Here is a 56,305-nt window from a genome sequence, read left to right on the forward strand (position 1 = left end):
GGTGATGCATCGGGAAAAGCCCTCGTCCGTGATGGTGCATTGTCTATAGCTGCGAAAGCTGCTGTGGTCTGCGCCCTTACGGACACCCACCACATCAGTATCGCCAAAGCATGCGCGCTTGCCGGGATCGCGCAGTCAACGTTTTATCACCACCAGGGCAAACACCAACGCAGTGTGGCAAAACGCAAGGCACGCCGCGACAAGTACAAAGTACTCATCCGCCAGGCAGTCGATGAGTGCGGGCAAAGCTACGGCTACCGGCGCATCCACGCGTGGCTTGTTCGCGGTGGGCATCGCATATCGGAAAAAATTGTGCGTGAGCTGATGGACACACTCGGCTGCCACCCACCAGCAAAAGCATCCACGAAGTACTCCTCATACACCGGCGAGACCGCGCACCGCCCGGCAAACCTGCTGCTCATTGGCGATAACGAGCGCCCTGCTAATGAGACACATACCCTTGCCCGCCCTGAGGTGGCGCACTCGCAGTATTTCACCCGGTATGCGCACAGTAAGGGGTTGACCCATGATTTTCACGCGGATCAACCTTGGCAGAAAATTGGTACCGATGTCAGCGAAATCCGCTGCAGTGACGGCAGGCTCTACTTGTCAGCAGCCATCGACTTCTTCGACGGGATGCCCATTGCTGTGACCATGTCACAAACGCCAAACCATGAGCTGGTTGCCGGGATGATTGAACGGATCGACGCGGTAAAACCTGCTGATGCGCAACCGATCCTGCACTCGGATCGTGGAGGGCTCTACCGCAGCACACGCTGGGTCAACCTGATTACCGACCACGCCCACAACATCACCGGGTGCAAGGCATGCGCCACAGGGGAATGGTGCCAGAGGCGGTGGCGATACATCCCGTCACTGTCACGGAAAGGCACAAGTGGTGATAACGCGCGCACCGAGGGGTTCTTCGGCACGATGAAACAAGAACTGCTCAAAGGCAGACCCGCCACCAAAAAGATGACGGTGGCACAAATGCGAGACTATATTGACAACTACATCGACTTCTACACCCACACCAGGCTGAAGTCGACGCTAGGCAACGGCTATGCCACCATCGCCGAACACCGCCAAGCACTTGGAGTCTAAACAACAACACACAAGCCCACGGGGCACTCCAACAAAACATCCGCAGGCCCAAAATTCCGCGTCTTCGTCACCCCGTTCTCGTCAAACAGGCCAAACCCCACCCCACCCCACACATTTTGCCGTTTCACCCGCGCACCCCGCCCGCACACCCCACCAGACCGGGCAGCGGGCCCAAAAATACCCCGCTTCCGGGGTCACCGGCAGCGGGGTCTCTTTGGAATGCGGGCTTACAGCGCGCGCACCTGCTGGGCCTGCGGGCCCTTGGCGCCCTCGCCCACCTCGAACTCGACCTGCTGGTTCTCCTCCAGGGTGCGGAAGCCGGAGCCCTGGATCTCGGAGTAGTGCACGAAGACGTCGGAGGACCCGTCGTCCGGTGCGATGAAGCCAAAGCCCTTTTCTGCGTTGAACCACTTAACAGTTCCGGTAGCCATGGTGAAACCTTTCACGTAAAACTTGAGTGAGATATGTTTGGTCGTCCACCAGGACCATCTCGGGGTTCCTGGCGCCCGCGTCAACGATCCTCGCGAGCACCTTTGGAGGGCGCACACAAAATCTGTGACCGTGCTCTAGTGTGCCACGAATCGCATACTTTGGCATAGCGAGTGGCATACTTCATATGGAATGACTCATACCCCCGCACCCCCACCGTCGCTCGGCGCAGAACTCATCGAGCTCCTGCGCCGCCGTTTCGGCAGCTCCACCATCACGCACGTGGAAGACGTCCCCGCTTCGCCCGCGCAGTTCGCTCCGTGGCCAGCGTGGGTGCTCCCCGAGCTGAAGCAAATGCTTATCGACGCCTCCGTCACCGCCCCCTACACCCATCAGGCCCAGTGCGCGCAGTCGGTGCGCGACGGCAACGACACCGTTATCGCCACGGGCACCTCCTCCGGAAAGTCGCTCGGTTACCAGCTGCCTATCCTCACCGCGCTTGCAGAGGACCCCAAGGCGTGCGCCCTCTACCTCACCCCCACCAAGGCGCTGGGCTCGGACCAGCTCCAGGCGACGCTGCGGATGACGTCGCAGATTCCCCAGCTCTCCGGCGTCCACCCGGCCCCGTACGACGGCGACACCCCCACCGAGGCCCGGGCCGGAATCCGCGAGGCATCCCGCTTCGTCTTCTCCAACCCCGACATGCTGCACGCCGGGTTCCTCGGCGCGCACCCCCGGTGGGCGCGCTTCCTGCGCCAGCTCCGCTTCGTGGTGGTGGACGAGTGTCACACCTACCGCGGCGTCTTCGGCGCCAACGTGTCCCTCGTCCTGCGCCGCCTGTTGCGCATCGCCGCCGCGTACGGGTCGCACCCGGTCGTGGTGTTCGCCTCCGCAACCGCCGCGGACCCGGCCGGGCAGGCGTCTCGGCTCTGCGGCCGCAGCGTCACCGCCATCACCGAGGACACCGCGCCGACCGGGTCCCGCACGATCGCGCTGTGGGAACCCGGCTTCATCGAAGGCGCGGAAGGCGAAAACGGTGCGCCCGTGCGCTACGCCGCCTCCACCGAAGCAGCGTCCATCATGTCGACGCTGATGCAGGAGGGCGCGCGCACGCTTACCTTCGTGCGCTCGCGCCGCGCCGCGGAGACGGTCGCGCTGCGTGCGCAGGAGGACCTGGTCGTGGCGGGCCGCGCCGACATGGCGGGCCGGGTGGCGTCCTACCGCGCTGGCTACCTGGCGGAGGATCGTCGCAAGCTGGAGCGCGCGCTGGACGAGGGCGACCTCCTCGGCCTCGCCACCACGAACGCGCTTGAGCTGGGCATTGACGTCGGCGGCCTCGACGCGGTGGTCATGGCCGGTTTCCCGGGGACGGTCGCCTCGTTCCGCCAGCAGGCGGGGCGCGCCGGGCGCCGCGGCCAGGCTTCCGTGGTGGTCATGGTCGCCCGCGACGAGCCGATGGACACCTACCTGGTCCACCATCCGGACGCACTGCTGGGCCGCCCGGTGGAGTCCTCGGTGTTCAACCCGAAGAACCCGTACATCCTGCGCGGACACGTCTATTGCGCCGCCGTCGAACGGCCACTGTCGCACGCGGACGTGGATGCGTTTGGCGCGCACGAGGTCGTCGAGGAGCTCGAGCGGGAGGGCTATTTACGACGCCGCCCCCGCGGCTGGTTCGCCACCCCGCAACTGGAGGGTGAGCTCACCCCGGAGACCGCGCACTCCGTCGTGTCCCTGCGCGGCGGCACCGGGGAGGAGGTCCTCATCGTGGACGCGACGGACGGCCGGCTGCTGGGCACCGTGGACGCCGCGCGGGCCGCCACGCAGGTCCACGACGGTGCCGTCTACCTGCACCAGGGCGAGTCCTTCGTGGTCCAGGAGTTAGACCTTGACGGCTACGTGGCGCTGGTGGCACCCGAGACGCCCGACTACTCCACGCAGGCGCGTTCCACCACGGACATCGCGATCCTGGGCGACGCCTCCGCGCGCGTCCACCCCTCCCCAGGCCTGTGGGTGGCCAACGTCGACGTCGAGGTGACCGACCGGGTCACCGGCTACGTCGTGCGGCTTGCCGACGGCACCGTGTCCGAGCACATCCCGCTCGACCTCCCCGAGCAGACGCTGATCACCCGGGCGGTGGCCTACACCATCGACCCGTTGGTTCTCGACGAGCTGGGGATCTCGGCGGGCGACGTCCCCGGCGCGCTGCACGCCGCAGAGCACGCAGCCATCGGGCTGCTTCCGCTCCTGGCCACCTGCGACAGGTGGGACATCGGCGGCGTGTCCACGGCGCTGCACCCGGACACCATGCTGCCCACGGTGTTTGTCTACGACGGCCACCCGGGCGGCGCGGGCTTCGCCGACGAGGGCTTCGCCCGCTTCCACGAGTGGATCACCGCGACGTTCGAGGCGGTGCGCGCCTGCCCCTGCGAGTCCGGATGCCCGTCCTGCGTGCAGTCCCCGAAGTGCGGCAACGGGAACCAACCGCTGAACAAGCACGCTGCGCTGAAGCTGCTGGGCGCGCTGGTCACCATGACTGCCGGGGACGTTCCTCCTCAGCCGGGCCAGCCCGGGCAGTAGCTTCGGCGCGCCCGATCCGGGCACGGACGGTGACGTCGCCGGTGTCCACCTCGCACCACTCTGCGGCCGCAGAGTTGAGCGTCGCGGTGCGCTCGGCGGCCTCGCAGGCGGGCGCACCCGTGTAGAGCGCCGTCGCCCCGGAAACGGCAGCGAGGTCGGCGGCTACCTGCGCGCGGTGGTGGTCCACGACGCGCGCGCCGACCGCAGCTACGGCGAGCGCCAGCGCGATCACCGCGGTGATGATGCCCGCCGAGGTGACCGTCGCCGAGCCTTCCTCGCTGCGGAGTCTCCGGAGCCAGCCCATTAGCGTTCCCCCGCGGTGTGCTCGACGGGGAACAGCGCGGTTGCCTGCATCTGCCCTACCGCCGCCGGGACCCGCGCGGTCACCGTCACGACCCCGCCGGCCTCGGTGACATCGACGCTGCCGCGCGGCGGGGCGAACTCCACCCCGATCGCGTGGGCGCGCGCCGCCGCCCCGGCCGTATCCACCGCCGTGATGTAGGCGGCGATGGTGGCGATGCCGGCAACGATGGCGGCCGCGACGGTGACGAGTGCGGACAGCGAGAGCGCTGTCTCGATCGTGGTCATTAGCCCGGGGTGTTCGTGAGTGCGTCGGTAATCACGCCCTCAATTGCAGAGGTCACACCGTCGCCGTTCACCACGAGGTAGAGCACTCCGGCGAGCGCGGCCGCCGCGAGAGACCCAAACGCATATTCGATGGTTGACATCCCCCGGTCATCCTGCATTCTTGCAGCGAGTTTCCCGGTGTAACCGCGCATTTTCTGGGCGCACATGATGGTAGCAGTGTTGATCGTATTCATAGTAATTATGTTCCCTTCATTGGTTGAGAGTGGTCGTTGGTTTTCGGAGTGGACAGTTAATGCAAGATCGCAGACCCCAAGCTGAGCACCGCCGGCGCAAGCCCGAGGACGAAGAATGCCGGGAGGAAGCAGGCGGTAAGCGGGATCGCGATGAGGACGCCCGCACGTTCCGCTTTGGCGCTCGCCTCGTCGGCAGCTTCAGCACGGAGCTTGGTGACGATGCGCTCGCAGCCCGCCACGATGGCGGACCCCGAGGAGTTGGAGAGGACAACAAGCCCGGCGAGCTCCGCGCCGCCCGGGACGCTATGGAGCTCTGACCAGGCGCGCTCGGGGCTCACCCCGAGCGCCGTCAGCGCAGCGACGGTATGCCAAGGACTCGCGTGCGCGTTGCCTCCGCCGGTGTCGCCGTACGTTTCAGCAACAGCGGCGGCGGCGCCGGCGAGCGGGAGTCCGGCCTCGCAGCATGCCGCGAAGAGCGTGATGTCGGCTGCGCTGCGGTGGGCGTCGATACCCGGCGCTTCCCCGCGGGGACCATCCCGCGGGGTCTTCGAACCCGCGCCGGGAGTAACGCGCAGCCGCAGCAACGGCTGGACCCGGGGCAGCGCGAGCGCGGCCGCGAGGAACAGTGATGCGAGGAGCAGGATCATTGCGCCGCCCTTTCAATAATCACCCGGGACACGATCGTGCCCGCGCACACCAGGGCGGTGCCGACGACGAGGAGCACCCCGCCTATGCCGCCGGAGGTCAGCAGCCCGACGGGGTTCGCCCCCATCGCGGCGCCCATGAGCATCCCGGCGAGCGGCAACGCAGCGAGCACCATAGCCGTGGTGCGCGGTCCGGCCAGCGCCGCGGTTGTCGCGGCCCGGTGCCGCTCGGCGTGGTCGAGCTCGTCGCGCGCGGCTCGCAACAGCTGGGCGACGGGGATCCCGCGCCCGGTTGCAAGCCGCCACAGCGTGACCATGCGCGCGAGCTCCGGCTGCGCCGTGGGCACCTCGATCTGCGCGGCAGAGTGCCCGAGCCGGATGTGGTGGACCAGCCGGTGGATGTCGCGCGCGAGTGGGGCCGGCGCGTTGTCGGGCAGGCGCTCGGCGGCGGTCACGCAGGCGCGCGGCAGCGGGGCTCCGGCGTCCAGGTTGGCCACCACGTGGCCGAGAAAGTCGGCGGTCACGGCCGCACCCTTGGCGCGTTGCCGCTGCTCCCGGCGCCGGACGATGAGGTCGACGACGGTCGCCCCAGCCATGACTGCCGCGAGGACCACGCTGACCCGTTTGGCGGCGACCAGGCCGAGCGCGAGCGCGATGCCGGCGATGCAGAGTGTGGAGTGGAGGCGTGGCGTCGAGAAGCGTTGCACGTTGCGCGTGAGTGCGCCCAGGCGGGCGGAGGGAGCGGGGGCGGTGAGCGCGGTTGCCGCGGCGGCGATGAGCAGTGGGTTCATGCTGCCAGCTCCTTGTAGCCGGCGGCGGGGCCGCGCTCGCTGTCCCACACCACACGCGCAGTGACGGGCTGGCCCTCCAGCACGCCGATCTGATGCACGTAGCGGGTGCCGTCGGGGCCGCGGCGGACCACCACCACGGCGTCCACGGCTGCGGCGAGCTGCGAGTGCAGCCCGGCGCGGTCCAGACCGCCGAGGGCCGCGAGCGCCTCCAGCCGGGCGGGGACCTCGTGGATGGAGTTGGCGTGGAGGGTGCCGGCGCCGCCGTCGTGGCCCGTGTTGAGCGCGGCGAGGAGGTCAACGACCTCGGCACCGCGGATCTCGCCGACCACGATGCGGTCCGGCCGCATGCGCAGGGCCTGGCGCACCAGGTCCGCGATGGTGATCGCGCCGGCGCCCTCGGCGTTGGCGGCGCGCGTGGTCAGGTTGAGCACGTGCGGGTGGTGCGGGGTCAGCTCGAGCGTGTCCTCGATGGCAATGATGCGCTCGGTGGGGGCGGCCTCTGCAAGCAGGGCCGACAGAAGCGTCGTCTTGCCGGAGCCGGTGCCGCCCACCACCAGGATCGCCTTGCGCTGCGCCACCAGCGCGCGCAGCAGGTCGGCGCGCTCCTGATCGAGGGAGCCGCCCGCCACCAGGTCCGCGAGCGAGGCGGTGGCGGTGCGCAGCACGCGCAGCGACAAACAGGTGCCCACCTGCGCCGTTGGGGCGAGGATCGCGTGGAAGCGTAAGAGCGTGCCGTCGTCGCGGGTGAGGTGCCCGTCGCAGTATGGCTGTGCGTCGTCGAGCCTGCGCCCGCAGCTCAGCGCGAGGCGCGTGGCCAGGGCGCGTACGTCCGCCTCCGAGTCGAAGGTGGTCTCCGCCAGCTCGAGGCCACGGCCGCGGTCGACGTAGACCTCGGACGGGCCGTTGACGCAAATATCCGTCACATCGCCGGCCGCCAGCAGCGGTTCGAGCGGGCCGGCTCCGGTGGTGTCGTCGCGGAGTTTGCGCATGAGCGCGAGCACATCGAGGTCGCTAATCACCACCGCCTCGTCGCGGATGATGTCCACCAGCCGTGCGGGCGACGGGGGCGCGGGCTCGTCCGCAAGGCGGCGCTGTACGCGCGCGAGTACGTCGTTGGCATCCATCACGCCACCTCCCCGAGCACCGCGTCGGCCGCCTTACGCAGGGGCTTGGGCAGGCGCGCCGGGAGCCCAGCGCTCTCGATCGAGCGCGACAGCCGGTGCAGCGTGGGCAGTCGGTGGCAGATCCGCGAGCGGGTCACTGCGACAACGCCGTCGTCGTCGATGCCCTGCCAAGGGGAGTCGCGGAGGACCAGCACGTGCTCGACGCCGGCGGCGTTGCACTCCAACGCGATCGTCTGCGCCGCGCAGACGGAGCGCACCGTCGGCGTCACGACGATGACAGCCAGGTCGCACGCCGCCGGGAGCAGGTCGATGGGGACATCGAGGACGGTCAGGCCCTCGCCGCCCACAGCGCGGCAGAGCCTCTCCAGCTCCGCCGTGTCGACCCGGAACGGGTCCGCGACGGTGCTGCGCGCAAACGTGAGGACCGCGGTGCCGGAAGCGGTGGAGGGCAGGGCGCGGCGCACGTCGGTGCGCGCTACGGCACCATCGCCCAGCACGATCTCGCCCCAGCGCGCGCCCGGCCGCTCCTCGACGCCGAGGAGGAGATCGAGTCCGCCGGAGAGCCGGTGTGCGTCGATAAGCGTGGCGTTCCCGCCCACCTCGGCGAGCGCACAGGCGAGGACGGATGCGCCGACGCCACCGCCCGCGCCGAGCACGGCGATCGTGCTGGCTCGCCTGTGCGCAACGGCCGAGCGCGACGAGGAGGTCGCCGGCCTGCGCCGGCAGGACGAAGGCGTCCGGGGACGCGGAGGCGTCGGCGAGGCTGCCGCTGACAATGAACACGTTGTCGGCTCGGGGTGGAGGGAGGTGTGGGGCCCAGGTGGCGTCGACAAGCACTGCGAACGCACGCGCCACGTATTGCGGCAGCGTGGTGGGGTCGGCAACGTCCACGATGGCGTGGCCAGCGGCTGCGGCGAGGTGGGTTACCTCCGGGTGGAGGAGCGGGTCGTCCACCGCGACGATGATGGGGCGGCCGGCGCGAGAATTCGGTACTTTTGTTTGTGTCATGCCGCAAGCATTGCAGGCGCAACATCAACGTGCAAGGGGTTGGATACATCTGTGGATAACCCAGGCCGCGATCGCATCCAAAATAAACAATCTGTGGATAACCCAGCCCCATCACTCACACGCGCCTCAGCATTTACACGCCGGGCGCTGAGGTTGGCTCGTTAGAATGAGGCACATGGCAACTCGCGCGCCGGTGGCGGCATTCTTCGACCTGGACAAGACGATCATCGCGACCTCGTCTGCCTACGCCTTTGGCAAAGAGTTCCTCAACAACGGCCTGATCACCCGCCAGGAGGCGCTCGACCTCTACCTGTCCAAGGCCTCCTACATGCTCGTCGGCCACTCCAGCGAGCAGATGGACGCCTCGCGCGACCAACTCGCACAGCTGGTCAAGGGCTGGGATGTGGACGAAGTGCGGCGCATCACCACCGAAACGATGCACAACGTGGTCACACCCGCGATCTACCGCGAGGCGCGCGAGCTGATCGAGCAGCACCGCGCGGCGGGCCACGACGTCATCATCATCTCCGCGTCCGCGGACATCCTCGTCGAACCGATCGCCGCCGAGCTCGGCGTGGACACCGTCGTGGCCACCGAGGTGGAGGTGGAAGACGGCAAGCTCACCGGCACAATCACCCAGTACCTCAAGGGCGAGGCCAAGGCGGCGGCCGTGGAAACATTCGCCCGCGAGCACGGCTACGAACTCGCGCGCTGCTACGCCTACTCCGATTCCGCCACGGACATCCCGATGCTCGCGGCCGTGGGCAACCCCGTGGCCGTCAACCCGGACCGCGCCCTGCGCAAGCACGCCATGTCGTCTGGCTGGGAGATCCGCACGTTCAAGAACCCGGAGCCGCTCATCCAGATGCCCAACGCGCGCGAGGTGGGCATCGGCGCGGGCGTCATCGCCGGGATCACGGCGCTCGCCGTCGTCGGCACGCTGGTCACCCGCGCGATCATGCGCGACGGCCGCTCCGCCTAGCCCCCGCCCGAGGAGCTCGAGTAGCTACTGCCTCCCGTGCCACTGGTCGAGGCGCTCCAGCAACACGGCCCGCGAGTCCTCGTACGCGGCGCGGTTACCCTCCGGAGTACCCCCGAGCATGATCTGCCAGCCGTCCGGCAGCTCCTCCGCGTGCGCAAAGAAGACGTGCCCGGCGTCCGGGTACACGTGGGCCTCCACCCGCTCGCCCTGCGCCTCGAGCTCGCGCGCCGCGTCCGCGGACTGCCACATCTGGTCGTCCTCGCCGGCGAAGAGCAGGACGTTCCCGCCGAAGTGCGCAAGGTCAATGCGCGCCTCCTCCGGTGCCGCTTCCGCCGCGGACTCGTAGGTCGCGCGGTACGACACCGGGTAGCCGGTCACCATGTCCCACATCTGCTTCGCCCCGGCCGCCATGGACCCCGCGCGGAAGGACGCGAACGGCACCGCCTCACCCTTGTAGGTAAACGACGGCAACTCCTCCGCCTGCCGGAACACCAGCCCCGGGTAGGAATAGCTCGCGGGCACGAACGCGACCACGTTGTCCACCCGGAAGCCCTTTGCCGCCAGCAGCTCCACAAACTCCGCGCCCTTCGACGTCCCCACCACCGTCACCGGCCCGTCGCCGTCCACGGTGGCGTCGATAAGCGTGCTGACCTCATCAAACTGCTCCAGCGGCACCTCCGCGAGCCCCTGCTGCTGCCCCTCCTGCCCGAAGAAATACATGCCGAGCACCTCGTAGCCCTCGCCCGCGAGCCACTCGGCACGAGAGCGGTCCGCCCCGCCCTCGGAGCCGCCGTACACAACCACCACGCCCGGGTGCACCTTCCGCTCGGGCGTGATGTGGAACCCCTCGATCTGGTCCCCGTGGATCGGGGCAACGCTTAACGACGCCCCGCCATCCCCCTCCCCCACAACAGAAGACGACCCCACGCTCGCGAACGGGTAGGTGTGCCGGTTGTAAGCGCGCAACCCAACAATCACCGCCGCGAGGAGCACGAGCACAACCAGGAGCGCGACCAGCGCCTTGCCAAGGATCTTAAGGACCTTCACCGCATTCCTTCCCACGCAGCGCTCACACCCGTGAGAGAATCTGCGCATTTTGGACCATTTGCAGGATGTTTTAGGCTTAAATCCTAACTTGCGCGGCAGCGGTTTCGCCGCCCTTCCGGCCCCAATACGGGCACGAAGGCTGGACTATAGCTAAAGTCGTGGAGGACAATGCATCACACGTGTACGTATACGCGCGAGAGCAGCAGTAGCCACACGCCTTGTAGGCGACTCGCAGGAAGGTTTGAAAAACAGTGAGCAAAGACGGTCTGTACACCAGCGGTTCCACGGCAGTGTCTGCCAAGGTGGACTCCATCCCGCTGCGCGACGCCGACACCACCCAGCCGGGTAAGGATTCCATTGGCACGCTGGTCTCCAACGCGACGGAGCAGATTTCCACCCTGGTCCGCGGCGAGATCGAGCTGGCCAAGACCGAGGTCATCGGCGAGGTCAAGAAGGGCGCCATGGGTGGCGGCCTCTTCGCCGTGGCCGGCGTCATCGCACTGTACTCCAGCTTCTTCGCCTTCTTCGCCCTGGCGGAGATGCTCGCGTCCTGGATGCACCGCGGCTGGGCATTCCTCATCGTCTTCCTCATCATGATCGCCCTCGCCGGCATCCTGGCCTTCATGGGTCTGCAGAAGGTGAAGAAGATCAAGGCGCCGGAGAAGACCATCGAGTCCGTCGGCGAGCTGAAGCACCTGCGCCCGGGCCAGGCCCAGCAGAACCTGTCCAAGGATTCCAGCGGCCTGTACTCCTCCGCCGCGCACACCACCGGCTCCACGGCAGTGACCAAGTAGGCGCTTTTCGCCTCCAGGGCCGCTCCGGGCATGCCCCGCCTGACCCCGACGCCACCCTCGGTCGTTGACCTGCCGGGGGAGTTTGCGCACCGCATGCTGCACACTCGCGGCGTGCGCCTGCACGCCGCCGTGGCCGGCGACCCCGCCGACCCCCTGGTCCTGTTCATCCACGGCGCGTACGGCGGCTGGTTCGACTTCCGCTACGCCCTCGCCCCGCTGGCCAGCCGCGGCTACCACGTTGCCGCGCTGGACCAGCGGGGCTTCGGCATGTCTGACAAGCCCGCCCACCGAGGCGGCAACCTGCTGCGCATCCTGCGCGGCGACCTCGGCGGGGTGATCCACACCCTGGGACATGCGAATGCCGCCCTCGTCGCCGCCGATACCGGCGCCGTGGTCGCCCGCGCCCTCGAGCAGGCCCAGCCTCAGCTCGTCCGCAGCGTGCTCACGCTCCCCAACGAGCCGCACCTCCCCGCCTGGCTCGGCCGCCTCCCCGCCCGCATCGCGGCCGCCACCGCCACACACCTGCCCGGCGCGCTGGACCGCGCGTGGCGCAGCGCGTTTCACGCCACCCTCGCGCGGGCAGCGGCCGACAGCGCCGCCAAGCACCCCGAACACCCAGCGGAAACGCTCGCGACCCGGCTTGCGGCGCTGCGCATCGATAACGCGCTGCCCCACATCCTCGCCACGCACCGCCTGCGGCGGCACGCGCCAGCTAACGGCGCCAACCACGTCCTCCACGCCCTGCCCTACGCGGGGGATCCGGGGGCGTTTGTGCGGGGCGTCGAGAAGCACTTGGCGTCATAGCACTCCTGGTGCTTTAGACCGCGCAGGTTTGCGTGTCCACCGGGTCGGTGAGGCGCTCGACGTCGCCGATCACCTCGCGGAGCTGCGTGCCGGTCAGGGCGTAGCCGGTGTCCGCGACGTCCACGTCCGTGCCGAAAATCATGCCCGCGACCTGCCCCTCCGGGGTGAACATGGGCCCGCCGGAGTTGCCCTGGCGGATGTCGCCGCGGATCGTGTACGCGCCGCGCTCCACCCGGCCAGTGGCGTAAATGTCCGGGCCGCTGAGCTCCAACTGGGTCCGCACGCGTACCGCGTCTGCTTCAAAGGGGCCGGACTCGGGGAAGCCCATCACCACGGCATCATCGCCGGACTTTAGCTCGCGCGGCGCCCACGTCAGCTCCGGCAGGCCCAGCTCGGGGGCGTGAAGGACCGCGATGTCCACCTCCGGGTCGTAGAGCACGACGTCCGCGTGCTTCACGCCCAGCACGGTGTCCAGGTTGACCAGCTGGGTGCCTGCCACCACGTGGGCGTTGGTCAGCACGTAGCCGTCCGCGATGACGAAGCCGCTGCCCATCAGGCGGTGGTGGCAGGTCTCCGAGTCGCCCACGACGTGGACGACGCTCGGTCGGACGCGGTCGACCAGGTCACCGGTCACCACCGACTCGTCCGGCGCGTCCACCTCACGCTTCGCATCGGCGCTCAACGGCGAGACCAGCGGCGGCAGGCCCGTGTCGTGCAGCAATGCGGCCGCCTTGGCGGGCAGCTGCGCCCATGCGTCCGGTGTTGCGGCGTCAATCCCGCGCAGCACCCGCGAGTCCCGCAGCGCGGCGCTCTGCGGCTCCGGAAGCGCGCTGACCAGCGGGATCGATACCAGCCACAGCGCCAGGGACATGGCCAGCGCTTGCAGCAACGCGCCCGCGACGGAATCCAGCGCGCGCATCGGGCGCCACCGCTGGGCACCGCGCAGGGCGTCGCCAATCGCGGAGCCAGCCAAGTTCCCCAGCCCGACGAAGAACACCACGACCGCCAGGAAAATGATGACGCGCAGCCCGCGGCCGGAGAAGAAGTCGAGCGTGTACGCGGCAGCGAGCAGCCCCACAATCAAGCCGGCCACGCTGCCCACCGCGATGAACACGGATGCCAGCACGCCTCGTCGCCACCCTGCCGCGAAGCTGCCCACCACCAGAATCGCCGCGACGAGGTCCACGATGGCTGATCCGGTCACTGTTTTGCTGTCTCCTGGTTCGTGTTGTGGGGCGTCATCGGGGCCGGTCCGCGGGGGTTACCGCGTGTACCGCGGCTCCCCATTGGCGGAGTTGGCGAGTACCTCGTCCAAATCGCGCAAAGTGCGGTCCCAGTCGCGGGCCCACGCGGCTTGCTCCAAAAGTATTGAGAGCAGAATAGCCGTAAAGCCCCACACAACGTAGCACCCGGCGCGGAAGGCGGGTCCGGCAAAATTGGCCAGCCCCACCTGCAGCCGGTTCGCGGGATCCACCAGGTCGCGCACGGCGATGAAGAAGACGTCGTCCGTTTCAAACGGGCTGGCCACGTATGTCTCGCCCGGCTGCTCCGCGTACGCAATCACCGGCCGCACCCGGAGTCCGCTGCCGCCCGTAGTCACTGTGCGCAGCGTGGCCAGCGGCGTCACACGCGAACGCTCCAGGCCGGTCTCCTCCCAGGCCTCGCGCAGCGCCGCGTCGACGGGCCCGCGGTCCCCGGCGTCGATATGCCCGCCGGGAAACGCCATCTGCCCCGAGTGGCTCCGCATCCGCGGCGTGCGGTGGGTGATAAGCACGTGCGCGTCGTCCGGGATGGTCACCGATGCCGCGTTCCCGGTAAACAGGATCAGCACCGCGGCCTCGTCCGCCGCGTCCTCCGGCACGGTGCGCCCGTGCAGGAGGGGCCGCGCCGCCTCGCGGTAGGTGCCGCGTTGAATCCGGTCGATCAGCGGCGCGAGCCAGCGGGGCGCCCTGTGGGGCTGCAGCGGGACGTCGAGAAGCTGCCCTTCTTTGCGCTCGCTCATCGCCCGAGCGCCCCGTCGATGGCGCTGGCCAGTGCCTCTTCGGACTCGAAGGCCTGCGCGAGCGTGCCCACCTGCTTGCCGTCGCGGAACACCACCGTGATGGGCACGACGCCGGGCAGACCCAGCCGTCCCGCGAAACTGTTGTCGGAGTCCTGGTAGCTGGGCAGCTCCACGCCGAGCTCGTTGAGCAGGTCGGCCCCGGCCGCCGCCTGGCGGTCCGCGTGCACGCCCACGACCTCCACGTCCGGGTGGTCCGCGGCGTAGCGCTCGAGCACGGGCAGCTCAGTGCGGCACGGCTCGCACCACCAGGCCCACACGTTAACTACCGTCACGCCCGCGCGCTCCCCGGGCACATCGGCGCCGCCCAGGCACGGCAGCTCCACGCCACCGACCCCACCGGCCACGCAGTCGGGCCGCTGGGCCACGGGCGCTTCCTCGCTTATCGACGCCCCCGTCTCCCCCTCCCCACGCACTTCATCACCCGATCCGCCGCCGCGCAGCAGCGCTACAGCGCCGACGACGACGAAGCAGGTGACCACCAGCGCGCCCACCACGCTGGCCACGACCGCGGTCTTGCCCGACCTCACTGCGCATCACCCAGCATGCCCAGGATGTGCTCGCGCTCTTCTCCGGTGACCAGGGCCGCCGCCTCCTCCGGGTCGGTTGGCCCCGCGCCGAAGTCGGGGCAATCGAACGCGATGGGGCACGCGCCGCACGCCGGCTTCTTCGCGTGGCAGACGCGCCGGCCGTGGAAGATGAGTCGGTGCGAGAACATCGTCCACTCGCTCGCGGGGATGATTTGGGCGATTTCCCGCTCGATCTTCACAGGGTCGCGCTGCGCACTCAGCGCTAGGCGCGCGACGAGCCGCTGGAAGTGCGTATCCACGGTGAGCCCCGGCTTACCAAAGACGTTGCCCCGCACCACGTGCGCGGTCTTGCGCCCCACTCCAGGGAGCGTGACCAGGTCCTCGAGCGCGACCGGGACCTCGCCGCCGAAGTCCGTGACCAGCTTCTGCCCCAGCCCGATCAGGTTGGCGGCCTTGGCGCGGTAGAACCCGGTGGGGCGGATCAGCGCCTCTACCTCCGCCTGGTTTGCCGCCGCGTAATCCTGCGCCGTGCGGTAGGTGGCAAACAGGGCCGGGGTGACCTGGTTGACGCGGACGTCGGTCGTCTGCGCCGAGAGCACCGTGGCAACGAGCAGCTCGAGCGGATTGGAAAAGTCCAGCTCCGCGTGGGCGTCCGGGAACGCCGCCGCCAGGGTGCGGTTGATCCGCCGGGCGCGGCGGGTGCGGCCCAGCTCCGTCTCCTTCCCCTTCGCCGCCGGGTGGGATCCCGGTGCGCGGCGCCGGGGCGGCGTAAGCTTGCCGACCGGCGGTTTGCCGGCGTCCGGCGCGGGGGGAAGCGAGACGTTGGACATGCTGCAATGCTATCGCACACGTACCATGGCCCCTATGACGGTAATTTTAGTTGCGATCCTGCCCCTCTTCCTCGGCCTGTTCACCCTGGGCATGGAACGCCTCGAAGCAGCATCGGTTGAGGCCCATTAACACGCACTGGTGTTGCAGACTGAACGTTTTTTGAACCTAAAATTGCCGGTAGGGAAACTTTTCCGGGATATGGCACCCATCACAACGTGAACTGGTAGCATCTGCCATTGTGACCACGCCGTAAAAATGACACTTAGGTGACCCAAACCATGCAGAGGATAACAGTCACCGCCGTTCCGAGGAGGTTCAATGGAAGGCATTCAGGACACGCTGGCCAAGGCCGGCATTTTCCAGGGCGTCGACGCCGACGCGGTGGCCGCTCTGATCAAGGAGATGGAGACGCTGACGTTCTCCCGCGGTACCACCATTTTTGATGAGGGCGAACCGGGCGACCGGCTCTACATCATCGTAGACGGCAAGGTAAAGCTGGCTCGCCACGCCCCCGACGGACGCGAGAATCTGCTCTCCGTGATGGGCCCGTCCGACATGTTCGGTGAGTTGTCCATCTTTGACCCGGGCCCGCGCACCTCCTCCGCCGTCTGCGTCACCGAGGTGACCGCGGCGACGATGGACTCGCAGATGCTCAAGCAGTGGATCACGGACCACCCGGAAATCTCCCAGCAGCTGCTGCGCGTGCTGGCCCGCCGCCTGCGCCGCACCAACGCGTCGCTGGCAGACCTCATCTTCACCGACGTGCCCGGACGCGTGGCCAAGACGCTGCTGCAGCTGGCCAACCGCTTCGGCACCCAGGAGGGCGGCGCGCTGCGCGTCAACCACGACCTCACGCAGGAAGAGATCGCCCAGCTGGTCGGCGCCTCCCGCGAGACCGTAAACAAGGCGCTCGCTACGTTTATGCACCGCGGCTGGATCAAGCTGGAGGGCAAGTCCGTCCTCATCGTGGACACCGAGCACCTGGCTCGCCGCGCACGCTAGCCCGCGAGCACCCCAAATACGAACACTGCCCCGGCACCTTGCCGGGGCAGTTGTTGTTGTACGGGGGCGTTACTTCTGGTTGCGCAGGTAGCGCAGGCCCACGCGGGTGGATTGCTCGGCGGCGCCGCGGAGGACCGGATCAACATCGTCATAAATCGCGTCGACGAGGGTGTTGATGTCCGCGTCTTCGCCGTGCTCCTTGAGTGCCTGCTGGATCTGCTCGAGGCGCTGGTTGCGGCGGTCAATGTACTTGCGCGCGTACTTGGACAGGTCCTCGCCCTCGGGGCCGTGGCCCGGCAGCAGCATGATGTTTTCGCCGCGAGCTTCCAGCATCTCCAGGCTGTCCAGGTACTCGCCCACATCACCATCAGTCTCGGAGATCATGGTGGTGTGGCGCCCCGCGATGGTGTCGCCGGTGATGATGCCCTCCAGCTGATCGTCCTCCACCTCGTGGGTGTAGACGAAGAAGCTGACGGAGTCCCGGGTGTGGCCGGGGGTGTGCGCGACCTGCAGCTTCGGCGTCACGCCGTCGATGGAAATGATCTCGCCATCCTGCAGCGCTTCCGCGTTGTGGCAGTACTGCGGGTCGAACGAACGAATCGGCGCGCCGGTGAGCTGTCGGAACCGCTCTGCACCGTCCGCGTGGTCGTGGTGGCGGTGGGTGATGAGGATGAGGGCGACCTTGTCTGCCTTAGCCTGCAGCACGTTGAGGTGGCCTTCATCCGCCGGGCCCGGGTCTACCACGATGCTGTATTCATCTTCCGGGTCGCGGATGACCCACGAGTTCGTGCCTTCCAGCGCCGCATAGCTCGGGTTGGGCGCCAATACGACAGCGGCGGAGGTCGTCACAGGGCGCAACTGACTGTAAGCGGGGTGCTTCATGCCTCCAACCCTACCGCGTCCTGCACCATCAGCGCAGCACGGGGCATGCGCTTATCGACGCCCCTCCGCACCCTCCGCAACCTCAACCACGAGCTCAACTTCGACGGGTGCGTCCAGCGGCAGGACAGCAACGCCGACCGCGGAACGGGCGTGCTCACCAGCCTCGCCGAAGACCTCCTTCATCAGGTCGGAGGCGCCGTTGATCACGGCCGGCTGGCCGGTGAAGGCCGGGTCCGAGGCGACGAAGCCGACGACCTTGGAGATGCGGGTGACATTGTCCAGGCCCACCAGCGCGTCCACGGCGGCGAGCGCGTTCAGCGCGGCCTGGCGGGCGTACGTGTAGGCATCCTCCGCGTTGACCTCTGCGCCGACTTTGCCGGTGGCCGGCAGTGTGCCGTCGATAAGCGGCAACTGCCCCGACGTCCAGACCTGGTTGCCGACGCGGTTCGCGGGGACGTACGCCGCGACGGGCGCGGCGACCTGCGGGAGCTCAATGCCGATCTCGGCGAGTGTTGCGGTCCACGATCCTGCCATGGCCTACTCCACCTCTCGCTTGAGGTACGCGACGACGTTATCCGGGTTGGGGCCCGGGGTGACGGAGACGAGCTCCCACCCGTCCTCGCCCCAGGTATCCAGGATCTGCTTAGTTGCGTGAGTGAGTAGCGGCACGGTGGCGTATTCCCATTTCTTCATGGCGCCCACCCTACCGTGCCGCGCCACGCGACAGCGGGGCTTCTATTCTCGTGTCGGCTCAGGCACGACGAAGCGGTACCCCAGCCCCGGCTCAGTGAGGAGAAACTGCGGGTTCGTCGGGTCATCTTCCAGCTTGCGCCGCAGCTGGGAGGCATACACACGCAGGTAGTGACCCTGCCCTTCAAAACCCGGACCCCAGATCTCCTCTAGCAAATCCTCCTTGCGCACGAGTCCGCCGTGCGCGCGGAGCAGCGTGGTGAGCACACCCCACTCCGTCGGGGTCAGGTGGAGGACCTCACCGGCTTTGGTCACGCTGTGCTGCGGAATATCAATGCGCAGATCCCCCGCGCGAATGACCCCGGTGTTCTGGTGCACCGGGGACTGCTGCGGCGCACCGTGCCGCAACGCGACGCGGACACGGGCAAGCAACTCTTCCATGGAAAAGGGCTTGGTCACGTAATCATCGGCACCTTGGTCCAGCGCCGCGGCGCTTAAGAAGGGATCAGCGCGGGCCGTCAGGATCACCACGGGTACCGCGGACCAGCCGCGGATCCCGTCCAGCACCACGGAGCCGTCCATGTCGGGCAAGCCCATATCCAAGATGACCACGTCGGGCTCGTTGCGCGAGACGACCTGCAGCCCCTTTGCGCCAGTGCCCGCGACAAAGACCTCGTAGCCGCGCGCTTTAAAGTTGATCCGCAGCGCGTTGAGCAGACGCGGGTCATCGTCCACGATCGCAATACGCACTTTCCTATTCGTCATCGCTTTCTCCTTCCCGCCGCGGGAAACTTAGGGTAAACGTTGCCCCCGGGGTGGCTTCGACGGTGATCGTACCGCGCATTGCCTCGACAAACCCGCGAACTACTGACAAACCAAGACCTACGCCACTGTCGTTGTTGGTATCGCCGAGACGCTGGAACGCCACGAACATGTCCTTTTGTTTCTCGGGCGGAATCCCTGGCCCCTCGTCCGACAAAGTCAGCTCTACTCGATCGTCCACAACTGCCGCGCTCAGGAGAATCTCCCCCGTTGGCGCGTAGCGCAGCGCGTTATCGAACAGGTTCGCCAGCACCCGCTCGAGCAGGGCGGCATCGGCGCAGCAGGTCATGCCCCGCAAGCTTTCATCGAGCACAAAGCGCTGCGTCTGCGCGCGCGAATGTCCAAACGCGCAAGAAGCAATCGCGCGGTGCGCCACCTCGTAGAGCTCCACCGCTTCACGACGAGCCGTCACCGCACCGGCACTCAGACGCGAGTGGTCCAACAGGTTCGTCACCAGAAGCGTGAGCTGGTCAATACTCGCAGCGGTTTCCGCCAACAGCTCCTCCCTATCCTCCGGGCTGAATTCCACCTCCGAGTTACGCAGCGAAGAGACCGCGAGCTTCGCCGTAGCCAGTGGGGTGCGTAGATCGTGGCTCACGCTCGACAACAGCGCGCGGCGCAGCTCATCTGCCGCCGCCACCGCGTTCACGCGCGCCGCCTCCTGGCTCAGCTGTTCCTCGCGCACCACACCCGCGAGATACCCAGCGACGACTGCGACTAGGGTCCGGTCGCGCGCCGACAACGCCGGGCCTTCCAGAGCCAGCTCGACAGTCTGGTCCTCACTGTAAACGACCGTCTCGATGTTTTTACCCGGGGCCGAACGCGGAATAGGGAGACGAGTGTGTTTTCGCTCCCCGCTGCCAGTGCTCTGAGATCCCCGTGCCGCAGACGAGGAGTACCACACAGCGAGGCTGTCGCCTGAGGCGTCAACAAGTTCGGCGCGGTGGCATCCAAACGCTTCGCCGACTTTCCGCATCACCGCGTCGATTGGTGCCACGTCGGCGTTGCGGTTGAGCACTGCGCGGGAGAAGACGGTGAGGAGCTCCGCGTCGCGGGCAGCTACGAGCGCATTGTGGCGCTCCCCCTTGGTCCTCCGAACCAAGATCCCCACGGCCAACGCGGTGGCAACCATGACAGCGGCGATCACCGCGTTCGCCGGATCAGCAATGTCAAAAGTATGTATGGGAGGGGTGAAGTACCAGTTCACCGCCAGTCCCGACGCCACCGCCACCAGCACTGCGGAGAGCAAGTCTGCAGCGAGGCTGACCAGGAGGATGAGTGCAAAATAGAACGCGGCGCAGGTGCCGGTGCCCAACGCCTGGCCATCTGCCGCGACAAGAAGCGCGGTCAACGCGACGAAGGCAAGAGCCGCCACCACCAACGACACCGCGCGGCGCGGAACCGAGCGCAGTGGGCGAAAGAGCTGAGTGACCCTGCGCGTTCGTTTGGGAGGCAGGTTCACAATGTGGCAGTCAATCTTGCCGGACTGGCGCACCACCGCATCCACCACAGAGCTGGGGCCGTGCAGCTCAAACCGTCCCCTGGAGGAGACCCCCAGCACCAGCTGCGTTGCATTGACACTCCGTGCAAAATTCAGCAAGGCTTCTGGCACCGAGTCGCCGGTGACCTGGTGCAATCGCGCGCCGACGTCCTGGGCCAGCGTTTGCAGCTTTGCCAGTTGCTGCGCCGACCCCGCTACGGACGAGGTACCGGATGCGAAAGAGTCCCCAAAGACCACGTGCACCACGTGTAGCTCCGCGGAAGACTTCGTGGCAATGCGACGCCCGCGCCGGATGAGCAGCTCGGCGTGCGCAACATTCTGCACAGCCACGACAACCCGCTCCCGCGCCTCCCACGTCTCCGTGATCTCCTGCTCGGCACGGTAGGCCGCCAGGGCTTCGTCGACCTGATCTGCCAGCCAAAGCAGGGCGAGCTCGCGGAGCGCGGTGAGGTTACCGACGCGAAAGTAGTTATTTAGCGCCGGTGCGATGCGCGCCTCGTGGTAGACCTGGCCGTCGCTCAAGCGCGTGCGCAACAGTTGCGGGGAGACGTCAATCAGCTCGATCTCGTCGGCGGCACGAACCACCTCATCGGGCACCGTTTCCTGCGGCGCGATGCCTGTGATCTGCGTGATGACGTCGTTGAGGCTTTCTACGTGCTGGATGTTCAAGGTGGAAATCACGTCGATTCCCGCATCCAAGATCTCCTCTACATCCTCCCAGCGCTTCGCGTGCGTTTCGCCGCGAGGATTGGAGTGCGCGAACTCGTCGATAAGCACGATGCTCGGTCGCCTCCTAAGCACTGCCTCGGTATCCAACTCACCGGCGGCGATCGCGCCAACGTGCCGCCGCGGAATGACCTCGAGGCCCTCGCACAGCGACTTCGTGTAGGCACGGCCGTGATCTTCAACAATGCCGACGACTACATCAGTGCCACCCCGCAGCAGTGTGTGCGCCTCACTCAGCATTGCGCAGGTCTTGCCCGAGCCGGGCGCAGCGCCAAGATAGATTTTGAGCCGACCCCGCTTAGGAGTCTGGGGTGTGGAGTGCGTGGACATAAGTCAATTCTCTTATGCGCAGGGCGGTGGCGTGGGCAACGCCATGTTCAGCGTGGTCACATTGACAGCGTCCTGGCCAAGAATCCCCAGGCTAGCGAGGTCAGTGTGGGTGGCAATCAGCTCCTCGATCTCCGCGACACTCATACCCTGCTCCCGCGCGACTCGAGGTGCTTGGAGTGCGGCGTACGCGGGGCTGATCCCAGGGTCGACGCCGGAACCAGAGCCGGTCACCGCGTCGCTCGGTACCTCGCCCTCCGCGACCCCTTCCCGCTGAGCAATTGCTTGCCGACGCTTGCCTATCTCCTCCTGCAGCACCGCACTACTCGCACCGTAGTTGCTCATGCCCTCGGCGCGAGGGAAGAAGTACGGGCCTTCGCTCACGCCATCTTGAATTTTGGCTGAGCCCGCCAGACATTCACCCTGGTAGAGCAGGCTCCCCTCCGCCGAATCCACCTTGATGCGGGAAATTCCCCACACCGCCGCCGGGTACGCCAAACCGAGGGCGAAGGTACACAGCAGTACTGCCACAAAACCGGCGATGAGGTTACGCATATAGATACGCATGACTATTCCTTTCCTACTGCAATCCCGGGAGGAGTGCGACGACCTGGTCAATGAGCCAGATCCCGATGAATGGTGTGAGCACGCCGCCCAGCCCCCAGATTCCGAGGTTGCGGCGAAGTAACGAGGACGCTGAAGCGGGGGTGTACGACACACCCTTCAAGGCGAGCGGGATCAGCGCGACGATAATCAGCGCGTTAAACACCACTGCAGAAACGATGGCCGACTGCGGTGAATGCAGGTGCATCACGTTGAGCTGTTCGAGGTGCGGCAGCTGCGCGGAGAACAACGCAGGCAGAATGGCGAAGTACTTCGCCAGGTCGTTGGCCAGAGAGAAGGTGGTCAGCGCGCCGCGGGTGATAAGCAGCTGCTTGCCGATACGCACGACGTCGATGAGCTTTGTCGGGTCCGAATCCAGATCGACCATGTTCGCGGCCTCCTTGGCCGCGGAGGTGCCAGTATTCATCGCCACGCCGACATCGGCCTGCGCGAGCGCCGGTGCGTCGTTCGTGCCATCGCCGGTCATCGCGACCATGCGCCCTTGTGCCTGCTCTTCCCGAATGCGGGCGAGTTTATCCTCTGGGGTAGCCTCGGCAATGTAGTCGTCCACGCCGGCCTCTTGTGCGATCGCGGCAGCCGTGAGCGGGTTATCGCCGGTGACCATCACCGTTTTAATGCCCATTGCGCGCAGTTCCGCGAAGCGCTCCGCCATGCCCGGCTTCACGACGTCGCTCAAGCGCACCACTGCCAGCACCCGCCGAGTCTCGTCCGCCTCTTCCACGGCAACAGGCAGCGGGGTCCCGCCTTCCTGCGCGATCTGGGTGATTGCCGCCTCAATCTCTTGCGGCCACTGGCCACCGGCCTCGGTGACCCAGCGGCGCACCGCGTCTCCTGCGCCCTTGCGCAGTTTGCGCCCGGCAAGGTCCAGGCCGGACATGCGAGTCGAAGCACTGAACGGGATGACCTCGGCGGTGCGTTCTTCCTCGCCTGCCCCGGAGGACAGGTCGTAGTGCTCGATCAGCCATGCGACAATCGAGCGCCCCTCGGGCGTTTCATCTGCGACCGAAGCCACGCGCGCGACGTTCGCTGCCTCGAGTTCATCGACGCCTTGCGCCACGATCAGGTCCGTTGCCTGACGGTTTCCGTAGGTGATGGTGCCCGTCTTATCTAGCAGCAGGGTCGCCACGTCACCGGCGGCTTCCACCGCGCGGCCCGAGGTGGCGAGCACGTTGTGGCGAACCAGGCGGTTCATCCCTGCGATGCCCACCGCAGAAAGCAGTGCCGCAATCGTCGTGGGGATCAGGCACACCAGCAGCGCGATCAGTGAGAGTGGGGACAGTTCAGCGCCAGTAAAAACACCCATTGGGGCAAGGGCGGTGACGGCGATGAGGAAAAGGATCGTCAGCGTAGACAACAGGATGCTCAACGCGATCTCGTTGGGTGTTTTCCTGCGCTCAGCCCCCTCCACCAGCGCGATCATGGTATCCACGAAGGTCGAGCCGGGCTCGGAGGTGATCGTGACAACGATGGAGTCGGACAACACGACGGTGCCGCCCGTCACTGCACAGCGATCGCCGCCCGCCTCGCGCACAACCGGGGCAGACTCACCAGTGATCGCAGATTCATCGACAGTGGCCGCGCCCTCGATCACATCACCGTCGCCGGGGATGGTCTCCCCCGCTTCAACCCGGACAATCGCGCCTCTTGTCAGCTCCGACGCCGGGACGACTTCGATGCCGTTGTCGGTCACGAGGTTCGCGGTGGCGTCGTCACGCACCGAGCGCAAACTGTCAGCCTGGGCCTTGCCGCGCCCCTCAGCGTAGGCTTCCGCAAACGCCGCGAACGCGATGGTAAACCACAGCCAAATCGTGATCACCCAGCCGTAGACACTCGGCGCAGCGATGGACCACATCGTGGTCAGCGCAGCGCCGACCCAGACGACGAACATCACAGGGTTCCGGGACTGCTCCAGCGGCGACATCTTCCGGGGCAGCGCCTGCAGCGCCGGGCCCACGAGACTGCTGTTGTCGTTGCGCTGCTTCTTTTGGGGTGTCAAAGTTTGGGTAGTCATGAGAGTGCCTCCGAAATGGGACCCAGGGTAAGAACGGGGAAGAACGTCAGTGCTGCGACCAGCACGATGACGCCAACCGTGAGCAAGGCGAAGGTGATGCCAGCCGTGGGCAAGCTCCCCGCGGTGGTTGCTTGGGCACGCTGCCCCGCAAGGCTGCCGGCCAGCGACAGCGCGAACACGATGGGCAAGAACCGGCCAAGCAGCATGACCACGCCAAGCGAGATCTGCCACCACGGTTCGGTCACCGTCAGCCCTGCGAAAGCGGAGCCGTTGTTGTTTGCCGCCGAGGTGAAGGCGTACAGCACTTCAGAGAGCGCGTGGGCGTTGTCAGGCGTGCCCGGCGCGCCAAAGTTCGTCGCGGACGCTTCAACCAGCGCACGCTGCGCAACCGACGCACCGACGCCGACCAGCACCAGTACCGGCATCGTCAGGATGTACAAGCTCACCGCGGAAATCTCCTGGCGGCCAATCTTGTTGCCCATGAACTCTGGAGTGCGACCGACCAGTAGCCCGCCGATGAACACTGCGAGCACAGCGACAATCACCAGGCCGTATAGACCGGTACCGACGCCACCCGGCGCGATTTCTCCCAACAGCATGTTGAGGATGAGCAGGCCGCCGCCGAGCGGCGAGTAACTGTCATGCATCGAGTCGACTGCACCCGTGGACGTCCCTGTCGTCGAGACCGCAAAGAGCGCGGACGCATCGATGCCGAGGCGCTGCTCAATGCCCTCCATGTTGCTTCCGGCCGCAGTGGCGGCACCTCCCACCACGGTGTGCTGCGCCCACGCCACCAGCATGACCATCACTGCCCACAGACCACCGGCCACCCCAAGGAGGGTATAGGCGTGCTTGTGGGATTTGAGCATGACACCGTAGGCGCGGATGAAGCTGAAGGAGATCACGAGCAGTGCGAAGATCTCCACCATGTTGGTAAAGCCCGTGGGGTTTTCAAACGGGTGCGCAGAGTTCGCACCAAAGATACCGCCGCCGTTAGTGCCGAGAAGCTTGATTGCTTCCTGGCTTGCCACCGGCGCACGCGAAATATCGACGCCGGACGCGCTCACCAGATTGGACCCGAAGGTTTGCATCGTGCCGCCCAGGATGAGCACAGTGGAAATGACCAGTGATAGCGGCAGCAGGATGCGGACAAGGCTGCGCGTTAAATCCACCCAGAAGTTTCCGATCAGCTGCTGGCCGGACTGCTCAGCCACCCTGTCGCGGCTATACCCGAGGTGGCCAATGCCGCGGATGAGCGCGGCAGCCACAGACATGCCAACGGCTGCGGAGGCGAAGTTCTGTACCGTCAGGCCAAGCATCTGCGTTGCGTTGGTCAGCGTGTCTTCGCCGGAGTAGGACTGCCAGTTCGTGTTTGACACAAACGACGCCGCGGTGTTGAAGGCCATCCACGGCTCGACCGCCGTGTCGCGAGCGTTGCCGAAACTCGGCAGCACCGTTTGCAACCGCTGGACTAAGTAGAGCGCGAGCACGGAAGCGAGGCTGAATCCGAGGAGTGCACGCGCATAGTTTTTACTGCTGTGCCCCCGGCTGGGGTCGACGCGCAGGATTGCGTAAATACCGCGCTCTACCGCCCAATCCCGCTCGGATGTGTAGCTGCGCGCCATCCAACTGCCCAGGGGAACGTACGCGAGCACCAGCAGCGCTGTAAGGACGAGGAATTGCGGCAGTACCGCCGCTATTGCGTGCATCATGCGAATCGCTCCGGATCAATGAGCGAAATGACAAGGTAGACCACGAGGAGTGCGACAACGATGAGCCCGACTGTCGCGGTTACGGTACTCATCATTTTCCTCCCCTGATCTCATTAACCAGGGAGGGGCAGCCGAGCGTAAGGAACACGACCACAATGACGAAAAGGTCCAGCATCAGGAAGAGTCCTCCATGTGAACATGTGTTGAAGCGATTGCCCGATACGTGCTGCGAATCAGGCGCCGGTGCGATTGCACCTGCCACAACTCACGTTATGGCTAGTCAGCGTCGCTTCCGCATGTTCTTTGCGCGATATTTACACCCCACCTGCCAAACTTTTACGTTTTCTTTACGCGCCCACTTCCACCCGTCGGGAGAAGCCGTGAAAAGAGTGCGGCCCCGCTCAGAAAGTTGAGCGGGGCCGCAAGACGTACGTGCGTTAGAGCCCTTCGATTTCCTTTCCGGAGGACAGGTACTCGGCCCAGTCGGTCACATCGGGGTTCTTGCGCAGCACGGCGCGACGCTGGCGCTCGGTAAGGCCGCCCCAGACGCCGAACTCCACCTTGTTGTCCAGCGCATCCGCGCAGCATTCCATCTGCACCGGGCAACGGCGGCAGATGGCCGCAGCCTTGCGCTGTTCAGCGCCGCGAACGAAGAGCGCGTCCGGATCGCCGTTGCGGCAATGCGCCCTGGTCACCCATTCCCCGCGATCAAACATGAGGTTGCCGTCTGCGTCACACTTTCGCGCGGTGGTAGAGGCTGCGCGCAGTCCGGCGTGCAGTTCGTTGCGTCCGAGTGTTGTGGTCATGGCGGGCTCCTTTCGGGAGGGCGTTCGTGCATAATTCACACCTTGACGCAATTTATACTACGTCAAGCCTGTGCGGCACCCACATCGGCCTACCGTTACCTTGCTGCAGGTTCCCAATCGCGGCCCCGCAACCTGGCAAATAAGCTTCAGGAATGCTGTATGCATTTTGCACCTGTAAGTGTATTCACATACCCCCACCCCTGTCGAATGGGTCACATTTTTGGGGGGAGATATGTATTCACCCGCGGCACGCCGATCATTTAAGGTAAAGGCGTGTCTGCACTGAGTTCCTTAGGAAAACTTCTCGCCGCGCTCCTCGCCGCCGGCGTCGCAATCGCGCTCTGCCTGGCCCCCGTCGCGGGCGTCGGCGGCATGGCTATTGCCCGCACCGACGAGACGATGCAGTCAAACCTCTCCGACATGTCGGGCGGCGAGGTGCCCGGCGTGACCACGGTGACGGACGTCAACGGCACACCCATGGCATGGATCTACAACCAGCGCCGCTACGAGGTGCCCAGCGAGAAGATCTCGCAGTATGCAAAGGACGCCCTGGTCTCTACCGAGGATCGCCGCTTCTACCAGCACGAGGGCGTAGACATGCAGGGCTTCGCCCGCGCGATGGTCACCAACGTGCTTGCCGGCGGCGTGGAGCAGGGGGCCTCCACGATTAACCAGCAGTACGTGAAGAACTACCTCTGGCTCGTGGACGCAAAGGACGACGAGGAAGCGCAGGCCGCGACTGAGCAGTCGATCCCCCGCAAGCTGCGCGAGATGCGCATGGCCTCGGACCTAGACAAGACGCTGAGCAAGGACGAGATCCTCACGCGCTACCTCAACCTCGTCTCCTTTGGCAACCACGCGTTTGGCATCGAGGCCGCCGCGCGCACCTACTTCGACACCTCGGCGAAGGAACTCACCCCGGACCAGGCCGCGCTGCTCATCGGCCTGCTCCAGTCCGTGGAATACCTCAACCCCTACACCAACCCAGACGGGGCGACCGAGCGCCGCAACGTGGTGCTGAACAACATGGCCGCGCAGGGCTTCCTGGACCAGCACGAGGCCGACGTGCTGGCGGGCAAGCCGCTGGGCATCGTGGATACGCCGCGCACCCTCCCCCAGGGCTGCCTCACCGCGGGCGACAGCGGCTTCATGTGCGACTACGCGCTGCGCTACCTCGCCGACAAGGGCCTGCCCCTGGAGCAGCTTGAGCGCGGTTCCTACACCATCACCACTACCCTGGACCCGCAGGTGCAGGAGTCCACGGTGCAGGCAGCGCGCAACAACGTCAGCCCGTACACCAACGGCGTGGCCGAGGTGGTCAACGTGATCAAGCCGGGCGCGGATTCCCGTGACATCCTGGCCATGGCCTCGTCGCGCTACTACGGCCTGGACCTGGAGCAGAGCCAGACCATCATGCCGCAGCCGACCTCCCTGGTAGGCAACGGCGCCGGCTCCGTGTTCAAGATCTTCACCGCCGCTGCCGCGCTGGAGCAGGGCTACGGTCTGGACACCATGCTGGAGACGCCTACCCGCGCCGTCGTCTACGGCATGGGCAAGGGCGGCGCCGCCAACTGCCCGCCCGACGCGTACTGCGTGGAGAACGCGGGCACGTACAAGCCGCGCCTTTCGCTTCGCGACGCCCTCGCGCAGTCCCCCAACACCACCTTCATCCAGCTCGTGCAGCAGGTCGGTGTGGCGCGCACCGTGGACATTGCCGTGCGCCTGGGGCTCCGCTCCTACCTGGACGAGGGCTCATTTGGCGACGACCGCTCCGTCGCCCAGGCCGCCAAGGACGAGAACATGGGCGCCTTCGTCCTCGGCCCCACCGCCGTGAACGCGCTGGAGCTGTCCAACGTGGGCGCGTCGCTGGCCTCCAACGGCCGCTGGTGCGAGCCAAACCCAATCAGGTCCGTGCGCGACAAGCACGGCCAGGAGGTCTTCATCGACCGCCCGGCCTGCGAGCAGGCGATCGAGCCCGACATCGCGAATGCGCTGGCGCAGGGCATGTCGGGCGACGCCGTGAACGGCACCGCGAAGGACGCCGCCGCCGCGGCCGGGTGGAACGCCCCGGTCGCCGCCAAGACCGGCACGACCGAGTCCCACCAGTCCTCCGCATTTCTCGGATTCACCCGCGGGATGGCGGCGGCGACCTACATCTTCAATGACGGCACCCAGACCACCCCGCTGTGCACCGGCCCAGTCCGCCAGTGCTCCTACGGCGACCTGTACGGCGGCAACGAGGCCGCCCGCACCTGGTTCCAAACCGCCTACGGCGTGCCCGGCGCGGCAGCGGCCGGCATCCCGGCCGCCAGCGGCGCCTTTGACAAGGGCACGAGGCGCGGGCCGATTGATCAGGTCGTCGGCTTGGACGCGAACACCGCGCGCGCCCGGCTCCAGGGCCTGGGCTACACGGTGACAGTCAACATGGTCGCCGGCGGCGGCGCGCCGTTCAACAGCGTCGTCTCCGCCGTCCCCGCGGATCCGAACCTTGCCCCCGGCAGCCTGGTCACCATCAACGCCTCCGACGGCTCGGGCGGCTCCGACGGCGCCCCAGGCGCCGGAGGCGCAGGCGGTGCGGGCGCAGCGGCCCCGGCGAACCCGTCGCCGGCCGCCCCCTCCGCCCCCGCACCGTCGGGCCCGGCGGCGCCCCAGGCGCCGGAGGCACCGGTCAACCTGGATGATATTGGCCGCCAGCTTGGCGACGCCGCCGACAACATCGGCAACATCCTCGGCGGTAACGGCCAGCAGTAGGCGCGGTCGGCGCTTACTGGGAGAGGCGCGCCTTGACCGCCTCGGAGATGCGCTTGCCGTCGGCGCGGCCAGCGGCCTTGGCGGTCGCCTCCTTCATCACCTGGCCCATCTGGGCCATGGAGGTGGCGCCGGTGGCGGACACGGCGGCGTCGACAAGCTCCTTGAGCTCCGCATCATCCAGCTGCTTCGGCTGGTACCCCTGCAGAATCTCCGCCTCCGCGAGCTCGGACTCCGCGAGATCCTCGCGGCCGTTCTGCGAGTAGATCTCCGCCGACTCGCGGCGCTTCTTCACCTCGCGGGCGATGATCTTCTGGATGTCCTCGTCGGTGACCTCGTGTTTAGACCCCTCGGTCTCCGCGGCCTGGATGGAGGCCAGCAGCATGCGGATCGTGCCGGTGCGCTCCTTCTCCTTCGCCTTCATGGCTTCCTTGAGGTCTGCGCGGATCTGATCTTTCAATGCACTCATAGGGCAAACGATACGCGACGCACCCCCACGACGGCGGGGGCACACTAAGGTTGGGCGGGTGAGCAAGCTGAAAACTATCGCAACGACCATCGGCGGCCTCGGCGCGGCCGGCATGGGCGCGCTGGCGTACGGCGCGAGCCAGACCACCAACTTCCAGCTCAAGGAATACCAGCTGCCGTTGCTCGCGCCCGGCACGCTGCGCGGGAAGGACTCCTTCGACGTCCTTCACATCGCGGACCTGCACATGATCCCGGGGGCGAAGCGCAAAGTGGAGTTCGTCTCCTCCCTCGACGCGCTCGAGCCCGACCTGGTGATCAACACCGGCGACAACCTCTCGGACCTGCGCGGCGTGCCGTGGGTCCTCGACGCGCTCGGGCCGCTGCTCAACCGCCCCGGTGCGTTCGTCTTTGGCACCAACGACTACTGGGCGCCGAAGCCCGTCAACCCGTTCAAGTACCTGCTGGACCAGAAGCGCGAGCCGTCGTACGTGGACCTGCCGTGGGAGGGGATGCGCGCCGCGTTCATCGAGCGCGGCTGGCGCGACGCCACCCACCACCGCCTCGAGTTCAAGGTCGGCGACCTCCGACTCGCGCTCGCCGGTGTGGACGACCCACACCACGACCTGGACCGTTACGAGGAGATCGCGGGAGCACCCAATGCAGACGCGGACCTGTCGATCGGCCTGTTGCACGCGCCTTATCGACGCGTCCTCGACCAATTCGAAACAGACGGCTACGACCTCGCGCTTGCCGGACACACGCACGGCGGGCAGATCTGTTTGCCGGGCGAGCGCGCCATCGTCACGAATGCGGACATCGACCGCGAGCGCGCCTCCGGCCTGCACCGCTACGGGAAGATGTGGATGGAGGTCTCCAACGGGCTCGGCACCTCCAAGTACGCGCCGGTGCGACTGTTCTGCCCGCCCTCGGCCGCGCTACTGCGCATCACCGAACGAGCCGATTAGGCACTTGACCTGCCGTTTTGGCCAAACAGCGACGCTGGACTAAAGTATCCCAGGTACCGCTCAGCAGAGCAGTTACAACCGGGATATGGCGCAGCTTGGTAGCGCGCCTCGTTCGGGACGAGGAGGTCGCAGGTTCAAATCCTGTTATCCCGACGCTTCTGAAACCCCGCCCAGCAGGGCGGGGTTTTGTCGTGCGCGGGGTTAAGGGGTTCGGATTAAGGGTCAAAATGTGTGCTTTTCTGGGCGTGTCGTGGCTGGTGCTGAAAAAGATCCAGACATCACAAACAGGAACTCGTGGAACCTCCAGACATCGCAACCGGGAACTCGTGGGTTAAGCGACAAAATGTGTGCTTTTCTCGGCGTGTCGACTTAAGCGACAAAATGTGTGCTTTTTTGGGGGTGGGATGGGTGGTTTTTGGGTGTGTTGTGCTGGGGTTATGTTCGTCCTGCCCAGCCGTGTCGGATGGCCCAGGAGGGGTTGAAGTCGGTGTCGATGCCGGTGTCGTAGACTTTCGGCCGGCCGTCGGGTGAGTTGGCTTGGTCGCGTTGGCGCATGTGTGCCTGGCGGGCGCGTGCGTAGCCGACGTGGCCGAAGTTTTGCTCGATTGCTAGTGCCAGCGGGTCATCGTGGTGCTGGGTGTGCAGGTAGAGCCACCAGTCCATGATGATTCGTTGGTGTTCGTCAAATGTGCCGCGGTGGGCTCGGGCAAGGTGTTTAAGTTGTGCGTTGACCCCACCTTCCAGGCTGTTTGTGGTGGTTTTCAGTCCGGTTGCGGTGTCGTTTGGTGGGGTGAGCCAGACGAAGAGGTGGCCTTGTTGGTAGAGGCGTTCGAATCGGCGGTAGGCTCTGCGGGCTCTGGGGTGGGTGTACCACCATTGCTGGTTGTCGCGAACGTGTTTTGGGATCTCTTTGTCGCTGACTTGGTCGCGGTAGGTGCGGTCTTTGAGCCAATCGCCGTAGAGGTCATGGAAACGGTTGAGGCGAAGTGCCCAGTCAATTGCCTGTTCACGGGTGGTGATGTGGGTCAGTTGGTTGCCGAGGCGAAGGAGTGCTTTGTGGGCGGTCAGTGTTGGTTGGCGTGTGGTGTCTTTGATGGTGTCGCGTCGCACGTGGACGAGGCAGCGTTGGATAGAGGCGTTTGGCCAGCATTGTTTGATGGCTTTGTGCGCGCCACCGGAGCCGTCTGTGGTGACGACGAGGGGTTCGGCGATCAGGTCGAAGAGTTTGGCGTAGTCATAGGCGGTTTCTCGTGTGCACCAGTGCCAGGCGACGACGTGATCGCTGGTTGCGGCGACAAGCAGGCATTTTTTGTGGAAGTAGGTGCCGTCTATAAAAAGTTGGTCGTAGACGCGGTACGGGTCTGGTTTGCACGGGACGATGATGAACCAGAAGTAGGTAAACCAGCGGATAAGTGTGCGCCTGGAGACGTTGTGGGCTGCAGCGACAGCATCGAGGGGGCGCTGGCCGGTAATCCAGTCGATGAAGATGGCAAACCGGTATGCGTTGGTCTTTGCCGCGTTGGGGTTGGTGAAGGTGTGTCCGCAGTGTGTGCAGCGCCATCGCTGTGTTCCGCTGGAGGTGGTGCCCATTTTTATGGTGGTGTGCTGGCATGCCGGGCACAGGGGTCTGTTGTGTTTTCTCTTTCTGTGTTGAGTTGGCATGCAGGCTGGTTTAACAGCCAGTGCCAGTAGCACATCTCATGGCTGGAGTGGTGGACCTTCATGTTGCAAGCCAGGAATCCCGATTCGACGAGCACTTTCCCGCCGTAGCCGGAGGTAAGACCGGGAATCTATAGCTCAAAAAGCACACATTTTGTCGCTTAACCCGAACTCGTAGAAGTCCCTTTTGGGGCCGCGGACAAGTAGTTGGAGTGGCCCGGGGCGGAGAGGATTTCTGATGCCCGCGCGTTTCCCGTGAGATTCGGGAGCAAGCTATTGATAAGTTCCTCGACGGGATGCAGTACAAGCACATCTGCGATTGGCTGGAAGAAAGCTATGTCCAGCGTCCCGCCGTGTCAACCGTGGTGTATTGGGTCCGCGGAAGACGCCTGGCCGCACCCCTATCGCGCATCAGGGCCTCCCTGCCCCGGAAACAGTCGCTGATGCGGTCACACGTCGTGTGACCTCAACACAGTCGTTTGCAATTATCGGCGACCAAGTTGGCGTCGCCAGTGTGTCAGTGCGGAAATGGACTTTGAAGCGTAAGACTTCAAAGGTGCTCGGGGGAGGACTTGGAGTCAGGTGCTTCCGATAGGCGAGAGTTCTCCGCCCATATCCTTATCCCCACGGAAAGAAAAACTAGGAGGACTAGGGATACGGCCAATAGTCCAAGCCCTATCGATTGGGTTGCCCATAAAACGATTAGTGCTACCGCGAAGACTGACAGCACAGCTAGGGCACCGTTCTTAATCTTTTGCGTTGTATTCATGGTTCTATTATTGCGACTGGCAATCTATTATGGCAATACACCCAAACCCACCCAACCCCCAAAAAGCACACACTCTGCCACTTAAGTCGACACGCCGAGAAAAGCACACATTTTGTCGCTTAACCCCGCTGTTCCGGGGGGCACCGTAGCCGCCAGACAGGACGAAAAAGAGGACCCCGCCGGCCGCGCGAAGCGTCCTGGCGGGGTCCATCCCATCCCTAACCCATTTCACCCCAGTGGGGCGAAAGGAGACCACTCATTTCCAAGCCCCTATTACTTGGAATGAGCCAGCAAAGCGTAACACACGGTATGCACCTTTGCTTATCCGCGCCCCTTCGCGCCGGCGAACGACACCACAGCAAGGACGAGACCAGCGCACATGCCGGCCCAGAGCGCTGTGGTAGAGCCCCCGTTGCCGGCGGCAGACAGGCTCGCCGTCGTCCAGTGCATCGGGGTGGCGCCCGCGGCGTACTCCCAGACCTTGCCAACCGGTGCGGTGGATGCGGTCCTCCACAGCCAGCCGACCAGGCCGACTTGCGCCACGGCGAGGACGCCCGCGATGGGCAAGCCAACACGGGTACCGAGGGCAGCGCTCAGCACGTCGGTAAGCCCGGCGCTCGCGGCCACACCGACGACCAGGCCGAGCGCGAGCAGCCCGGCGGTCGCGGCGGTGAGCCCGCTGCCCAGGACCGCGACGAGGGCGCCGCACCAGCGCCGCGATCAGCATTGCCGCGACCGGTGCGAGCGTGGACCGCGGCGCCGGAGCTTCGGAAGCACGAGCACCAGCACCAGCCGCACCTGAGTTAGCACCAGCCGCAGCCGGCATCGCCTTGCGGACGGCGGCGATCTGGTCGGAGGTCTTGTTGGCCATCTCGTCGATCTTGGCCGCGCCCTCCTGCAGCTGCGTCACGCCGTCGGTGGCGCCGGAGGCTTGGTCGTTGAGCGTGGTCAGGCCGTTGGCAAGCTCGGCGGCTCCGTTGGTGGCCGAGTAGATGCCGTCGTGGTAGGCGTACCCGGGCACGGAGAGCTGGTTGGCCACGTCGCGCGATCCCTTGCGCAGCTCCTCGAGCTGGCCCAGCATCTCGGGCGGCAGCTGGGCGGTCTCCGCCTGGCCGCGCAGCCCCTCGAGCGCTGTCCGGGCCTCCTTCACGTCCGGGTCCTTCGCGTCCTTGGTGGACTCCAGGGTGCGGTCGATGGTGGCCACGACCTGGCCGCGTACCGCGTCGAAGCCGGCGACCTGGTCGGCCACTCCCCCGATGGCGTCGGCGACCTGGGTGGCGCCGCCCGCCAGTTGGCCGGTGCCGGCCTGCAGCTGGACCATGCCGTTGGACAGCTCTTGCGAGCCGGTTTGGGCGGCGGCGATCGCGTTGATCAATTCCTGCGAGGAGGTGTCGAGTTGGGACACTCCGTCGACAAGCTGCCCGGTGCCCTGCGTGAGGAAGCCGGCCTGCGCGCTGGCCTCGCCGGCCGCCTTGCGAGCCTCCACCAACCCGTCCTGCCCGGGCGCCACGGCCGGGGCACCGGTGGCGTCGTCGCCGGAGCGGGTCCACGTACTCGCGGGGCTTAAGGGCAGGAACACGCCGACGATGAGGACAAGGACGGCACAACAGAATCGCCATTTCATGCAACTCAATGTAACCCGAGTTACTGGCGTGACTGGGTGCGGCGCACCGAAACGCACTTTTCGACGCCCACGCGCAGCAGCACCATTAATAAGGTGCGATTCAGCGCCGTTGCAGGTTCATCAAAACTGCCTGGTACCGTTTCAGGTGTTGTCGCCACGGCTGGGTGGCTCTGCGCGCGTGTGCGCTGCCCGGATCGGCTCACCGTGGCAGGCGCACACGAATTGGCCACCTATGTTTTGGAGAGGGTTCACCATGACGCTCCCTGTCGTGCTCGCATTAGTTGCGGCGACAGTGATCCTGTCACCCATTCTCGTGCGCGCGATGGACCGCAAAGCCGGTTACCCGATCGCGCTGATCCTCGCGGCCGCCGCCGTCGTCCTTGGGCGAGAGTTCCCGGGCGTCGCCGACGGCCAGCCCCTTGAGTGGGAGGTGACTTGGGCCCGCGACATCCTCGGGGAAGGCAGCGCCGTGTCGTTTGCGCTGCGCGCCGACGGGTTGAGCATCTTCTTCGCGCTGCTCGCCCTGGTCATCGGCACGGTCGTGATGACGTACTCGGCCGCCTACCTGCCAAAGCGGGACGGCAACACGAGCTTCTACACCATCATGACCGCGTTTACGCTTTCGGTCCTGTTGCTCGTCCTGGCCAATGACACGGTGGTGCTCTTCATCGGCTGGGAGCTGGTGTCCATCGCCTCCTTCCTGCTCATCGCGCGCTCCGGGTCCGGCGGCGAGGCCGGGTCCTACCGCACGCTGATGCTCACGTTCTTTGGCGGGCTGACGCTGCTGGCGGCGTTGGCGGTGGCGTCGATAAGCACTGGCACCACGCGCCTGACGGAGGTGCTCGCGTCGGATGTGTGGCGCGAGAACCCCGGCCTGACCACCACCGTTGCCATCCTGGTGGCGGTCTCCGGCTTTACCAAGGCCGCGCAGTTCCCCTTCCACTTCTGGCTGCCGGAGGCGATGGCCGCGGCCACGCCGGTCTCCGCGTTCCTGCACGCAGCGGCCGTGGTGAAGGCCGGCATCTACCTACTGCTGCGCTTCTCCACCATCTTTTCCGACGTCACCGCGTGGAACTGGCTGCTGCTGGTAGTGGGCCTGGGCACCGCGATCATGAGCGCGCTGTTTGCCATCACCAAGACGGACCTCAAGCACCTGACCGCCTACTCGACCGTGTCCCACCTGGGCTGGATCGTCGCCGCCATCGGCGTGGGCACCCCGATCGCACTGGCCGCGGCGCTCACGCACACGCTCGCGCATGCGCTGTTTAAGTCCTCGCTGTTCATGCTCATCGGCGTCGTGGACCACGAGGCGGGCTCGCGCGACATGCGCCGCCTGGGCAGGCTGTGGGACAAGATGCCGTTCACCTTCGCCTCCACCGTCATCGCGGCCGCCTCCATGGCCGCGATCCCGCCGCTGTTCGGCTTCATCTCCAAGGAGTCCATCCTCGCCGCGTTCGAGGACACCGAGTACGGCATGGCGCTACTGCTCATCGCCGGTTTCGCCGCGCTGCTCACCTTCATCTACTCCGCCAAGATCGTGTTCGGGGCGTTTTTCGACGGCCCGAAGGACATGAGCGGTGTCCACGAAGCGCCCGTCAGCCTCTGGCTGCCCGCCGCGCTGCCCGGCGCGATGTCGCTCGTCGTTCCCTTCCTGCTCGGTTGGGTCGACGGCCCGCTCGACGCCGCGGTCCACACGATCACGGGCAACACCGAGTACCACTCCCACCTGGCGCTGTGGCACGGCGTGAACGCACCGTTCATCGTCTCCATGGCCGTGCTGGTCGTCGGCATCGCGCTCGTCGCGTTCGCCCGCCGCAGCATGTTCGCCTCGGTAGAGAACAAGCAGCTGCTGCCCACCAGCGGCAACGACCTCCTCGCCGCCACCGTCTCCGGGCTGGGCGCCGTGGGCAGGGGCCTGGGGCAGATGGCCAACGGCTTCAACCCGTCGCGCCACCTGCTGCCCATCCTCACCCTGGTGGTCCTGCTTGGGCTTACCACCCTCCTGGGTACCGACGGCGTCGACGGCATGCCGCTCGCCCCGCGCGCCGAGGGCATCGACGTGTGGTGGGACCTCATCCCGTTCACCATCATCGCCCTATCCGTGGTGGGCATGGTGCTCACCCGCTCCCGTCTCGCGTCCGCGATCCTGCTGGGCACCGCGGGCGTGGGCATGTCGCTGCAGATGCTCATGCTGGGGGCGCCCGACGTGGCGCTCACCCAGTTCCTGGTGGAGTCGCTCACCGTCATCGTCATCATGGTGGTACTGCGCTACCAGCCGCGCATGTTCCCGCAGACCAACAACCGGCGCAAGCTCTTCGCCGCCATCTTCGCGGTCATCGCCGGCGTGGTCGCCTTCTTCGGCGTCTACGGGCTGCTAGGCCGCCACGACCGCTCGGACCTGGCGCTCTGGTACCTCACCGAGGGCGGCGAGGCCACCGGGGCGGACAACATCGTCGCGGTGATCATCGTGGAGTTCCGTGGCTTTGATACCCTCGGCGAGCTCTCCGTGCTGGGCATGGCCGCCGTGGTCATCGCCGCGGTAACCCAGTCCATGCCGCGCCACATGTTCGAGGCGGGCACCCGCCCGCGCCCGTTCGGCCAGTCGCAGTTCAACTCGCTGCCCGTGCGCAAGGGCGCGGCCCTGGTCGTGCCGATCCTCGTCGTCTTGTCCGTGCTCATCTTCTTCCGCGGCCACACCGCGCCCGGCGGCGGCTTCGTCGCCGCCCTGGTGCTGGCCACGGCGTTCGGCCTGAACTACCTGTCGCGCGGCGCGGACACCGAGGTGGTCAAGCCGTTCACCCCGATCGCGCTGACCGGCTGGGGCATCATCATCGCCATCAGCTCCGGCTTCCTCGGCTTCCTCGAGGGCGGCTTCATGTACGCCATCCACGGCGAGATCGCCGGGGAGCACATGACGACGTCGCTGATCTTCGACTTCGGCATCTACCTCGCCGTGCTCGGCATGGTCACCCAGGCCATCAACGCGCTGGGCGGCTACCTCCGCCCGGGCACCGAGCGCGACAACCTGGACTACACGCGAGACGAGCCGGAAAACCCGCTCCCGGACGTGCCAGCGCCGGAGGAGCCGGAGGACGCGGTGGACGCACACCCGGCCCCGCTCAACCCCGCCGACAACCCCAAGCCTATGCAGACAAAGGAGCTATAAACCATGGTCATGGCACTTTCTGTCGCAGTCCTCGTGGCCGGCGCCGTCTACCTCGTGATGCAGCGCGGCATGGTCCGCGTCGTTTTCGGGATGTCGCTGCTGGGCCACGCCTCCAACCTCACCCTGCTGGCCACGGGCGTCGGCGCCTGGCGCGGCGAGGCGTTCCCGTCGCGCACCGCGTTCGACGACCTCTCTGACCCGTTGCCGCAGGCGTTCGTCCTCACCGCCATCGTTATCGCGATGGCCACCACGACGATCATGCTCATGCTCGCGTCGCTGGGCAAGAACGATGACACCTTCGACGTGCCCAAGACGGTGGGCAAGTCCCGCGAGGGCGAGCAGTTCGACCCGAACCAGCTCTCCCCGTCCGCCCTGTCCACCGCCGGCCGCAACTCGCGCCTCAACCCGAAGAAGCTGGAGGCAAACAACTGATGTCAGTCGACGCGATCCTCCCCGTCTTTGTCGCCCTGCCCCTCATCGTCGCGGCCGTCACCGCGCTGAGCCCGAGCAAGACGCTTAACGACGCCCTCTCGCTCCTCATCCCAGCCATCAACCTGGGCCTCGGCGTGTGGCTCTACACTTACACCGCCTCCCACGGCACGATCTCCCACGTCATCGGCCTCTACCAAGGCGGCGTGGGCATCTCCTTCGCCGCCGACCAGTTCTCGGCCGTGATGATCGTGACCACCATGATCGTGGCGCTGACCGCCAACTGGTTCGCCATCGCCGCGGGCGAGACGCAGGCCCGGTTCTACACGCCACTCACCCTCGTGCTGGTCACCGGCGTCTCCGGCGCGTTGCTCACCGCTGACCTGTTCAACTTCTTCGTCATGATCGAGGTCATGCTGCTGCCCTCCTACGGCCTGATCGCCATGACGGGTACGCGCAGCCGCCTGCTCTCCGCGCGCGCCTTCGTGCTGGTCAACCTGGCCGCCTCCACGATGCTCGTGATGGGCGTTGGCTACCTCTACGGTGTCGCGGGCGCGGTGAACATCGCCGCCCTGCGCGGCGCCGCGGCCGGCAACGGCCCGGTCACCGTGGCGATGGGCCTGGTGGTCATCGCCATCGCCGCCAAGGCGGGTGTCTTCCCGGTCCACACGTGGCTGCCCAGGACGTATCCGTCGTCAAGCGCTGCGGTGATGGGCCTCTTCTCGGGGCTGCACACTAAGGTGGCCGTGTACATGCTCTTCCGCATCTGGGTCGTCATCTTTGACATGGACCCGCGCTGGAACACCCTGATCATCGTGGTCATGGTGATCTCCATGCTCATCGGCGGCTTCGCGGGCCTGGGCGAACACACGATCCGCCGCGTGCTGGCCTACCAGATGGTCAACGGTATGCCGTTCATCCTCATCATGCTGGCGTTTACCAGCGCGGGTGCGGACGCGCGCTACGCGCTGGCCGCTGGCCTGATCTACACGCTGCACCACATGATCACCGTCGCCTCGCTCGTGCTCAACTCGGGCGCGATCGAGGAGACTTACGGCACCGGCGCTATCGGCAAGCTCTCCGGCCTGGCCCGGCGCGACCCCTTCACCGCGACCGTCTTCGCGGCCGGCGCTTTCTCCATCGTCGGCTTCCCGCCGTTCTCGGGCCTGTTTGGCAAGGTGACCATCACGATGGCCGCCGCCAGCGCGCACGACTGGCGCACCTGGGTGGTCATCGCCGCCATCATCATCGCCTCCTTCGGCGCGCTGCTGTCCATGATGCGCGTGTGGAAGGAAGTGTTCTGGGGCCGCCCGATGCAGCAATACCCGGACGCGCTCAACGTGCGCTGGAAGTTCCTGCTTCCGTCGCTCGCGCTGATCGTGCTCTCGCTGGTGATGTTCATCGGCGCGGGCCAGCTGTGGGGCATCACCACCTCGGCTGTCGACGACCTCCTGGACGTCGACGCCTACTCCACCGCCGTTCTGGGCACCGACCCGATCGGCATCCCCGACCTCGACTCGCTGCAGGGAGGCCAGCACTAACATGGCACAGCAATCTGCACTGAAACGCGTCGGCCACGCGATCGGATACGGCGCCTGGCTGATCAAGGAAATCTACGCCGCGGGCATCGACGCTACCGTCGCCGCCTTCAAACCAGACTCCGGCCTGCACCCCTGCGTGATCTTCTACCCCATGCGGGTGCGCACCGACTGGGAGCGCTTCTGGTTCTCCACGTCCATCACCGCCACCCCGGGCACGCTCTCGCTGGGGTTCCGCCACGCGGCGTCTGAGGGCGGGAGCGACCTGCTCATCGTGCAGGCCGCGTTTGGCGACGACCCCCTCGGCGTCATCGAGGACCTCGCCGACATGGAGGAACACCTCAGACCCTCGCTTAAGGACACGCCTCTCGACGCCTCCAAGGTCCTGTGGAAGCCGTATGAGCACCTGGGCCCCGACCTTGACCAGGAGCACGCCGAGCAACTGCCCGCCGCAGAAAGGATGGACTAACCCATGTTCCAGACCATCATGACCGTCTGCATCGTCATCATGGCGCTGAGCCTCCTCGCGGGCCTGGCCAAGATCATCGTCACCACAGACGAGCTCTCCCGCTCGGTGCTGGCGGACCTTGTGTTCTACGCCATGATCGCCATCTACCTGGTGTGGACCCTGTTCAACCAGAGCATGATCACCTACGAGATCGCCGTCTTGGCCGCCCTGGTCTGCGGCGTGATCCCCACCATCTCCATGGCCCGCATCATCTCGAGAGGACGCCGCTAATGAGCATCATCGAAATCATCGTCGCTGTCCTGGTCATCATCTCCACCATCTTCGTGGTGGCCACCGCCTCCCTGCAGCTGCGCGCCCCCGACGCGCTCACCCGCGCGAACTTGCTCGGTCCCCTCGTCTGCCTCGCCTTCCCGCTGCTGATCGTGGCGAACCTGCTGATGAGCTGGTCCGCCGAGGGATTCAGCATCAACGCCTTCATCCGCGCGATCCTGGCCATCGCCGGCGTGTGGATCATCGGTTCCGTCGGCTCCTTCGTCATCGGCCGCGCCATCCACGGCGTCACCGTAGTGGACCCGAAGGACAAGACCTCGCGCAACGTGCCGCAGTAGGCGCTACAGCCAGCCGCGCTCGCGGGCGATGGTGTACGCCTCGAAGCGGTTTTCCGCCCCGGTCTTCGCGATGCTGGAGGAGATATAGTTCCGCGTTGTGCCGGTGGCCAGGTGCGCTGCGCTGGCGATCGCCTCGATAGACCCGCCCTGGCCCGCCAGTTCGAGCACCTCGGCCTCCCGCGCAGTTAACGGCGATTCCCCGGCAGCAATCGTGGCGGCTGCCAGCTCCGGGTCGATGTAGCGTTTGCCTGCGTGCGCCGCACGGACCGCCGCAGCGAGCTCGCCGGCCGCGGCCGTTTTGGGCAAGATGCCGAGCACTTGAGAGTCGAGGGCCCGCCGGACAACGCTTGGCCGCGCGTGGCTGGTGACGACGACCACGTGGGCGTCGATAAGCGAGGCGACCTCAATGCCATCCGCCCCACCTTGCCCAAGCTGCAGGTCGGTGACCACTACATCCGGGCGCGCGGCGGCGGGCAGCGACCGCCACCACTCGAGGAATCCCGCGCCCGAGTAAGCGACATGCAGCATGTCAATGTCCTCCTCCAAGCCGATGAGCATGGCGAGGGAATCGGCCACCAGCGTCTCATCATCAATCAGCGCGACCCTGATCATGCGCCCACCTCCAGTCGCACGCGGAAGGATTCAGCTGTTCGCTCCACGCTTATCGACGCCCCATGCGCCGCCGCCCGCCGACGCAGCCCCTCCAGGCCCGTACCGCTCCCCTCTCCAGGGCGCGGATTGTTGTTCGCCACAGTGATCGCGTCCGGCTGCAGCTCAATCGACACCGCCGTGGCCTGGGAATGGCGCAAGATGTTGGTCGTGGTCTCGCGCACGAACCACGCGGCGGTCACCCGTAGGTCCGGGCGCACGTCGTCGCTGGTTCCGGCCATGGAAACCTCGGCGCCGGCGCCGCCGAGCACCTGCTTCGCGCTTTCGAGCTCGGTGGCGAGGTCCGGGGTCCGATAGTTGTTCACCACACTGCGCATATCGACGGCTGCGCGCTGCGTGAGCTGGTGCAGCTCACGCAGTTCCTGGGGCACGCGCGGATCATCGCGCTCGGCGAGCGCGAGCGCAAGCTGCGACTTGATCGTCAGCGCCGCAAGATGTTGCCCCATGGTGTCGTGGAGATCCTGCGACATGCGCAGACGCTCCTCCGCGGCGGCGAGTTGCGACTCCAGACGGCGGGCGCGCTCCGTTTCAATGATCGCGCGGGAAAACCACGTGGTGAAGGGGACCATGACCACGCACGCGATGCTGTACACCACAACGATCGCGGCGATCTCCACCGAGCCGAACAGAAATACGCTCGCGAGCGCGCACGCGAGGGCAAGCGTCGTCCACATCCGCTGCTTGGCCATGAAGGGCAGGAAGGCAAGCTGGATGCTAAAGAACGCCGCCCCGACCGCAATCGCTGAGGCCGCCTTCCACTCCGCCGGGCCGACGAGGAGCACCACCGCGCACACCGTCAAGACGAGAAGGTGGGCGAGCATCCCCCACCGCAGCCAGCCGCTGCTGTGCTCGCGCGTCTCCAGACGCAACTCTGGCCTGGTTTCCAGCACCACCGTCCCGACAAGACTCGCCAGCACCGCAATGCCCACGCCAACGAACGTCTCGGCCTGAGTTGCCCCCGAGCGCCTCACAATGACCGAGGAAAAGGTCCCGACGAACAGCCACAGCATCCCGATGAGCGACCAGCGGTTGAGCGTGAGGAACCGCGACGAGTACTTCGGTTCTGGCTGCTTCGCCGAGGTGCGGGGCGGTGTTTGCGTCATAGTGTGCTCCGAGCGTAGCAGTGGTCTCACGCCTCGCGGTGCGTTTCCCAGCGCATGCGCTGATACCCCGCCGAGATCAGCACCGCGGCCCACACCGTGAGCAGGAGCAGCGGCGTTGCCGCGCCTGCCAGCAGCGAAGCGAACGAGCCTTCGCCGACCCAACCATCGCGAAAGACATCGCTTGCCAGCGCAAAGGGTGTCCGGTTGATGACGTTGGCAAGGGACTCCGGAAGGTGCTCACGTATACCGGTCTGCGAGAAAATCACGAGCATCAGTACCGGCATCGACGTGATCTGCGCGCCTTCCGCGTTCTGGGTAAAACGACTGGTCAGCATGGCCAACCCGTGGGAGACCGCAACACCGAGCAGCATCGCAATCACCATGATCAACGGGTTTTTCGGCCACACGTGGGGTACCGGCGGGTCAATCGGCAGCACCATGGACATGCTCGAAAACGCGACTACCACGATGACCGCCAGCACGAGCGTGAGCGCAGCCAGCGGGAGACAAGTGGCGGTCAGTAGCTCCCAGTCGCGGGACTCGCCCGTGCGCAGACGCTTGAGCACTCCCTCGTCGCGCCTGGTCACCGCCATGGAAAGCGCGGGATAGAACACGCCGAAGCTCAGCGCGAACAACACGAACACCTCAGATGCCGCCGCGGTCGACCCCACCGACTGGTCCCCGACCAGCCACAGGAAGAGGGGCAGCAGCAGCGGGAAGACGAGGCCGGCGAACACAAGCAACCGGTTGCGGGTGAACTGCAGCCACTCGGCGCGGCCGAGGGCCCGCAGCCTGTGCGCGGCGTGGTTCGTGGGGTTCATCGTGGTCGTGCTCATGCTGCTTCGTCCTTTCGGGTGGTGTGGGTACGCTGCGTTGCTGCGACGCCGTGGAAGACTCGTTCCAGGTTCGCGGGCTGCGCTACAAATTGGGCCAGTTCGAGGTCCCGCTCGCGCGCCCACTGCAGGATTGCGGAGGCGTCGTCCTGCAGCCTGGAGGTGTGCACCGATACTTTCGTGCCCTCGGAGGTGTCGGTGCTGTGCACCAGCGCCCCGGGAAGGTTTGGCAGCGCAGGGGCTGATGCGCTGTGCAGTACGAACTCGATGGTGGAGGGCACCGTGCTCGCTAACTCCGTGGTCGTGCCCTCGACCTCGATGCGGCCGCCGTGCATAATCGCGATGCGGTCGCAGAGGTACTCGGCCTCTTCGAGGTAGTGCGTGGTCAACACAATCGTCACCCCACGGTCCTTCAGCCCGCGCAGCAGCTCCCACACGCGGCGGCGGGACTCCGGGTCAAGTCCGGTCGTCGGCTCATCTAAGAACACCACGTCCGGATTTCCCAGCAGCGCGCAGGCAAGGTCAAGGCGCCGCTGCTCGCCGCCTGACAGCGCCCCGACTGTCACCCCACGTTTATGCGTCAGCTGAACGTCTGCCAGCACGTCGTCGATTGGCAGCGGGGCGGTGCACGTGCCCGCCCACATGGTCAACGTTTCCTCCACGGAAAGGGCGCGCGGCAGCCCGCCCGACTGCAGCATGATGCCCGTGTGCGGGCGAAGGCGTACCCGATCCGCCACCGGGTCCATCCCCAAGACGCGCACCTCGCCCGCGCTCGGTGCGGCGAGCCCCTCCAGGATTTCCAGCGTGGACGTCTTGCCCGCGCCGTTGGTGCCCAGCAGCCCGTACACCTCGCCGCGGGCGACGTGGAGGCTGAGGCCGTCGACGGCGGTGAACTCACCGTACCGGCGTTGTAAATTATCTACTTCGATGACGTTTTCCATGACTTCTACCCTGCCGAGAATGCATCCCGGCTGGTAGAAGCGTTTGTCACCGATTGCACATGACAAAAGTCATGCCCGTTTAGTCTGCGGCCGCAGACTAAACGGGCATGTGGCTTACGCTGGCTTACGCAGCGAAAGAGGAGTTACTTCTCCTGCTCGGCGCGCTTCTTGGCCAGGGACTCGCGGACCTTGGTCTCCAGGTCTGCGTCGACCTTGCCCCAGTAGGCGTAGACGCGCTCTTCCACGTCCTTGTTCTTAATCGCCATCATCTTGTTGGTGATGTTGTGCACGAAGCGCTCCTTGGCCGCATCATCGAAGACGTCGCGGTAGAGCGTGGTGGCCTGGCCGAAGTCGTCGTCCTCGGCGTGCTTCACGTAGGCGTCGCGCACCAGGTCAGTGCCCTCCGGGTCCGGGTTGACGTAGAGGTTCTCCGCCTGGCCGTAGTCGGTGAAGTTGGAGGAAGAATCCTCGTTGTTGTCCAGGTAGCCCCCGCCCTTGTCGGTGCGGTTGGGCACGTAGTTCGGCTCGTTCTCCTCGTTGAAGAAGTACGCCATGCTGCCGCGCTCGGAGTAGGTGTTCACCTCGTTGAGCGGGCGGTTGACCGGCAGGTCCTTGTAGTTCGCGCCGATGCGGTAGCGCTGCTGGTCGGAGTATGCGAACACGCGGGCTTGCAGCATGCGGTCCGGCGACAGGCCAACGCCCGGGACCAGGTTGGCCGGATCGAGCGCGAGCTGCTCAATCTGGGCGTGGAAGTTCTTCGGGTTGCGGTTAAGCACGAAGTAGCCGACCGGGATCAGCGGATAGTCCTTCTGCGACCAGGTCTTGGTCAGGTCGAAGGGGTTGAAGCGGTAGTCCTTTGCCTCCTCGAACGGCATGATCTGGACCTTCACGTCCCAGATCGGGTAGTCGCCGTCTGCGATGGCGTTGAAGAGGTCCTCGCGCTGGAAGTCCGGGTCGGTGCCCGCCTTCTCGGTGGCCTCCTCGTCGGTGAAGCACTCCCAGCCCTGGCGGGTCTTGAAGTGGTACTTCACCCACACCGGGGTGCCTTCCTCGTTGATCCACTGGAAGGTGTGGGAGCCGAAGCCGTCCTGGTGACGCGAGGTCTTCGGGGTGCCGCGGTCGCCCAGCAGGTAGGTCACCTGGTGCGCGGACTCAGGCGTACGGGTCCAGAAGTCCCACTGCATCTCGTCGTCGCGCAGGCCGGAGTTGGGCTGACGCTTCTGAGAGTGGATGAAGTCGGCGAACTTCAGCCCGTCGCGCATGAAGAACGTCGGAGTGTTGTTGCCCACGATGTCGTAGTTGCCGTCCTCGGTGTAGAAGCGCAGCGCAAAGCCGTGGACGTCGCGCCAGGTGTCCGGGGAGCCGGCCTCACCGGCGACGGTGGAAAAGCGCGCCGCCATCGGGGTCACGGTGCCGGGCTGGAACAGCTTGGCCTTGGTGTACTTGGACACGTCCTCGGTGATGTGCAGCTCACCGAAGGCGCCGTGGCCCTTCGCGTGCGGGATGCGCTCCGGCACGTTTTCCCGGTTGAAGTGGGCCAGCTTCTCAATCAGGTGGACGTCGTTAAGCACATTGGCCCCACGACGACCCTGGACGATCGACAGGTGCTCCGAGGCGACCGGCTGCCCACTCAACTCGGTGGTGCGGCCGTTGCCCGCGGGGCGCTCGCCCTTGGCAACGATGTCTTCTGCCTTGCTCTTCTCAGCCATTGGTGGCTCCTCCTTGACTGTCGCTAGCACGTACCCCGCCAAGCCTAGGGAATTTCGCGCGCGCTGGTAGCCTAAGCATTCGTGAGCAGCACTGACGACGCCTACGTCACCGACCTCGCGCTCAAAGCAGGTCGCGGTGACAAGGCCGCGCTGACGCAATTTATCGCCGCCACACAAGACGACGTCTGGCGGCTGCTCGCCCACCTCGCCGGCGCCGAGCACGCTGACGACCTCGCCCAGGAGACGTACCTGCGCGTCCTCGGCTCACTCCCTCGGTTCAAGGCGCGCTCGTCGGCACGCACCTGGCTGCTCTCGCTCGCGCGCCGCGCGTGGGTCGACTCGGTGCGCCACGACATGGCGCGGCCCCGCAAATCGGCCGCCGAGTACGACGAAGTGGCCGCGCAGGAAGCCAGCCCCGATGACGCGAACGCCTGGTCAGAGGCTATCGACGCCCGCCTCCTCCTCGACAGCCTCCGCCCCGAGCGCCGCGAAGCCCTCGTGCTGACCCAAGTCCTGGGCTACACCTACGAGGAAGCGGCGGAGATCACCGGCGTGCGCGTTGGCACGATCCGCTCCCGCGTCGCGCGCGCGAGGCGTGACCTCATTCACCACACCGAGTCGGAATAAGCACGGTCACACACGGTGAGCTAGATCACGCTACACTTGTGTGCGGAAATCACACCAACATTCTTGAAAGTAGTGAGCCTCTCATGCTCAAAAACGCAATTGGCATCGCCTTCGCGTTCATCGGCGTCCTCGTCGGCGCCGGTTTTGCCTCCGGGCAAGAGACAATGCAGTACTTCATCGCGTTCGGCACCCAGGGCATCTGGGGCGCGGCCTTAAGCTCCGCGCTCATGCTCATCGCCGGCGTCTCCATCCTCCAGCTTGGCTCGTACTTCCAGGCCAACGAACACATGGAGGTACTGGGCAGCGTGTCCAGCAAGGTCATGTCCTGGATTTTGGACATCGCCACCATCACCACCCTGTTCTCCATCGGCTTCGTCATGTACGCCGGCGCGGGCGCCAACCTGAACCAGCAGTTCGGCTGGCCGGTGTGGATCGGCGCGACGCTTATGCTCGCGCTCGTGCTGGTCATCGGCATGATGGACGTGGACAAGGTCACCGCCGCAGTCGGCGCCGTGACCCCGCTGCTGCTGGTCTTTGTCATCTTCGGCTGCATCTGGACCCTGTACACCAGCGACCTCGACTGGTCCAACCTCAACGCGCAGGCCCAGGAGGTTTCCACCACGCTGCCCAACTGGTGGATCTCCTCCCTGAACTACACGGGGCTCAACGCCATCTGCGTCGCCTCCATGGCCCTGGTTATTGGCGGCAACTACCTGGACACGCGCGCCGCGGGCCTGGGCGGATTCCTCGGCGGCATGGGCTACCTCGTCATGCTGCTCCTGCTGTCCTGCGGTCTGCTCGCCGCAGTGGGCAGCATCGCGGGCGATGCCATGCCGATGCTCACCCTTATCACCAACATCCACCCGGTCCTCGGCTTCATCATGTCCCTGGTCATCTTCGGCATGATCTTCGCCACCGCACTCGGCATGTTCTTCGCGCTGGGCAAGCGCCTGGCCCGCGGCCGCCAGGAGCGGTTTCGCCCTATCTTCATCACCACCTGCCTGATTGGCTTTGCGCTCTCCTTCGTCGGCTTCAAGACGCTGGTGTCCGTGGTCTACCCGATCCTGGGCTACCTGGGCATCCTGCTCGTCGCTGTCCTCGCCGCCGCGTGGTTGCGCAGCTCGCAGAAGCTCCGCAAGGAAGGGAATCGCCGCCGCCGCGCCCGCGAGCTCATGCGCCTGAAGCTCGACCCCCGCAAGCGTTTTACCAAAAACGATGAAAAGGAACTGGACTACATCATCCAGGCTTCCATCGTGGACAACGAGGAGCTCGAGGCCGCTCTCGAGGATGAGGTGGGCCAAGAGCTTATCGACGACAACGAGGTCGAATACGACCCCGAGGACCGAGACGGCGACGTGGTCTACGTCACCTACACGGACCCGCAATCCAAGGAGGACTACGCCAAGCACCCTGACGAGCCGTGGAAGGGCAACCCGAGCGAGGAAGACCTCGCGGCTCAGTGGGCCGACGACGAGGCGGAGCGGGAGGACGGCGGCAGCACTGTCGTGAGCGAGCGGTAGCTGTGGGCAGCGTGGCGTCGCAAAGCATGCTCCCCGCTTAACTGTCATTGAGAGCAAATGACGATACTATTGCAAAGGTTTATCCGAACATCCCTGATTTCTTACGGAAAGATTTCATGCTTAAAAACGCAATAGGTATCTCCTTCGCCTTTATCGGCGTGGTTGTTGGCGCGGGTTTCGCATCCGGCCAGGAAGCAATGCAGTACTTCTCGGCGTTCGGCACTGACGGCATTTACGGCGCCATCCTCGGCTCCGTGCTCATGCTCATCGCCGGCGTGTCCATCCTCCAGCTCGGGTCGTACTTCCAGGCCAACGAGCACATGGAAGTGCTGGGAAATATTTCCAGCAAAGTGATGTCCTGGATTCTGGACATCGCTACCATCACCACCCTGTTTTCCATCGGCTTCGTCATGTTCGCCGGTGCGGGGTCGAACCTGAACCAGCAGTTTGGCATCCCCGTCTGGATCGGCGCGGTGCTCATGCTCGTGCTCGTGCTGGGCGTGGGCATGCTCGACGTGGACAAGGTGACGGCCGCGATCGGCTCGCTCACCCCGTTCCTGCTGGCCTTTGTCATCTTCGGCTGCTCGTACACCCTCATCACCACCGACATTGACTGGCACAGCATCAACATGTCCGCAGAGCAGGTCAACACCACCCTGCCGAACTGGTGGATGGCGGCGCTGAACTACACGGGTCTCAACGTGATGTGCGTGGTCTCGATGGCCCTCGTGATCGGCGGCAACTACCTGGACACCCGCGCCGCGGGCCTGGGCGGCTTCATTGGCGGCATGGGTTACCTGGTCATGCTCATGCTGCTGGCCACCGCGCTGATGGTCAAGATTGACACGGTCTCCGGCGAGGACATGCCGATGCTGACCCTGATCAATGACATCAATCCGATCCTGGGCACCATCATGGCGATTGTGGTCTTCGGCATGATCTTCGCCACCGCGATGGGCATGTTCTACGCGCTGGGCAAGCGCCTCTCGCGCGGCCGCGAGGACAAGTACCCGATCATCTTCACCGCAACTTGCCTGGTCGGTTTCGTGCTCTCCTTCGTCGGCTTTAAGACGCTGGTTGCGTACGTCTACCCGGTCCTGGGCTACATTGGCATCCTGCTCATCGTCGTCGTCGCTGCGGCATGGTTGCGCGGCGCCCAGAAGCTGCGCAAGGAGGGCAACCGCCGCCGTCGCGCCCTCGAGCTGACCCGCCTCAAGCTGGATCCGCGCGAGCGCTTTACCAAGAACGATGAGAAGGAGCTGGAATACCTGACCAGCAAATCCGTCATCGAGGAGGAGGAGTTCACCGAGGCCCTCGAGGACGAGGTGGGCCAGGAGCTTATCGACGACGACGAGGTCGAATACGACCCCGAGGACCCCGACGGCGACGTGGTCTACGTGTCATACACGGAGCCGCAGTCCAAGGAGGAGTACGCCAAGAACCCGGACGAGCCGTGGAACGACACCACCGTGGACGACATGATTGCCAAGGAGGAGGCCGAGGAGGCCGAGGCCGGCGACGACGCCGACACGGGCAACGGGAACGGCAGCACCCGCCTGTAGCGGCCGCCTAGCCGCCGAAAAGGCTGTTCACGCGGGACACGATCCCGCTGAACCAGCCCCCGGACGCCGCACCGGTCTCGGATCCCGGTAGCGCGGCGGGCAGTACCGCCGTCTCGCTGGTCGGCTCAGCCGAGGTCGTGGGCACCTCCGAGGTCGCCACCACCGCGACGGGCTGCGCAGCCACGGGGGTCGGGGTCGGACGCTCCCCCGCGCTTGTCGCGGGGGCTTTTTCGTCCTGTTCTTGCTTGCGTTCGCTGGTCTCCGGCGCGGGCGCCAGCGTGGACGTGACGGTGGCTCGGGCGCGCTTGCCGGTGCCGCTGGTGTCCAGGCGCACCTTGAACTCATCAACCACGGCGCCGCCCTCCGTCACCTGGACCGTGGCGTAATCGCTTCCATTGGCGGACTGCGGCGCGGCAAGGCGCAGCCCGTTCGGCCGGGAAATGGCGCTCCAGCCCGCGGGCAGCGTGCTTGGGTCTTCAGAATTCATGCGCAGCGACGCCCCGCTCTCCTTCGCCGTTACCAAGAACAGCGTCTGGCCGGGTTTGATCGTGGTGTTCGACCACTTGCCCGTCTCCGCCGCCAGCGCGCCAGGCGCTGGCGTGACGGCCCCCATAGCCCCCAGGAGCAGAGCGCCGACTGCTGCGTGTGCCGCGAATTGGGCACGGTTGCGTCGGCGTCGAATACTCATAGCCACCATTTTTGGCGAAATCTCAGCTACAGGCAACTCTCTTTATGGAATTGCAACCGTTTGTCGCCCTGCTCGTGACCTATCGCAGGACGACCGTATTGCTACACCAGCAGCTCGGCGATCTGGATCGTGTTCAGCGCCGCGCCCTTGCGCAGGTTATCGCCGGAAACGACGAAGATCAGGCCACGGTTGCCCTCAACTGTCTGATCCTGGCGGATGCGCCCAACCAGGGACTCGTCCTTGCCCGCGGCGGCGAGCGGCGTGGGCACGTCCGCAACGGAGACGCCCGGCGCGTCCGCAAGCACGGCCCGCGCCTCGTCGGGCGTGATCGCCTTGGCAAACTCGGCGTGGACCACCATTGTGTGGCCGGTGAAGACCGGGATGCGGACGCAGGTGCCGGCGACGTTGAGCTCGGGGATCCCCAGGATCTTGCGGGACTCGTTGCGCAGCTTCTGCTCCTCGTCGGTCTCCTCGGTGCCGTCGTCAACAAGGTTGCCCGCCAGCGGGACCGCGTTGTAGGCGATCGGGGCGACGTAGGGGCCGAGGTCCTCAGGGGCGAGCACGGAGCCGTCCAGGGTGAGCTCGGTGTTGCGGTCGCCGATTTCCGCGACCTGGTCCGCCAGGGCCTCCACACCCGCTAGGCCAGAACCGGAAACGGCCTGGTAGGAGGCGACGCGCATGGTAGTGAGCGAGGCTGCGTCATGCAGCGCCTTCGCCACCGGCATGATCGCCATGGTCGTGCAGTTGGGGTTGGCAATGATGCCCTTGGGCAGGGCCTTCGCGTCGTCCGGGTTGACCTCGGAGACGATGAGCGGAACCTCGGGGTCCTTGCGCCACGCGGAGGAGTTGTCCACGACCTTCACGCCAGCCGCGGCGAAGACCGGGGCCCACTCCTTGGAGGTGGAGCCACCGGCGGAGAACAGGGCGATGTCGATGTCCTTGACGGAGTCCTCGGTGACCTGGGTCAGGTCCTCCACGACCACCTCGGTGCCGCGGTAGTCCAGCTTCTTGCCCGCAGAGCGCGGGGAGGCGAAGAAGCGGACGGTGTCTGCCGGGAAATCACGCTCCGCGAGGATGGTGCGCATTACGCGCCCGACCTGCCCGGTTGCTCCGACGACGGCGATGGTGGTCATGAGGAAAACAGCTCCTTGAAAGCGTTGCGGTTATGTACGGTGTGGCGTGAGCTTAGCGGCCGGTGCCGGCGTAGACCACGGCCGGCTCGTCGCCGCCGAGGTCGAAGCGCTCGTGGATGGCGCGGCACGCGTTGTCCAGCTCGGACTCGCGGATCACAGCGGTGATGCGGATCTCTGAGGTGTTGATCATCTCGATGTTCACGCCGGCGTCGCGAAGCGCCTCGGCAAAGTCAGCGGTGACTCCGGGGTGCGACTTCATGCCCGCGCCGACGAGGGAGACCTTGCCAATCTCATCGTTGTGGGTCACGTCCGTCCACCCCTCGTCCTGCTGCAGCTTGGTCAGCAGGGTCATGGCGCGCGGGCGGTCCGCCACCGGGAGGGTGAAGGTGATGTCCGTCTTCTTCTCCTCGCGGGTGGAGATGTTCTGCAGCACGGTGTCAATGTTGATCTCCGCGTCCGCGAGCGTGCGGAAGATCTTCGCGGCCTCGCCCGGGGTATCCGGGATGCCGAGCACCGTGATCTTTGCCTCCGACTTATCGGTGGCGACGCCGGACAGGACTGCTTCTTCCATGGGAATATCCTCCAATGCTCCGGCGACGAGAGTGCCGGTGTCGTTACTGTAAGACGAGCGGACTCGCATGGGCACGTTAAACGCGCGCGCGTACTCGACGCTGCGCAGCACCAAGATCTTCGACCCGGACGCGGCCAGCTCAAGCATCTCCTCAAAGCAGAGCTTGTCCAGCTTGCGGGCGTCCGAGACAATGCGCGGGTCCGCGGTGTACACGCCGTCCACGTCCGAGTAGATCTCGCACTCGTCCGCGTGCATCGCCGCAGCGAGCGCCACCGCGGTGGTGTCGGACCCGCCGCGGCCCAGGGTGGTGATGTCGCGCGTATCGCGGTTCACGCCCTGGAAGCCAGCGACGATAGCGACTTTGCCCTCGTCCACCGCTTCCTGCACGCGGCCCGGGGTGACCTCTATAATGCGCGCGTTTCCGTAGCGCTCGGTGGTGATCACGCCGGCCTGGGAGCCGGTGAAGGAGCGCACGTCCACGCCGAACGAGGCCACCGCCATGGCCACCAGCGAGTTGGAGATGCGCTCGCCCGCGGTGAGCAGCATGTCCATCTCGCGCGCGGGCGGGGTCGGGTTGACCTCCGCGGCAAGGTCCAGGAGCTCATCGGTGGTGTCGCCCATCGCGGAGCACACCACGACGACGTCGTGCCCGGCCTTCTTCGTGGCAACGATTCGCTCAGCGACGGCGCGGATCCGCTCCGCGCTTTCGAGGGATGAGCCTCCGTACTTCTGGACGATCAGTGCCATTGGTGTTGTACGCCTTCCGTTCAGGTGACAATTCTGGGGCCGCGCAAACGTTGCAAACCCGTCACCCAACCTTAGCGGGCGAAAACTCACGATTCGAGGTATCGCACTAATATAATTCTGCGTGCACAACAACTATCTTGCGGTCGGCTTCGCATTCACGTCCGCGCTCCTGATCGCGGTGGGCACCGTCTGGCGCCACCAAATCTTGCGCGCCGGCCGCGACCAAGGGGAGGTCAACGAGTCCCCGCTCAGCGCACTCAAGCGCCCCGCCTGGTGGTTCTCCCTCGCGCTCGCGCTCGCGGCATACGGCTTCCAAGCGGTCGCGCTCGCGTTCGGCTCCCTGCTGGTGGTCCAACCGGTCCTCGTGCTCTCCCTCATGCTCACGCTGTTGCTCTCCGCGCGCGTCGAGCGCCGCCGCATGTCCGCCGCCACCTCGTTCTGGGCCATACTGCTCACCGTGTTCGTTGGCGTCGTGGTCGTCGTCGGCCGCCCGCTGCCCGGCGAGCGCGCGCCGCACACCTGGGAGTGGCTCACCGCCGTCGGCATCGGGCTCGTGGGGCTCTTTTCGACGTTCGCGTTCGCCCGCGCCTACTCCGCGGCCGTCCAAAGCCTCGCCTTTGGCATCCTCTGCGGCGCTATCTTCGGCTACCTCGCCGTCTTTTCCAAGGTGGCCGTGGACGCCTACGTCCACGGCGGCGTCCTGGGCATCTTCGCCGCCTGGCAGTTCTGGGCCATGCTCGCCTGCGCCGTGATCGGCACCGTCGTGCAGCAGTTCGCCTTCGGCGCGGGCAAGCTCGCGACCACGCTGCCGGCGATGAAGGTCGTCGAGCCACTCGTGGCCCTGACCTTGGGACTTGTACTTTTGGGCGAAAAGTTCTCGCTGTCCGGGGTCTTCGGTTGGACAGCGATGGCGCTGCTCATCGCGGGCATGCTGTTCAGCGCGGCGATGGTGACGCGCGTGAGTATTCGGTAGCGGTGGCGTCGATAAGCACTCCCTGCATATAAATATGTGATCCGCGTGACACAGTGCCTGGGCTATGTAAGATGTCTGGCATGTCACACAGGCAGCTACTCCTTCTACGCCGCGGCGGGAATCAGGCCCTTCACTAACACGGCCGGCACCCCGTCGCGGAGTTCGTGTTTGCCGGCCGTGAATAGTGCAAACGCCCACCCGTGGAAGGAAGACCAATGAGCAACGCCAACGACTTTTACGTACCCCGCGAGATCCAGACCCCGAATGGCCCCAAGAATCAGGGACAGCCGGCATGGAACAAGCAGCGCGGGTCCCAGATGCCGGCGGACCGGTACCTGGCGTTCGCCGAAGAAGTTGAGGACATCACCCTGCCGGACCGCAACTGGCCGGACAAGAAGATCACGGTCGCGCCGCAGTGGTGCGCCGTGGACCTGCGCGACGGCAACCAAGCGCTGATTGACCCGATGAGCCCCGAGCGCAAGCGCCGCATGTTCAACCTGCTGGTGGAGATGGGGTACAAGGAGATCGAGGTAGGCTTCCCGTCGGCCTCGCAGACGGACTTCGACTTCGTGCGCGAGATCATTGAGAAGAACATGATCCCGGAGGACGTGACCATCCAGGTCCTGGTGCAGGCGCGCGAGCACCTGATCCGCCGCACCTTCGAGGCCTGCGAGGGCGCGAAGAACGTCATCGTCCACTTTTACAACTCCACCTCCAAGCTGCAGCGCGAGGTGGTCTTCCGCAAGGACCGCCCGGCGATTAAGAAGCTGGCCACCGACGCGGCCGAGCTGATCAAGTCCATCGCGGAGGACTACCCGGATACGCGCTGGCGCTGGGAGTACTCGCCGGAGTCCTACACGGGTACCGAACTGGACTTTGCCAAGGAGGTCTGCGACGCGGTCGTGGACGTCATGGAGCCGACGCCGGCGGACCCGATGATCATCAACCTGCCGTCCACGGTAGAGATGATCAGCCCGAACGTGTACGCCGATTCCATCGAGTGGATGCACCGGAACCTGGCGCACCGTGAGTCCATCATCCTGTCGCTGCACCCGCACAATGACCGCGGCGAGGGCGTCGCCGCCGCCGAGCTGGGCTACCTGGCCGGCGCCGACCGCATCGAGGGCTGCCTGTTTGGCAACGGCGAGCGCACCGGCAACGTGGACCTGGTCACCCTGGGCCTGAACATGCTCACGCAGGGCGTGGACCCACAGATCGATTTCTCGGACATCAACAAGATCCGCCAGACGGTGGAGTACTGCAACCAGCTGCGCGTTCCGGAGCGCCACCCGTACGGCGGCGACCTGGTCTTCACCGCCTTCTCCGGCTCGCACCAGGACGCGATTAATAAGGGCCTGGACGCGCTGGCGCAGCGCGTGCACCCGAACGCTTCCTCCAACGATGTCACCTGGGAGGAGCTGCGCGACACGGTGTGGGAGGTGCCGTACCTGCCCATCGACCCGAAGGACGTGGGCCGCACCTACGAGGCCGTGATCCGCGTGAACTCGCAGTCCGGCAAGGGCGGCGTGGCCTACATTATGAAGACGGACCACGGCATCAACATGCCGAAGGCGATGCAGCCCGAGTTCTCCGCGGTGGTGCAGAACATCACCGACAGCGAGGGCGGCGAGGTCAACTCCAAGAACATGTGGGACATTTTCGCCGGCGCCTACCTGGATCTGGACTCCCCGCTGGAACTGGTGGACTACGAGGTCACCGGCGCGGTCGCGGAGGACGACGACTCCGCGGTCCAGGTGACGGTGGACTACAAGGGCGAGCGCCACGAGCTGCGCGGCACCGGCAACGGCCCGATCGCCGCGTTTGCAAACGCGCTCGAGTCCCTGGGCATCGACTTTGAGGTGCAGGACTACTCGCAGCGCTCGCGCACGGCGGGCGACGACGCCGACGCGGTCTGCTACATTTACGCCGACGTCGACGGAGCTACAGCCTGGGGTGTTGGCATCGCCGCGTCCACGACGCGCGCGTCGCTCAAGGCGATCACCTCGGCTGTGAACCGCGGCCTGACTGCGGGAAAGGCTGGCGGCGTGTAGCCGATCACCATCGCGAGTCCAACGTTTTGCTGCCCCGCTTCGGGGGTGGCGGCGCGGCTCGGGGATCCTGAGTATGTGCCCGAG

At 65.9% G+C, this 56,305-nt stretch carries 53 protein-coding genes and 1 tRNA gene; 20 read left to right on the forward strand and 34 right to left on the reverse strand.

Annotated features, from left to right (window positions below; genetic code table 11):
- Positions 1-174 precede the first annotated feature (174 nt).
- The gene (locus CKJ84_RS09875; RefSeq protein WP_095545992.1) at positions 175-1,104 is read left to right on the forward strand and encodes a DDE-type integrase/transposase/recombinase; all 930 of its coding nucleotides are present in this window, start codon (positions 175-177) and stop codon (positions 1,102-1,104) included.
- Between the two features lie 227 nt (positions 1,105-1,331).
- Here the strand turns inward: CKJ84_RS09875 and CKJ84_RS09880 are convergent, their stop codons facing one another.
- The gene (locus tag CKJ84_RS09880) at positions 1,332-1,535 is read right to left on the reverse strand and encodes a cold-shock protein (protein WP_034996968.1); all 204 of its coding nucleotides are present in this window, start codon (positions 1,533-1,535) and stop codon (positions 1,332-1,334) included.
- Between the two features lie 190 nt (positions 1,536-1,725).
- Between CKJ84_RS09880 and CKJ84_RS09885 the strand changes: the two genes are divergently transcribed.
- Positions 1,726-4,113 carry a DEAD/DEAH box helicase gene (locus CKJ84_RS09885; protein ID WP_095546832.1) on the forward strand — a complete coding sequence of 796 codons (2,388 nt, stop codon included), beginning with the start codon at positions 1,726-1,728 and terminating at the stop codon, positions 4,111-4,113.
- On the opposite strand, the gene CKJ84_RS09890 is transcribed toward CKJ84_RS09885, so the two are convergent.
- The 7 genes from CKJ84_RS09890 to CKJ84_RS09920 all read right to left on the reverse strand — a co-directional run bounded on the left by CKJ84_RS09890 (position 4,061) and on the right by CKJ84_RS09920 (position 8,149).
- Positions 4,061-4,417: an Rv3654c family TadE-like protein gene (locus CKJ84_RS09890; RefSeq protein ID WP_095546833.1), complete on the reverse strand. Its 357-nt coding sequence runs from the start codon at positions 4,415-4,417 to the stop codon at positions 4,061-4,063. The two genes, CKJ84_RS09885 and CKJ84_RS09890, sit on opposite strands and share 53 nt — an antisense overlap.
- Positions 4,417-4,701, reverse strand: coding sequence for a hypothetical protein (locus tag CKJ84_RS09895; RefSeq protein WP_095546834.1), 285 nt, complete (start codon positions 4,699-4,701; stop codon positions 4,417-4,419). Before CKJ84_RS09895 ends, CKJ84_RS09890 begins: the two co-directional genes overlap by 1 nt.
- Complete coding sequence (locus tag CKJ84_RS09900) at positions 4,701-4,892, reverse strand: DUF4244 domain-containing protein (RefSeq protein ID WP_095535960.1); 192 nt, start codon at positions 4,890-4,892, stop codon at positions 4,701-4,703. Before CKJ84_RS09900 ends, CKJ84_RS09895 begins: the two co-directional genes overlap by 1 nt.
- Positions 4,893-4,990: 98 nt before the next feature.
- Entirely contained in the window at positions 4,991-5,581 is a 591-nt protein-coding gene (locus tag CKJ84_RS09905; protein ID WP_095546835.1) for a type II secretion system F family protein, read from the reverse strand.
- Positions 5,578-6,369: a type II secretion system F family protein gene (locus tag CKJ84_RS09910; RefSeq protein WP_095546836.1), complete on the reverse strand. Its 792-nt coding sequence runs from the start codon at positions 6,367-6,369 to the stop codon at positions 5,578-5,580. The genes CKJ84_RS09905 and CKJ84_RS09910 overlap by 4 nt, the downstream gene beginning before the upstream one ends.
- Positions 6,366-7,493, reverse strand: coding sequence for a TadA family conjugal transfer-associated ATPase (locus CKJ84_RS09915; protein WP_095538165.1), 1,128 nt, complete (start codon positions 7,491-7,493; stop codon positions 6,366-6,368). The genes CKJ84_RS09910 and CKJ84_RS09915 overlap by 4 nt, the downstream gene beginning before the upstream one ends.
- Positions 7,493-8,149, reverse strand: a complete 657-nt coding sequence (locus CKJ84_RS09920; protein WP_095546837.1) for a hypothetical protein — start codon at positions 8,147-8,149, stop codon at positions 7,493-7,495. The genes CKJ84_RS09915 and CKJ84_RS09920 overlap by 1 nt, the downstream gene beginning before the upstream one ends.
- Before the next feature lie 527 nt (positions 8,150-8,676).
- Between CKJ84_RS09920 and CKJ84_RS09925 the strand changes: the two genes are divergently transcribed.
- Positions 8,677-9,483, forward strand: a complete 807-nt coding sequence (locus tag CKJ84_RS09925; RefSeq protein ID WP_233125657.1) for an HAD family phosphatase — start codon at positions 8,677-8,679, stop codon at positions 9,481-9,483.
- A 24-nt stretch (positions 9,484-9,507) separates the two neighbouring features.
- Here the strand turns inward: CKJ84_RS09925 and CKJ84_RS09930 are convergent, their stop codons facing one another.
- Complete coding sequence (locus CKJ84_RS09930; RefSeq protein ID WP_198949270.1) at positions 9,508-10,530, reverse strand: dienelactone hydrolase family protein; 1,023 nt, start codon at positions 10,528-10,530, stop codon at positions 9,508-9,510.
- 251 nt (positions 10,531-10,781) lie between these two features.
- On the opposite strand from CKJ84_RS09930, the gene CKJ84_RS09935 reads away from it, so the two are divergent.
- Positions 10,782-11,324, forward strand: coding sequence for a phage holin family protein (locus CKJ84_RS09935; RefSeq protein ID WP_095275193.1), 543 nt, complete (start codon positions 10,782-10,784; stop codon positions 11,322-11,324).
- Positions 11,325-11,354: 30 nt separating this feature from the next.
- The gene (locus CKJ84_RS09940) at positions 11,355-12,128 is read left to right on the forward strand and encodes an alpha/beta fold hydrolase (protein WP_095546840.1); all 774 of its coding nucleotides are present in this window, start codon (positions 11,355-11,357) and stop codon (positions 12,126-12,128) included.
- A gap of 13 nt (positions 12,129-12,141) precedes the next feature.
- Here CKJ84_RS09940 and CKJ84_RS09945 read toward each other — a convergent pair whose 3' ends face one another.
- From CKJ84_RS09945 to nth, 4 genes are read right to left on the reverse strand one after another with little or no spacing between them, the layout of a single operon-like run.
- Positions 12,142-13,332, reverse strand: coding sequence for a MarP family serine protease (locus CKJ84_RS09945; protein WP_095535937.1), 1,191 nt, complete (start codon positions 13,330-13,332; stop codon positions 12,142-12,144).
- Between the two features lie 57 nt (positions 13,333-13,389).
- The gene (locus CKJ84_RS09950) at positions 13,390-14,130 is read right to left on the reverse strand and encodes a CoA pyrophosphatase (protein WP_095546841.1); all 741 of its coding nucleotides are present in this window, start codon (positions 14,128-14,130) and stop codon (positions 13,390-13,392) included.
- A complete protein-coding gene (locus CKJ84_RS09955) occupies positions 14,127-14,717 on the reverse strand; it encodes a TlpA disulfide reductase family protein (protein ID WP_095546842.1) in 591 nt (196 codons plus the stop codon). Before CKJ84_RS09955 ends, CKJ84_RS09950 begins: the two co-directional genes overlap by 4 nt.
- The gene (gene nth / locus CKJ84_RS09960) at positions 14,714-15,547 is read right to left on the reverse strand and encodes an endonuclease III (RefSeq protein WP_095546843.1); all 834 of its coding nucleotides are present in this window, start codon (positions 15,545-15,547) and stop codon (positions 14,714-14,716) included. The genes CKJ84_RS09955 and nth overlap by 4 nt, the downstream gene beginning before the upstream one ends.
- Before the next feature lie 319 nt (positions 15,548-15,866).
- On the opposite strand from nth, the gene glxR reads away from it, so the two are divergent.
- Positions 15,867-16,550, forward strand: a complete 684-nt coding sequence (glxR, locus tag CKJ84_RS09965) for a CRP-like cAMP-activated global transcriptional regulator GlxR (RefSeq protein WP_095535934.1) — start codon at positions 15,867-15,869, stop codon at positions 16,548-16,550.
- A gap of 69 nt (positions 16,551-16,619) precedes the next feature.
- Here glxR and CKJ84_RS09970 read toward each other — a convergent pair whose 3' ends face one another.
- The 10 genes from CKJ84_RS09970 to CKJ84_RS10015 all read right to left on the reverse strand — a co-directional run bounded on the left by CKJ84_RS09970 (position 16,620) and on the right by CKJ84_RS10015 (position 26,561).
- Positions 16,620-17,432 (reverse strand): MBL fold metallo-hydrolase, encoded by an 813-nt coding sequence (locus CKJ84_RS09970; RefSeq protein WP_095538156.1) that lies wholly within the window; start codon positions 17,430-17,432, stop codon positions 16,620-16,622.
- Between the two features lie 51 nt (positions 17,433-17,483).
- A complete protein-coding gene (locus tag CKJ84_RS09975; RefSeq protein ID WP_095546844.1) occupies positions 17,484-17,966 on the reverse strand; it encodes a RidA family protein in 483 nt (160 codons plus the stop codon).
- A gap of 3 nt (positions 17,967-17,969) precedes the next feature.
- Positions 17,970-18,125: a DUF4177 domain-containing protein gene (locus tag CKJ84_RS09980; RefSeq protein ID WP_095066741.1), complete on the reverse strand. Its 156-nt coding sequence runs from the start codon at positions 18,123-18,125 to the stop codon at positions 17,970-17,972.
- A gap of 42 nt (positions 18,126-18,167) precedes the next feature.
- Positions 18,168-18,887, reverse strand: coding sequence for a response regulator (locus CKJ84_RS09985; protein ID WP_095535931.1), 720 nt, complete (start codon positions 18,885-18,887; stop codon positions 18,168-18,170).
- A complete protein-coding gene (locus CKJ84_RS09990; RefSeq protein ID WP_095535930.1) occupies positions 18,877-21,501 on the reverse strand; it encodes an ATP-binding protein in 2,625 nt (874 codons plus the stop codon). The genes CKJ84_RS09985 and CKJ84_RS09990 overlap by 11 nt, the downstream gene beginning before the upstream one ends.
- A 12-nt stretch (positions 21,502-21,513) precedes the next feature.
- Positions 21,514-22,065: a potassium-transporting ATPase subunit C gene (locus CKJ84_RS09995; RefSeq protein WP_095535929.1), complete on the reverse strand. Its 552-nt coding sequence runs from the start codon at positions 22,063-22,065 to the stop codon at positions 21,514-21,516.
- Positions 22,066-22,078: 13 nt separating this feature from the next.
- Positions 22,079-24,133, reverse strand: coding sequence for a potassium-transporting ATPase subunit KdpB (gene kdpB, locus CKJ84_RS10000; RefSeq protein ID WP_095535928.1), 2,055 nt, complete (start codon positions 24,131-24,133; stop codon positions 22,079-22,081).
- Positions 24,130-25,845, reverse strand: a complete 1,716-nt coding sequence (kdpA, locus tag CKJ84_RS10005) for a potassium-transporting ATPase subunit KdpA (protein WP_095546845.1) — start codon at positions 25,843-25,845, stop codon at positions 24,130-24,132. The genes kdpB and kdpA overlap by 4 nt, the downstream gene beginning before the upstream one ends.
- Entirely contained in the window at positions 25,842-25,937 is a 96-nt protein-coding gene (gene kdpF / locus CKJ84_RS10010) for a K(+)-transporting ATPase subunit F (protein ID WP_233125659.1), read from the reverse strand. Before kdpF ends, kdpA begins: the two co-directional genes overlap by 4 nt.
- A 345-nt stretch (positions 25,938-26,282) precedes the next feature.
- On the reverse strand, positions 26,283-26,561 hold the full coding sequence (locus CKJ84_RS10015) for a WhiB family transcriptional regulator (RefSeq protein ID WP_095275337.1): 279 nt from the start codon (positions 26,559-26,561) through the stop codon (positions 26,283-26,285).
- Positions 26,562-26,924: 363 nt separating this feature from the next.
- Here CKJ84_RS10015 and CKJ84_RS10020 point away from each other — a divergent pair, with 363 nt between their 5' ends.
- Positions 26,925-29,402, forward strand: a complete 2,478-nt coding sequence (locus CKJ84_RS10020; RefSeq protein ID WP_095546846.1) for a transglycosylase domain-containing protein — start codon at positions 26,925-26,927, stop codon at positions 29,400-29,402.
- A 13-nt stretch (positions 29,403-29,415) separates the two neighbouring features.
- On the opposite strand, the gene CKJ84_RS10025 is transcribed toward CKJ84_RS10020, so the two are convergent.
- Positions 29,416-29,868, reverse strand: a complete 453-nt coding sequence (locus tag CKJ84_RS10025) for a GatB/YqeY domain-containing protein (protein ID WP_095538153.1) — start codon at positions 29,866-29,868, stop codon at positions 29,416-29,418.
- A gap of 112 nt (positions 29,869-29,980) precedes the next feature.
- Between CKJ84_RS10025 and CKJ84_RS10030 the strand changes: the two genes are divergently transcribed.
- Both CKJ84_RS10030 and CKJ84_RS10035 read left to right on the forward strand, forming a co-directional pair.
- On the forward strand, positions 29,981-30,832 hold the full coding sequence (locus CKJ84_RS10030) for a metallophosphoesterase (RefSeq protein ID WP_233125666.1): 852 nt from the start codon (positions 29,981-29,983) through the stop codon (positions 30,830-30,832).
- 79 nt (positions 30,833-30,911) lie between these two features.
- Positions 30,912-30,985: transfer RNA gene (locus CKJ84_RS10035), tRNA-Pro, on the forward strand.
- Positions 30,986-31,267: 282 nt separating this feature from the next.
- Here CKJ84_RS10035 and CKJ84_RS10040 read toward each other — a convergent pair.
- Together CKJ84_RS10040 and CKJ84_RS10050 are read right to left on the reverse strand one after the other, a co-directional pair.
- A complete protein-coding gene (locus tag CKJ84_RS10040; protein ID WP_095546097.1) occupies positions 31,268-32,494 on the reverse strand; it encodes an IS1249 family transposase in 1,227 nt (408 codons plus the stop codon).
- A 1,022-nt stretch (positions 32,495-33,516) separates the two neighbouring features.
- Complete coding sequence (locus tag CKJ84_RS10050) at positions 33,517-34,884, reverse strand: hypothetical protein (protein ID WP_095546848.1); 1,368 nt, start codon at positions 34,882-34,884, stop codon at positions 33,517-33,519.
- A 253-nt stretch (positions 34,885-35,137) separates the two neighbouring features.
- On the opposite strand from CKJ84_RS10050, the gene CKJ84_RS10055 reads away from it, so the two are divergent.
- Genes CKJ84_RS10055 through CKJ84_RS10080 form a run of 6 tightly spaced genes read left to right on the forward strand, consistent with a single transcriptional unit; the run spans position 35,138 to position 41,094 of the window.
- Entirely contained in the window at positions 35,138-38,050 is a 2,913-nt protein-coding gene (locus tag CKJ84_RS10055) for a DUF4040 family protein (protein ID WP_095546849.1), read from the forward strand.
- 3 nt (positions 38,051-38,053) lie between these two features.
- Positions 38,054-38,482, forward strand: a complete 429-nt coding sequence (locus CKJ84_RS10060) for a cation:proton antiporter subunit C (protein ID WP_095275212.1) — start codon at positions 38,054-38,056, stop codon at positions 38,480-38,482.
- Entirely contained in the window at positions 38,482-40,020 is a 1,539-nt protein-coding gene (locus CKJ84_RS10065; protein ID WP_095546850.1) for a monovalent cation/H+ antiporter subunit D family protein, read from the forward strand. Before CKJ84_RS10060 ends, CKJ84_RS10065 begins: the two co-directional genes overlap by 1 nt.
- 1 nt (position 40,021) lies before the next feature.
- Complete coding sequence (locus tag CKJ84_RS10070) at positions 40,022-40,486, forward strand: monovalent cation/H+ antiporter subunit E (protein ID WP_095546851.1); 465 nt, start codon at positions 40,022-40,024, stop codon at positions 40,484-40,486.
- Between the two features lie 3 nt (positions 40,487-40,489).
- Entirely contained in the window at positions 40,490-40,756 is a 267-nt protein-coding gene (locus CKJ84_RS10075) for a cation:proton antiporter (RefSeq protein ID WP_095535923.1), read from the forward strand.
- Positions 40,756-41,094, forward strand: coding sequence for a Na+/H+ antiporter subunit G (locus CKJ84_RS10080; protein ID WP_095546852.1), 339 nt, complete (start codon positions 40,756-40,758; stop codon positions 41,092-41,094). Before CKJ84_RS10075 ends, CKJ84_RS10080 begins: the two co-directional genes overlap by 1 nt.
- 3 nt (positions 41,095-41,097) lie before the next feature.
- Here the strand turns inward: CKJ84_RS10080 and CKJ84_RS10085 are convergent, their stop codons facing one another.
- From CKJ84_RS10085 to CKJ84_RS10105, 5 genes are all read right to left on the reverse strand, one after another.
- A complete protein-coding gene (locus CKJ84_RS10085; protein ID WP_095546853.1) occupies positions 41,098-41,706 on the reverse strand; it encodes a response regulator transcription factor in 609 nt (202 codons plus the stop codon).
- Positions 41,703-42,866: a sensor histidine kinase gene (locus CKJ84_RS10090; RefSeq protein ID WP_095546854.1), complete on the reverse strand. Its 1,164-nt coding sequence runs from the start codon at positions 42,864-42,866 to the stop codon at positions 41,703-41,705. The genes CKJ84_RS10085 and CKJ84_RS10090 overlap by 4 nt, the downstream gene beginning before the upstream one ends.
- Before the next feature lie 26 nt (positions 42,867-42,892).
- The gene (locus tag CKJ84_RS10095) at positions 42,893-43,702 is read right to left on the reverse strand and encodes an ABC transporter permease (RefSeq protein ID WP_095546855.1); all 810 of its coding nucleotides are present in this window, start codon (positions 43,700-43,702) and stop codon (positions 42,893-42,895) included.
- Positions 43,699-44,640, reverse strand: a complete 942-nt coding sequence (locus tag CKJ84_RS10100) for an ABC transporter ATP-binding protein (protein WP_095546856.1) — start codon at positions 44,638-44,640, stop codon at positions 43,699-43,701. The genes CKJ84_RS10095 and CKJ84_RS10100 overlap by 4 nt, the downstream gene beginning before the upstream one ends.
- 143 nt (positions 44,641-44,783) lie before the next feature.
- Positions 44,784-46,349, reverse strand: a complete 1,566-nt coding sequence (locus CKJ84_RS10105; RefSeq protein WP_095546857.1) for a catalase — start codon at positions 46,347-46,349, stop codon at positions 44,784-44,786.
- A gap of 81 nt (positions 46,350-46,430) precedes the next feature.
- Between CKJ84_RS10105 and CKJ84_RS10110 the strand changes: the two genes are divergently transcribed.
- From CKJ84_RS10110 to CKJ84_RS10120, 3 genes are all read left to right on the forward strand, one after another.
- A complete protein-coding gene (locus CKJ84_RS10110) occupies positions 46,431-46,976 on the forward strand; it encodes an RNA polymerase sigma factor (protein ID WP_095546858.1) in 546 nt (181 codons plus the stop codon).
- Between the two features lie 83 nt (positions 46,977-47,059).
- Entirely contained in the window at positions 47,060-48,496 is a 1,437-nt protein-coding gene (locus CKJ84_RS10115) for a hypothetical protein (protein WP_198949271.1), read from the forward strand.
- Between the two features lie 116 nt (positions 48,497-48,612).
- Positions 48,613-50,058, forward strand: a complete 1,446-nt coding sequence (locus tag CKJ84_RS10120; RefSeq protein ID WP_233125661.1) for a hypothetical protein — start codon at positions 48,613-48,615, stop codon at positions 50,056-50,058.
- Between the two features lie 7 nt (positions 50,059-50,065).
- On the opposite strand, the gene CKJ84_RS10125 is transcribed toward CKJ84_RS10120, so the two are convergent.
- From CKJ84_RS10125 to CKJ84_RS10135, 3 genes are all read right to left on the reverse strand, one after another.
- Positions 50,066-50,746, reverse strand: a complete 681-nt coding sequence (locus CKJ84_RS10125) for a hypothetical protein (protein WP_143340360.1) — start codon at positions 50,744-50,746, stop codon at positions 50,066-50,068.
- A 101-nt stretch (positions 50,747-50,847) separates the two neighbouring features.
- Positions 50,848-51,879 carry an aspartate-semialdehyde dehydrogenase gene (locus CKJ84_RS10130; protein WP_095546860.1) on the reverse strand — a complete coding sequence of 344 codons (1,032 nt, stop codon included), beginning with the start codon at positions 51,877-51,879 and terminating at the stop codon, positions 50,848-50,850.
- 52 nt (positions 51,880-51,931) lie between these two features.
- Complete coding sequence (locus CKJ84_RS10135; protein ID WP_095546861.1) at positions 51,932-53,197, reverse strand: aspartate kinase; 1,266 nt, start codon at positions 53,195-53,197, stop codon at positions 51,932-51,934.
- Between the two features lie 121 nt (positions 53,198-53,318).
- Between CKJ84_RS10135 and CKJ84_RS10140 the strand changes: the two genes are divergently transcribed.
- Both CKJ84_RS10140 and leuA read left to right on the forward strand, forming a co-directional pair.
- Positions 53,319-54,170: a DMT family transporter gene (locus CKJ84_RS10140; protein WP_095546862.1), complete on the forward strand. Its 852-nt coding sequence runs from the start codon at positions 53,319-53,321 to the stop codon at positions 54,168-54,170.
- 215 nt (positions 54,171-54,385) lie between these two features.
- Positions 54,386-56,221 carry a 2-isopropylmalate synthase gene (leuA, locus tag CKJ84_RS10145; protein ID WP_095546863.1) on the forward strand — a complete coding sequence of 612 codons (1,836 nt, stop codon included), beginning with the start codon at positions 54,386-54,388 and terminating at the stop codon, positions 56,219-56,221.
- The last annotated feature ends 84 nt before the right edge of the window (positions 56,222-56,305 follow it).

Source organism: Corynebacterium sp. NML 120412 (assembly GCF_002285155.1).
Classification (GTDB): domain Bacteria; phylum Actinomycetota; class Actinomycetes; order Mycobacteriales; family Mycobacteriaceae; genus Corynebacterium; species Corynebacterium gottingense.

Bases quoted from the DNA above. Each gene is read 5' to 3' on its own strand.
- CKJ84_RS09880 (WP_034996968.1), bottom strand. From the start codon at position 1,535: ATGGCTACCGGAACTGTTAAGTGGTTCAACGCAGAAAAGGGCTTTGGC.
- CKJ84_RS09885 (WP_095546832.1), top strand. From the start codon at position 1,726: ATGACTCATACCCCCGCACCCCCACCGTCGCTCGGCGCAGAACTCATC.
- CKJ84_RS09890 (WP_095546833.1), bottom strand. From the start codon at position 4,417: ATGGGCTGGCTCCGGAGACTCCGCAGCGAGGAAGGCTCGGCGACGGTC.
- CKJ84_RS09895 (WP_095546834.1), bottom strand. From the start codon at position 4,701: ATGACCACGATCGAGACAGCGCTCTCGCTGTCCGCACTCGTCACCGTC.
- CKJ84_RS09900 (WP_095535960.1), bottom strand. From the start codon at position 4,892: ATGCGCGGTTACACCGGGAAACTCGCTGCAAGAATGCAGGATGACCGG.
- CKJ84_RS09905 (WP_095546835.1), bottom strand. From the start codon at position 5,581: ATGATCCTGCTCCTCGCATCACTGTTCCTCGCGGCCGCGCTCGCGCTG.
- CKJ84_RS09910 (WP_095546836.1), bottom strand. From the start codon at position 6,369: ATGAACCCACTGCTCATCGCCGCCGCGGCAACCGCGCTCACCGCCCCC.
- CKJ84_RS09915 (WP_095538165.1), bottom strand. From the start codon at position 7,493: ATGGATGCCAACGACGTACTCGCGCGCGTACAGCGCCGCCTTGCGGAC.
- CKJ84_RS09925 (WP_233125657.1), top strand. From the start codon at position 8,677: ATGGCAACTCGCGCGCCGGTGGCGGCATTCTTCGACCTGGACAAGACG.
- CKJ84_RS09940 (WP_095546840.1), top strand. From the start codon at position 11,355: ATGCCCCGCCTGACCCCGACGCCACCCTCGGTCGTTGACCTGCCGGGG.
- CKJ84_RS09950 (WP_095546841.1), bottom strand. From the start codon at position 14,130: ATGAGCGAGCGCAAAGAAGGGCAGCTTCTCGACGTCCCGCTGCAGCCC.
- nth (WP_095546843.1), bottom strand. From the start codon at position 15,547: ATGTCCAACGTCTCGCTTCCCCCCGCGCCGGACGCCGGCAAACCGCCG.
- glxR (WP_095535934.1), top strand. From the start codon at position 15,867: ATGGAAGGCATTCAGGACACGCTGGCCAAGGCCGGCATTTTCCAGGGC.
- CKJ84_RS09970 (WP_095538156.1), bottom strand. From the start codon at position 17,432: ATGAAGCACCCCGCTTACAGTCAGTTGCGCCCTGTGACGACCTCCGCC.
- CKJ84_RS09975 (WP_095546844.1), bottom strand. From the start codon at position 17,966: ATGGCAGGATCGTGGACCGCAACACTCGCCGAGATCGGCATTGAGCTC.
- CKJ84_RS09980 (WP_095066741.1), bottom strand. From the start codon at position 18,125: ATGAAGAAATGGGAATACGCCACCGTGCCGCTACTCACTCACGCAACT.
- CKJ84_RS09985 (WP_095535931.1), bottom strand. From the start codon at position 18,887: ATGACGAATAGGAAAGTGCGTATTGCGATCGTGGACGATGACCCGCGT.
- CKJ84_RS09990 (WP_095535930.1), bottom strand. From the start codon at position 21,501: ATGTCCACGCACTCCACACCCCAGACTCCTAAGCGGGGTCGGCTCAAA.
- CKJ84_RS09995 (WP_095535929.1), bottom strand. From the start codon at position 22,065: ATGCGTATCTATATGCGTAACCTCATCGCCGGTTTTGTGGCAGTACTG.
- kdpB (WP_095535928.1), bottom strand. From the start codon at position 24,133: ATGACTACCCAAACTTTGACACCCCAAAAGAAGCAGCGCAACGACAAC.
- kdpA (WP_095546845.1), bottom strand. From the start codon at position 25,845: ATGATGCACGCAATAGCGGCGGTACTGCCGCAATTCCTCGTCCTTACA.
- kdpF (WP_233125659.1), bottom strand. From the start codon at position 25,937: ATGAGTACCGTAACCGCGACAGTCGGGCTCATCGTTGTCGCACTCCTC.
- CKJ84_RS10015 (WP_095275337.1), bottom strand. From the start codon at position 26,561: ATGTTTGATCGCGGGGAATGGGTGACCAGGGCGCATTGCCGCAACGGC.
- CKJ84_RS10025 (WP_095538153.1), bottom strand. From the start codon at position 29,868: ATGAGTGCATTGAAAGATCAGATCCGCGCAGACCTCAAGGAAGCCATG.
- CKJ84_RS10030 (WP_233125666.1), top strand. From the start codon at position 29,981: ATGGGCGCGCTGGCGTACGGCGCGAGCCAGACCACCAACTTCCAGCTC.
- CKJ84_RS10040 (WP_095546097.1), bottom strand. From the start codon at position 32,494: ATGCCAACTCAACACAGAAAGAGAAAACACAACAGACCCCTGTGCCCG.
- CKJ84_RS10050 (WP_095546848.1), bottom strand. From the start codon at position 34,884: ATGAAATGGCGATTCTGTTGTGCCGTCCTTGTCCTCATCGTCGGCGTG.
- CKJ84_RS10055 (WP_095546849.1), top strand. From the start codon at position 35,138: ATGACGCTCCCTGTCGTGCTCGCATTAGTTGCGGCGACAGTGATCCTG.
- CKJ84_RS10060 (WP_095275212.1), top strand. From the start codon at position 38,054: ATGGTCATGGCACTTTCTGTCGCAGTCCTCGTGGCCGGCGCCGTCTAC.
- CKJ84_RS10065 (WP_095546850.1), top strand. From the start codon at position 38,482: ATGTCAGTCGACGCGATCCTCCCCGTCTTTGTCGCCCTGCCCCTCATC.
- CKJ84_RS10070 (WP_095546851.1), top strand. From the start codon at position 40,022: ATGGCACAGCAATCTGCACTGAAACGCGTCGGCCACGCGATCGGATAC.
- CKJ84_RS10075 (WP_095535923.1), top strand. From the start codon at position 40,490: ATGTTCCAGACCATCATGACCGTCTGCATCGTCATCATGGCGCTGAGC.
- CKJ84_RS10080 (WP_095546852.1), top strand. From the start codon at position 40,756: ATGAGCATCATCGAAATCATCGTCGCTGTCCTGGTCATCATCTCCACC.
- CKJ84_RS10085 (WP_095546853.1), bottom strand. From the start codon at position 41,706: ATGATCAGGGTCGCGCTGATTGATGATGAGACGCTGGTGGCCGATTCC.
- CKJ84_RS10090 (WP_095546854.1), bottom strand. From the start codon at position 42,866: ATGACGCAAACACCGCCCCGCACCTCGGCGAAGCAGCCAGAACCGAAG.
- CKJ84_RS10095 (WP_095546855.1), bottom strand. From the start codon at position 43,702: ATGAGCACGACCACGATGAACCCCACGAACCACGCCGCGCACAGGCTG.
- CKJ84_RS10100 (WP_095546856.1), bottom strand. From the start codon at position 44,640: ATGGAAAACGTCATCGAAGTAGATAATTTACAACGCCGGTACGGTGAG.
- CKJ84_RS10105 (WP_095546857.1), bottom strand. From the start codon at position 46,349: ATGGCTGAGAAGAGCAAGGCAGAAGACATCGTTGCCAAGGGCGAGCGC.
- CKJ84_RS10115 (WP_198949271.1), top strand. From the start codon at position 47,060: ATGCTCAAAAACGCAATTGGCATCGCCTTCGCGTTCATCGGCGTCCTC.
- CKJ84_RS10120 (WP_233125661.1), top strand. From the start codon at position 48,613: ATGCTTAAAAACGCAATAGGTATCTCCTTCGCCTTTATCGGCGTGGTT.
- CKJ84_RS10125 (WP_143340360.1), bottom strand. From the start codon at position 50,746: ATGAGTATTCGACGCCGACGCAACCGTGCCCAATTCGCGGCACACGCA.
- CKJ84_RS10130 (WP_095546860.1), bottom strand. From the start codon at position 51,879: ATGACCACCATCGCCGTCGTCGGAGCAACCGGGCAGGTCGGGCGCGTA.
- CKJ84_RS10135 (WP_095546861.1), bottom strand. From the start codon at position 53,197: ATGGCACTGATCGTCCAGAAGTACGGAGGCTCATCCCTCGAAAGCGCG.
- leuA (WP_095546863.1), top strand. From the start codon at position 54,386: ATGAGCAACGCCAACGACTTTTACGTACCCCGCGAGATCCAGACCCCG.